At 42.0% G+C, this 44,347-nt stretch carries 44 protein-coding genes and 1 tRNA gene (1 of these 45 running past the window's edge); 4 read left to right on the forward strand and 41 right to left on the reverse strand.

Translation table 11 applies throughout. The features are described 5' to 3' along the window. A protein-coding gene (gene mnmA, locus BUC07_RS07095; RefSeq protein WP_073167826.1) for a tRNA 2-thiouridine(34) synthase MnmA crosses the window boundary here: on the forward strand, positions 1 to 102 show its 3' portion. 951 nt of this gene lie to the left of the window's left edge; 102 of the gene's 1,053 nt are visible here — the last part of the coding sequence; its start codon lies off the left edge, out of view; it ends in the stop codon at positions 100 to 102. On the opposite strand, the gene rsgA is transcribed toward mnmA, so the two are convergent. The 9 genes from rsgA to BUC07_RS07140 form a co-directional block, all read right to left on the reverse strand. Continuing rightward, positions 103 to 1,053 carry a ribosome small subunit-dependent GTPase A gene (gene rsgA, locus BUC07_RS07100; protein ID WP_073167829.1) on the reverse strand — a complete coding sequence of 317 codons (951 nt, stop codon included), beginning with the start codon at positions 1,051 to 1,053 and terminating at the stop codon, positions 103 to 105. Between the two features lie 63 nt (positions 1,054 to 1,116). Next, positions 1,117 to 2,145: an L-threonine 3-dehydrogenase gene (gene tdh, locus BUC07_RS07105; protein WP_073167831.1), complete on the reverse strand. Its 1,029-nt coding sequence runs from the start codon at positions 2,143 to 2,145 to the stop codon at positions 1,117 to 1,119. A gap of 133 nt (positions 2,146 to 2,278) precedes the next feature. Further along, positions 2,279 to 3,505, reverse strand: a complete 1,227-nt coding sequence (locus BUC07_RS07110; protein WP_073167833.1) for an ABC transporter permease — start codon at positions 3,503 to 3,505, stop codon at positions 2,279 to 2,281. A 44-nt stretch (positions 3,506 to 3,549) separates the two neighbouring features. After that, a complete protein-coding gene (rbfA, locus tag BUC07_RS07115; protein WP_073167834.1) occupies positions 3,550 to 3,894 on the reverse strand; it encodes a 30S ribosome-binding factor RbfA in 345 nt (114 codons plus the stop codon). A gap of 145 nt (positions 3,895 to 4,039) precedes the next feature. Next, positions 4,040 to 5,569, reverse strand: a complete 1,530-nt coding sequence (locus BUC07_RS07120; RefSeq protein ID WP_073167836.1) for a carboxypeptidase-like regulatory domain-containing protein — start codon at positions 5,567 to 5,569, stop codon at positions 4,040 to 4,042. Then, positions 5,569 to 7,125 (reverse strand): aspartyl protease family protein, encoded by a 1,557-nt coding sequence (locus tag BUC07_RS07125; protein ID WP_175552484.1) that lies wholly within the window; start codon positions 7,123 to 7,125, stop codon positions 5,569 to 5,571. Before BUC07_RS07125 ends, BUC07_RS07120 begins: the two co-directional genes overlap by 1 nt. A gap of 21 nt (positions 7,126 to 7,146) precedes the next feature. Beyond that, complete coding sequence (locus tag BUC07_RS07130; protein ID WP_073167841.1) at positions 7,147 to 8,187, reverse strand: FecR family protein; 1,041 nt, start codon at positions 8,185 to 8,187, stop codon at positions 7,147 to 7,149. A gap of 126 nt (positions 8,188 to 8,313) precedes the next feature. Continuing rightward, positions 8,314 to 8,877, reverse strand: coding sequence for an RNA polymerase sigma-70 factor (locus BUC07_RS07135; RefSeq protein ID WP_073167843.1), 564 nt, complete (start codon positions 8,875 to 8,877; stop codon positions 8,314 to 8,316). 68 nt (positions 8,878 to 8,945) lie between these two features. Continuing rightward, a complete protein-coding gene (locus BUC07_RS07140) occupies positions 8,946 to 9,335 on the reverse strand; it encodes a YidH family protein (protein ID WP_073167845.1) in 390 nt (129 codons plus the stop codon). 113 nt (positions 9,336 to 9,448) lie between these two features. Here BUC07_RS07140 and BUC07_RS07145 point away from each other — a divergent pair. Then, a tRNA-Leu gene (locus BUC07_RS07145) sits at positions 9,449 to 9,532 on the forward strand. A gap of 346 nt (positions 9,533 to 9,878) precedes the next feature. On the opposite strand, the gene BUC07_RS07150 is transcribed toward BUC07_RS07145, so the two are convergent. From BUC07_RS07150 to BUC07_RS07215, 15 genes are all read right to left on the reverse strand, one after another. Further along, positions 9,879 to 11,927 carry a hypothetical protein gene (locus tag BUC07_RS07150; protein ID WP_073167847.1) on the reverse strand — a complete coding sequence of 683 codons (2,049 nt, stop codon included), beginning with the start codon at positions 11,925 to 11,927 and terminating at the stop codon, positions 9,879 to 9,881. Between the two features lie 2 nt (positions 11,928 to 11,929). Beyond that, the gene (locus tag BUC07_RS07155) at positions 11,930 to 14,539 is read right to left on the reverse strand and encodes a phage tail tape measure protein (protein ID WP_073167849.1); all 2,610 of its coding nucleotides are present in this window, start codon (positions 14,537 to 14,539) and stop codon (positions 11,930 to 11,932) included. Further along, the gene (locus BUC07_RS07160; RefSeq protein WP_073167851.1) at positions 14,532 to 14,780 is read right to left on the reverse strand and encodes a hypothetical protein; all 249 of its coding nucleotides are present in this window, start codon (positions 14,778 to 14,780) and stop codon (positions 14,532 to 14,534) included. Before BUC07_RS07160 ends, BUC07_RS07155 begins: the two co-directional genes overlap by 8 nt. Beyond that, positions 14,777 to 15,172, reverse strand: coding sequence for a hypothetical protein (locus tag BUC07_RS07165; protein ID WP_073167852.1), 396 nt, complete (start codon positions 15,170 to 15,172; stop codon positions 14,777 to 14,779). Before BUC07_RS07165 ends, BUC07_RS07160 begins: the two co-directional genes overlap by 4 nt. A 152-nt stretch (positions 15,173 to 15,324) precedes the next feature. Next, the gene (locus BUC07_RS07170) at positions 15,325 to 15,918 is read right to left on the reverse strand and encodes a hypothetical protein (protein WP_139279503.1); all 594 of its coding nucleotides are present in this window, start codon (positions 15,916 to 15,918) and stop codon (positions 15,325 to 15,327) included. Positions 15,919 to 16,041: 123 nt separating this feature from the next. Then, positions 16,042 to 16,788, reverse strand: coding sequence for a hypothetical protein (locus tag BUC07_RS07175; protein ID WP_073167857.1), 747 nt, complete (start codon positions 16,786 to 16,788; stop codon positions 16,042 to 16,044). Positions 16,789 to 16,820: 32 nt separating this feature from the next. Further along, positions 16,821 to 17,051 carry a hypothetical protein gene (locus tag BUC07_RS07180; RefSeq protein WP_073167859.1) on the reverse strand — a complete coding sequence of 77 codons (231 nt, stop codon included), beginning with the start codon at positions 17,049 to 17,051 and terminating at the stop codon, positions 16,821 to 16,823. Positions 17,052 to 17,143: 92 nt separating this feature from the next. Then, positions 17,144 to 18,097: a BT4734/BF3469 family protein gene (locus BUC07_RS07185; protein ID WP_175552485.1), complete on the reverse strand. Its 954-nt coding sequence runs from the start codon at positions 18,095 to 18,097 to the stop codon at positions 17,144 to 17,146. A 349-nt stretch (positions 18,098 to 18,446) separates the two neighbouring features. Then, positions 18,447 to 20,246 carry a DUF927 domain-containing protein gene (locus BUC07_RS07190; protein ID WP_073167863.1) on the reverse strand — a complete coding sequence of 600 codons (1,800 nt, stop codon included), beginning with the start codon at positions 20,244 to 20,246 and terminating at the stop codon, positions 18,447 to 18,449. A 3-nt stretch (positions 20,247 to 20,249) separates the two neighbouring features. Beyond that, complete coding sequence (locus BUC07_RS20625) at positions 20,250 to 20,423, reverse strand: ribbon-helix-helix protein, CopG family (protein WP_139279504.1); 174 nt, start codon at positions 20,421 to 20,423, stop codon at positions 20,250 to 20,252. Between the two features lie 94 nt (positions 20,424 to 20,517). After that, positions 20,518 to 20,751, reverse strand: a complete 234-nt coding sequence (locus BUC07_RS07195) for a hypothetical protein (RefSeq protein ID WP_073167865.1) — start codon at positions 20,749 to 20,751, stop codon at positions 20,518 to 20,520. A gap of 38 nt (positions 20,752 to 20,789) precedes the next feature. Then, entirely contained in the window at positions 20,790 to 21,134 is a 345-nt protein-coding gene (locus BUC07_RS07200; RefSeq protein WP_073167867.1) for a hypothetical protein, read from the reverse strand. A gap of 29 nt (positions 21,135 to 21,163) precedes the next feature. Next, on the reverse strand, positions 21,164 to 21,379 hold the full coding sequence (locus BUC07_RS07205) for a hypothetical protein (RefSeq protein ID WP_073167869.1): 216 nt from the start codon (positions 21,377 to 21,379) through the stop codon (positions 21,164 to 21,166). Between the two features lie 34 nt (positions 21,380 to 21,413). Continuing rightward, positions 21,414 to 21,689, reverse strand: a complete 276-nt coding sequence (locus BUC07_RS07210; RefSeq protein ID WP_073167871.1) for a helix-turn-helix domain-containing protein — start codon at positions 21,687 to 21,689, stop codon at positions 21,414 to 21,416. Positions 21,690 to 21,698: 9 nt separating this feature from the next. Then, positions 21,699 to 21,899: a helix-turn-helix domain-containing protein gene (locus BUC07_RS07215; RefSeq protein ID WP_139279505.1), complete on the reverse strand. Its 201-nt coding sequence runs from the start codon at positions 21,897 to 21,899 to the stop codon at positions 21,699 to 21,701. Between the two features lie 149 nt (positions 21,900 to 22,048). Here BUC07_RS07215 and BUC07_RS07220 point away from each other — a divergent pair, with 149 nt between their 5' ends. Beyond that, complete coding sequence (locus tag BUC07_RS07220) at positions 22,049 to 22,741, forward strand: helix-turn-helix domain-containing protein (protein ID WP_073167875.1); 693 nt, start codon at positions 22,049 to 22,051, stop codon at positions 22,739 to 22,741. Between the two features lie 1,029 nt (positions 22,742 to 23,770). Here the strand turns inward: BUC07_RS07220 and BUC07_RS07235 are convergent. The 5 genes from BUC07_RS07235 to BUC07_RS07255 form a co-directional block, all read right to left on the reverse strand. Further along, positions 23,771 to 24,025: a Txe/YoeB family addiction module toxin gene (locus BUC07_RS07235; protein WP_073167882.1), complete on the reverse strand. Its 255-nt coding sequence runs from the start codon at positions 24,023 to 24,025 to the stop codon at positions 23,771 to 23,773. Between the two features lie 5 nt (positions 24,026 to 24,030). Then, positions 24,031 to 24,288 carry a type II toxin-antitoxin system Phd/YefM family antitoxin gene (locus BUC07_RS07240; RefSeq protein WP_073167884.1) on the reverse strand — a complete coding sequence of 86 codons (258 nt, stop codon included), beginning with the start codon at positions 24,286 to 24,288 and terminating at the stop codon, positions 24,031 to 24,033. A 230-nt stretch (positions 24,289 to 24,518) separates the two neighbouring features. Further along, positions 24,519 to 24,968: a helix-turn-helix domain-containing protein gene (locus tag BUC07_RS07245; protein ID WP_073167935.1), complete on the reverse strand. Its 450-nt coding sequence runs from the start codon at positions 24,966 to 24,968 to the stop codon at positions 24,519 to 24,521. 10 nt (positions 24,969 to 24,978) lie between these two features. Next, complete coding sequence (locus tag BUC07_RS07250; RefSeq protein WP_073167886.1) at positions 24,979 to 25,311, reverse strand: type II toxin-antitoxin system HigB family toxin; 333 nt, start codon at positions 25,309 to 25,311, stop codon at positions 24,979 to 24,981. A gap of 46 nt (positions 25,312 to 25,357) precedes the next feature. Next, positions 25,358 to 26,638 (reverse strand): site-specific integrase, encoded by a 1,281-nt coding sequence (locus BUC07_RS07255; RefSeq protein WP_073167888.1) that lies wholly within the window; start codon positions 26,636 to 26,638, stop codon positions 25,358 to 25,360. Positions 26,639 to 26,984: 346 nt separating this feature from the next. Here BUC07_RS07255 and BUC07_RS07265 point away from each other — a divergent pair, with 346 nt between their 5' ends. Next, a complete protein-coding gene (locus tag BUC07_RS07265; protein ID WP_073167892.1) occupies positions 26,985 to 28,280 on the forward strand; it encodes a class II aldolase/adducin family protein in 1,296 nt (431 codons plus the stop codon). Positions 28,281 to 28,343: 63 nt separating this feature from the next. Here the strand turns inward: BUC07_RS07265 and BUC07_RS07270 are convergent, their stop codons facing one another. From BUC07_RS07270 to trpS, 12 genes are all read right to left on the reverse strand, one after another. Then, positions 28,344 to 29,441 carry a glycoside hydrolase family 26 protein gene (locus tag BUC07_RS07270; protein ID WP_073167894.1) on the reverse strand — a complete coding sequence of 366 codons (1,098 nt, stop codon included), beginning with the start codon at positions 29,439 to 29,441 and terminating at the stop codon, positions 28,344 to 28,346. Between the two features lie 25 nt (positions 29,442 to 29,466). Next, positions 29,467 to 32,265, reverse strand: a complete 2,799-nt coding sequence (locus BUC07_RS07275) for a glycoside hydrolase family 2 TIM barrel-domain containing protein (protein WP_073167896.1) — start codon at positions 32,263 to 32,265, stop codon at positions 29,467 to 29,469. An 81-nt stretch (positions 32,266 to 32,346) separates the two neighbouring features. Further along, positions 32,347 to 33,918, reverse strand: coding sequence for a sulfatase (locus BUC07_RS07280; RefSeq protein ID WP_073167898.1), 1,572 nt, complete (start codon positions 33,916 to 33,918; stop codon positions 32,347 to 32,349). Between the two features lie 5 nt (positions 33,919 to 33,923). Continuing rightward, on the reverse strand, positions 33,924 to 34,313 hold the full coding sequence (locus BUC07_RS07285) for a PIN domain-containing protein (protein ID WP_073167900.1): 390 nt from the start codon (positions 34,311 to 34,313) through the stop codon (positions 33,924 to 33,926). Beyond that, entirely contained in the window at positions 34,313 to 34,519 is a 207-nt protein-coding gene (locus BUC07_RS07290; RefSeq protein ID WP_073167902.1) for a type II toxin-antitoxin system VapB family antitoxin, read from the reverse strand. The genes BUC07_RS07285 and BUC07_RS07290 overlap by 1 nt, the downstream gene beginning before the upstream one ends. 83 nt (positions 34,520 to 34,602) lie before the next feature. After that, the gene (locus BUC07_RS07295; protein WP_073167904.1) at positions 34,603 to 36,057 is read right to left on the reverse strand and encodes an arylsulfatase; all 1,455 of its coding nucleotides are present in this window, start codon (positions 36,055 to 36,057) and stop codon (positions 34,603 to 34,605) included. 90 nt (positions 36,058 to 36,147) lie between these two features. After that, positions 36,148 to 38,610, reverse strand: coding sequence for a DUF4982 domain-containing protein (locus BUC07_RS07300; RefSeq protein ID WP_073167937.1), 2,463 nt, complete (start codon positions 38,608 to 38,610; stop codon positions 36,148 to 36,150). Between the two features lie 618 nt (positions 38,611 to 39,228). Beyond that, positions 39,229 to 41,169 carry a sialate O-acetylesterase gene (locus BUC07_RS07315; RefSeq protein WP_083578147.1) on the reverse strand — a complete coding sequence of 647 codons (1,941 nt, stop codon included), beginning with the start codon at positions 41,167 to 41,169 and terminating at the stop codon, positions 39,229 to 39,231. A 26-nt stretch (positions 41,170 to 41,195) separates the two neighbouring features. After that, entirely contained in the window at positions 41,196 to 42,473 is a 1,278-nt protein-coding gene (locus BUC07_RS07320) for a Gfo/Idh/MocA family protein (RefSeq protein ID WP_175552486.1), read from the reverse strand. Between the two features lie 36 nt (positions 42,474 to 42,509). Next, positions 42,510 to 42,866, reverse strand: coding sequence for a DUF5615 family PIN-like protein (locus tag BUC07_RS07325; RefSeq protein ID WP_073167909.1), 357 nt, complete (start codon positions 42,864 to 42,866; stop codon positions 42,510 to 42,512). Beyond that, a complete protein-coding gene (locus BUC07_RS07330; protein WP_073167911.1) occupies positions 42,863 to 43,099 on the reverse strand; it encodes a DUF433 domain-containing protein in 237 nt (78 codons plus the stop codon). The genes BUC07_RS07325 and BUC07_RS07330 overlap by 4 nt, the downstream gene beginning before the upstream one ends. 101 nt (positions 43,100 to 43,200) lie before the next feature. Then, complete coding sequence (trpS, locus tag BUC07_RS07335; RefSeq protein WP_073167943.1) at positions 43,201 to 44,205, reverse strand: tryptophan--tRNA ligase; 1,005 nt, start codon at positions 44,203 to 44,205, stop codon at positions 43,201 to 43,203. Between the last annotated feature and the right edge of the window lie 142 nt (positions 44,206 to 44,347).

Here is a 44,347-nt window from a genome sequence, read left to right on the forward strand (position 1 = left end):
GAATTGAAGGAGCCAGTTGCTATGGTAGCCAATGGGCAAACAGCAGTAATTTACGACGATGAACGAGTGATTGGCGGAGGATTTATTTATGGTTCAGCTTGACTAATAAGGTTTTCGGTATTTGTCATCTCCCTCCAGTAATCCCAAATAACTTATAAACCGGCTTTGGGCCACTTCTCCATTTTCTACCGCATCTTTAACTGCACAGCCCGGTTCATGCGTATGTGAGCAGTTATTGTACTGGCAATTTTTTGAAATTCTGAAAATCTCAGGAAAATAGTGGGAAATTTCCCAGGCTTCCATATGAAGCATCCCGAAACCTTTAATTCCCGGCGTGTCGATTATATATCCACCAAACGATAATTTATAAAGGGCCGTAAAAGCAGTGGTATGTTTCCCTGTTTTGTGCGTGTCTGAAATTTTAGATGTTTTCAGATTGAGGCCGGGCTGCAGTAAATTTATAAGGGTTGACTTCCCTACCCCGCTGTGTCCGTTAATTACATTGGTCTTATCCTTCAGGTTTTCTTTCAAATCATCCCATCCTGTTTTCTTTTCTGCAGACGTTTTCAGGCATTTATAACCAATTTTGGAATAAATGGCTATCAGTTCGTTCATTTTTTCTGTTTGGTCTGAACTGTATCTGTCCGTTTTATTGAAAACAAGCAGTACTGGAATTCGGTAAGCTTCGGCTGAAGCAAGAAACCGGTCGATAAAAGTGGTGGTTGTTACAGGCCAGGCAATGGTGGCAATTAGCACTGCCTGGTCGATATTTGCTGCAATAACATGCGATTGTTTTGAAAGGTTGGGCGACCGGCGAACAATGTAATTTTTACGGTCTTCAATTGCAGTGATCCAGCCCCGGTTTTTATCAAAATGGCTTTCCGGATCATCCTGAATAATAAAATCCACCTTGTCGCCCACAGCAACCGGATTGGTGCTTTTTATTCCTTTCATCCGAAAATTGCCTTTTACTTTGCAATCGAAAACCTCTCCGTTTTCATCCTCAACTGCAAACCAGCTACCTGTCGATTTTATTACTAATCCTTTTTTCAAAATAAGTTTTTAATTCACGTTTTAAACAAAGTTGTTTTCACGTGGAACATGTGTGTAATTTTCTTAATCCCAGTTTAATATGATTTTGCCACAATTTCCTTCTTCCATAATTTCGAAAGCCTTTTGGTAATCATCGGCCGGAAAACGATGGGTGATTACCGGCGTAATATCCAGTCCCGAAGTGAGCATCATTTCCATGTGGTACCAGGTTTCATACATTTCACGGCCATAAATCCCTTTTAATGTTAATCCCTTGAAAATGACGTTGTTCCAGTTAATTTGGGTTTTCTGTGGAAGAATCCCCAGTAAGCTGATTTTTCCGCCGTTGTACATGTGATTTACCATGTCGTTAAAAGCTGCAGGCGAGCCTGAACACTCCAGTCCGATATCGAAACCGGCCACCATGTTGTGCCGTTCCATAGCTTCTTTTATGCTCTCTTTGGTGGGGTCGATTACGCGTGTAGCACCCATTTTACGGGCCAAAGCACGGCGGAAAGGACTTAAATCGGTTCCGATTACATTGCGTGCTCCTGCAAAGCGGCAAATGGCAGCAGCCATTGCGCCAATTGGGCCGCCTATTCCTGAAATTAAAACATCTTCACCTAAAAGCGGAAATGAAAGCGCTGTGTGTGTGGCGTTTCCGAGTGGATCCATGATGGACATAATTTCGTCGGGGATGCTTACATCTATGTGCAAAACATTTTTGGCGGGTACTGAAATGTATTCGGCAAAACCACCATCGCGCTGAACACCAATGCCAATTGTATTGTCGCAAATGTGCTGCCTCCCGCGCCGGCAGTTGCGGCAAAATCCGCAGGAGATGTGGCCTTCAACAGTAACCCGCTCCCCTACTTGCACACGGTCAACTTCTGAACCCACTTCAACAACAGTTCCCATATATTCGTGCCCGATAGTTACCGGGGGTTTAATGGTTTGCTGTGCCCACTCGTCCCATTTGTAAATATGAAGATCGGTACCGCAAATAGCGGCTTTTTTTATTTTGATTAGTACATCGTTGGGGCCAACTTTAGGCATTGGAACATCTTCCATCCAAATACCTTTTTCTGCTTTGCTTTTTACCAGTGCTTTCACGTTTTATCGTTTTAAAATGTTTCGTATGATTCAGTTTGCAAAATAAAATAATTTTGAGGTTAAAAGAAGAAGGAAAATCAGCATTACAAAATATCTTTCAAATTGAATTTTTAATAACCTGGAAAATAGTTTTTTAGTTGCTTTCGCTTAGCAGATAGCGTTGCGAAATAAATCTGACCGGATACCATGATGCGATAAATCCGATAAAAAATACAATTCCCAAAATTATCAGGATATCTGAAAATATAATTTTTACAGGATAGGCCGAAATGATGAATGACCCTGCCCCGGGCAACCCTATTAGTTCGAACTCAATTTGTGCCCAGCAGATTAAAATGCCAAGTATGGCGCCAATTATTGCCCCGAAAAATGAAATCATCCATCCTTCAAAAAGAAAAATTCGTCGGATTAGTGTGGAGTTGGCTCCCATGCTGCGCAGTATGAACAGGTCTTCTTTTTTGTCGATTATGAGCATTGAAAGGCTTCCCAGCATGTTAAACGAGGCAACCACCAAAATAAAAACTAAAATGAGGTAAGCCGCCCATTTTTCCGATTCCATGGTTTTGTAAATCAAATCGTGCTGCTGGTATTTGTTTTTCACGTGAAACGATTCACCCAAAATCGATTCAATTTCTTTTTGTACTTTTTTGGCGTTTGCATCGGGGTTTAGTCCCAATTCAATAGCCGAAATGTGGTTGTTGCTTTCAAAAAGTTCAGCCGCAAAATTAAAGGGAACAATAATGTATTTGGAGTCAATTTCTTCCAGAACAGAAAAAACGCCCGATGGATAAATATAGTCGTAGTTGAGCGCGCGGGCCGGATTGACTGCAGTTGGCCTTCCTTTTTGGGGTACAAACAGCCTGATTGGGTCAACAAACGTAAGCCCGAGGCCCAAATTATAGGCCACTCCCTGCCCTACTACCGCGTAACTAATTCCATTGTCATTGAGTAAAAAATCACCGTCAACAATGAGAGTATCAATATTTGTATATCGGGCAAAATTGTCCGGAACGCCTTTTACAACAGCAACATACTGCTGCTGGTTGTATTTCAGCAAAGCCACCTCTTCAATTACTTCGGCATAGTGAATTACATCGGGCAGTTGTTTTAGTTTCTCGAACCGCTCATCATCGGTTGAAAACATTTTTCCTCGCTCCGAGGTAATTTTTATATCCGGATCGAAGTTGCTGAAAAAGGTTTCTATCAGGCTGTTAAAACCATTGAAAACCGACAGGACAATTACCAGCGCCATGGTGCCAACAATAATCCCGGCAACCGAAATACCCGAAATTATATTAATAACATTTTGTTTCTTTTTAGAAACCAGGTATCGTTTTGCTATAAATAGTGGTAGATTCAACTTTCTTTTTGGTGTGAAACGATAAATTTTGCCAATTATTTGATCTATTTTCCGAGCAAATCGTCAATGTGTTCAATGTAATCGAGGCTGTCGTCGATATAAAATTCCAATTCGGGAATTATTCGTACGCTTTTTCCGATACGGTGGCCAAGATCTCCCCTTATTGCTTTGGTATTCAGTTTAATTTCACTTAATATTTCCGCTGAATATTCCGACGGGAAAATACTCAGGTAAATACGTGCAATGCTCATGTCTTTGGTTACACGCACAATAGAAACGCTAATGAGTTTTCCCTGGTATTTCGATTTATTTAGCTGAAGCAGAATATCTGCCATTTCGCGCTGTACGAGCCGGGAGATTTTATTTTGTCTGGTGCTGAATTGTTCCATAAGAGTTTTGTCCCTTTATTATTTTTAGGCAAAATTAACGAAAATAGTTCAAAGCGAAGGTGTGAAACCATCAGGATGAAAAGAGTTACCAAAAATTGTCCTGAAAAACGGTTTAACCAGAAAAATATTGATTTTTAAAGGGTTGTTAGTTTGTTTCTGAAATGAGCTTTGGAATGGCATTTCGAAGGTCCTCATCGGGTTTAATTATGTTGTAGTTTTCCCAGAACCCGGGATCGTAATCGTTTATCATTTCCACAAAAACATCGCGTTGCGTGAGCGATTCTTTTCGCGGAAAACGTTTTAATTCAGTAGGTTGAAGGTCGGTAACCAGCAGTTCGGAAACGCTGTGAAACTCGGAGTTGATGTTGTCTTTCCGGCTGCGGATTTTAAACTTTGTGGAAGCCCTTGCATTTGAGAGGTGCCATTTTCCCTGGTACTGCCTGTAGTTTACTTCATACTCCACAAACGATGGCCGTGCTTTTACCCCGATTGGTTTTCGTTTTATCAAAATACTGGTAGCTTTTCGCAGTCCGCGCCTGTCGAGTCCAAAGCGGGCATGCACCACGGCAAATGTTTCACGGTGAACATACAATTCGCCCACGTAACCATGAAAATTGGTGCCGCTAACAGGCTTAAAATCAAGCACAAAAACCGGGTGGTTGTTGTAGCGGATGACATTGCTGATTTGGTAATCGTAAAAATGACGGGTTTCTTCATCGATAAAACTTTCAACCGTTTTAATCACATCGAGCTGGGTTATGGTGAAGGGGCCGCCCTGCAATTTAAAATTTATCCATTTAAAAGGCTGAACATCCGGACTTTGGCGTGCTTTTACCAGCCTTACCAAATCGGCGCGATAGGTGTTCACATATGGCGCTTTCAGAATTTCCATAACGGCCTCTGAAACATTTATGTAGCCGTCGTCTTGTTTCACGGTTTCGCGGTAAAATGCCGACATCAGTTTGGGGTAGGCACTGTAGTTTTTTTCAATGTTTTCGCTGATATTATCGAGCAGTTTTTCAGGGTCGGTGGAAACTACCTTCACTTCGCGAATGCGAATGGAAACGGGCTCCAGAAGAAAAATATCCTCGTCGAGAAACTGATAGGCCGGTTTTAAAATTTGTTTGTATCCCATGCTCGAAATCACCAGCGTGTCCTGGATATAATCCGGGTGCAGTTTTAGCAGAAAATCGCCATCGGCATTGGTGATTGTGCCCACGGGTTCATTTAAAACTGAAACTGATGCATAGGCTACCGGGACCTCTTTTTTCTGTTCGAGCACTCTTCCCGTCAGAAAAAAATATTTTACAGGAATGCTGTCGTTTACAACACTCAGTACCGAATCTTTCGGACTGTTATTCTTTGTTATAATTATTTGGTTTTCAAGTTCATGCAGTATAAATTCCTGTGGATTGAAAAGTTCAGTGAGAACAGAATAGAGCGATTTTTCAATGGCCTGGATTGTGTATTTTTGACTGGCATTTATTTGCGTAGCATCGTAGGAGAAGTACACCCTGACCTGCCAGCTGATTTGGTCGAGAATATTGCTTAACGGCTGCTTTTCGGCGTTAATTGAAACGCGTCGTTCAAAAACAGATCCATCCTGTTGCTGTGCTTTCAAACTGAAAGAAAACAACAGGATGGAGAGTGCTATGCAAATTCGTTTAATCGACATTAAAATAGTTTTTTCAGCTCGAATGAAGTTTTAAATTCTTCCCCTTCGCGTAAAACTTTCACCCTTATTTTTTTGTTTTCGCGGCTTTGAAGCAACAAGTTTATATCATTTAATTCCATCGATTTATGGTTGCTCCAGTTCAGCGACAAAATCTGGTCGTTTTCTTTGAGCCCTGCAAAATAGGCCGGTGAATTTTCGCGGATATCTGTAATGGTAAAAATGGGTAATCCGGGAACCGGATTGATAACTTCCATGCCGCTCATATTGTAGTTGAAATCTTCTTTCACGCGGCTTGTAGGGCGCAGCGTTAAGCGGCTGTTCCGGTAATCGATCGTTACAATAAACCGGCGCAGTATTTCTGCTCCAAGCGTTCCGTTGCGGTCGTTGGATGAAATTAATTGCTTAATAAGATCTGAATTTGGAAATGCCACAATTGGCTTGGAAAGAATCAGCGGGCCAACCCAGATTCCGTCTATCCTTCCTTTGGTTCCATATACATTTCCGTTTAATCCTCTACCCAGAAAGGTGTCGATATTTTTATCCGGTAAATCAATGCGTTCGTCCGATTTTTCAGAAAGCCATATAGCATCGCTGGCACCGGTGTCAACAAGCAGTTTTACAGGAACTTCCTGGAGGTCGTCGGTTATAATACTGGTGCGTACAAATGGTTTGTTATTTTCCAGGTGCAGCGGCATAATTATGTCTTTCCGGCGATCGCGGTATTTGTAATATTCCGGCTTGAACAACGTAATTTTTTCGCTCGGATAATCGACTTTTACGATGTAATCTTTGAAAAGGTTAAAACCGATAAGTCCGTGAACCGGAATTCCCAGCATGTGCGAAATCTGGAAATTTTCATCGATAATCATTTGCACTTCCTGGTTTCGGGCGGTTAACCCGTTTAATTTCATTGTATTATTGCCTGAGCGATAAGCCGTAAGTTCATGCCCTTCGCCTAATCCTTTTACCTGGACAGGCATTAAATAGTTCAGATTCAATTTATTAACAAACGGCAACTCGGTAATAATGGGGAATCGAACTCCGGTATCGAGAATAAAATTCAGGGTATCTGATTCGTTAATGGTTACCGGAATAATAATCAGGTTGCTGGCCGTTTTGAAATCGAGTGTAATTGATTTGTCGGAGGGATCATCAAACAGAAAGCCACGGTTTGCCGAATGATATTGCCGGGAGTCGCGGTCGAATTCAATGCTTTCGTCCAGCGGAACGTAATCCCTCACAACCAGAATGTTATCTTCAATTTCAAACAGAAGATAAAAATCCTGCATCAGTTTTTCCAGCACAAATTTTATGGGTTTATTCGAAACGTTCAGGTTTACCTTTTTGTCTGCTACAAGCGTTGAATTATAGGAATAATCTATGTTTAAGTAGTTACATATTTTTTCGATGATATCAGACAAAGGTTCATCTTCGGCATAAATACTTATGTTTTGATCGAGAACCTGTTCGTTGTGTTCCTGAGCAACCGAAGTATTGGGCATAAACACAGCAAGAGCCAGCAAAAGGGCCATTGCAAATCCGATTTTTGTTTTCATTGTTTTCATCTCCTTGAAGCTTTAATTGTTAACAATTTCCTGTTTCGACAAAATATATTGTCCGTTTTCCTCGCTGAGGTCTAAATCAAATGTCAGTTGTATTACATTCAGAATAAAATCTATTGGTTTTTCATTGAATTCAGCAGTTAAAACCAGGTGGTTTAATTCTTTGTCTGTGATCTGAATATCAATACGATAAACTTTTTTTAGATGGCTGATTACCTGGTGGAGTGGTGTTTTTTCAAAAACCAGGTTGTGGGTTTTCCATGCGAGGTAATTGCGGTCGGCATTCACATTTTTTTCCAGTTTATTGTTTTTTTCTGAAAACGTTCCCTTTTCTCCCGGTGTCAGTAAAAGGCTGTCGGTTTCTTTTGTTGATGTGTTGGTTTTCCTGGTTACCTGTACTTTTCCGGTTTCCACAATTACTTCCACTTTTTCCTGCTCCGGGTATGCCGAAACGTTGAATGATGTTCCCAGCACTTTTACCTGCGTTTCTCCGGCGTTAATTACAAAGGGTTTTTCGGGATTGGGCTCCACATCAAAAAAGACTTCTCCTGTGATGGTAACTTCCCTTACATTGCCTTTAAACCGTTTCGGGAAGCTGATTTTTGAATTGCTGTTTAACGTAACAACCGAACCATCGGGTAAAGTATGTTCCTGCAATTCGAGCGTTTCGGGAGGTAAAATTTCAGTATAAATTTCATTCACCGGGTTTTGGTTGGCAATGTAATACCCTCCCACTCCAAGTAAAATTGCAACCAGAATAACAGCGGCGTAACGGTAAATTTTCGTAACAATTTCCTTCCTGAAATTCATTTGCCGAACCGGCACTGTTTGTGCAGCAACTTTTTGCCACGCTGCAGCTGAATCGTACTGTTTCAGCTTGTAAACCAAATCGGCATTTTCCAGCATTTGCCTTGCCTTTTCAAGTTCTTCGCGGTTTTTAACCGACTGGTTTGCCCATTTTTCCACTCGTTCTTTTTCGGCGGGAGTGGCTTCACCAGTGAGGTATTTGCCTATTAAATCCCAATCGGGCTTTTCAGATGTAACTTTATTTTTCATTCTTTATTTGGTATGAAATCATGTAAAAGAATCTTGCTAAATAGTTTTGTGAAATGCGCACACATTCGCCTTTCTATTTTTAAAGACAGGCTGAAATGAATTTACCCTTAAATGAGTTGAAAAAATTTAGATGAAAAACAAGAGAATGCCTGAGTAGTGTTTCAGCTTTTCGCGTAAGGTTTTAATAGACAGGCCCATTTGTGTTTCAACAGTTTTTACCGAGATATTGAGTTTTTCAGCAATTTCGCGGTATTTTAAACCTTGCTGGCGGCTTAACCTGAAAATTTCCTGCCGTTTTTCCGGTAGCGAGTTAATAGATTCTTCAATTTTGTGGAGCAGCCCAATTTTCGGGTAGTTACTTTCGTCGGTTTTCACGGCTTCTGTTTCGTGAATAACCTTTTGGGCATATTGATTTTTTATTTGGTTGTGTTGAATGTAGTTCAGGCATTGGTTTTTAACTGCCCTGAAAAGGTAATTTTTCAGCGAAGTGTCAATTTGAATTTTTTCCCGTTTTTCCCAAAGCCGCACAAACAGTTCCTGGGCGATTTCCTCGGCTTCTGCTTCATTTTTTATAAGATGGGTTGCATAATGACATAAAATACCGTAGTGCCGATGAAAAAGGGTTTCAAAGGCTTTTTTGTCGTCCTGTTTTATTTTTTCGAAAAGTATGTAATCTTCTTGCAGGTACATTGTAATTGTTCCATCCTAATGAGTGTCCAAGGTAATAAAACAGGTTGATTTTTTGAGCGAATTTTGTTTCAATTAAATGATATGCTGGTTAATAAATCAATAACAAGAATTATACCCCCGATTAATATGGCGAGTGTAAGTATAGTTGAAACCGGAGAGGAAGATTTATAGGTTTGCCGGTTGATTTGTTTCTCCACCTTTTTGTACTGAAAAAATGCAAAAATTGTCAGGACAACACCCAAAGCCACCATAACAACACCAATAACGGCCGAAGATCTTTCTGAAATGGCAAAACTGGAATTGTCCATCATTAATGTAATTTCCTTAAGAAAGAGCGCAAATTTTACAATTACAAATCCCAGCCCCATTAACGCAACGGAAGTGCGTATCCAAGCCAGGTATGTGCGTTCGTTTGCGAGGTGTTCGCGTAGTTTTGTATCCCTGTTTTCTTTACTCATTTTTTGAGGTGATTTGTTAATGCAACAACCGCAAAACAAATATAAGAAAATAGATTTTGTCAATTTGGGTGAAATAATTAGCTTTGCACACCATTTTTCCACAACAGGAAAAAGCCCGGATGGCGGAATTGGTAGACGCGCTGGATTCAAAATCCAGTTCCAGCAATGGAGTGTGGGTTCGATTCCCACTCCGGGTACGAAAAAGGCTTAATTATCAATTAGTTAGGCCTTTTTTAGTACCGTTTTTGTTACCATTTTTGGGAAATGGGATTGATTTTTTCACAAAAAACCCACCCGAAACACACGGTCCCGAGCGGGTTTAAAATGCAACAATGAAAAAATAATTACGGTTTTTACCGGTTCTTATTAAGAATAATTCTAAATAGATAACGCTATTGTCACCAAAAAAATGAATTTATGCTGAAAATCAGCGTTTTGGCCTTTAAGAAGGTTTGATTTTCTGTCATTGTAACCTAATGTACCCCGCACCGCCCTGAATCAAAAACGTAATTACGATTATAAAAAAAATGCGCTATATGCCAGTTAATCAATTACTAATGGGAAAAACCGTTCGGCTCCTGTCATATCAATAGTTTCATCCACCCATATAACATCATTCACATCCCAGGCATCCTCGAGGGAATAAACCCGTGGTGAATAGTTCATTTTATAGCCTTTGATTTCGGTTGCGCCTATCTGGTTGGTTCCAAATTCTGTGGTAATTTCTTCAATGATGAATTCTCCTTCCCTGGACTTGAATTTTCGATAAATGTTGTTCAGTACATGATCCAAGACACCCAGAGGGAAATGCGCCTTGCAGGAAACGGGCTGCCTGGTTGCCCAAAACCGGCTCCAATACCGCCACCTCTTTTCTAACAAACCGGTGGTTTCTTGCTCAAAATCGAGGCTTAAATTACTGGTTTGGTAGGCTCCGGTATTATTGCCATTATAGAATAACAACCGTGGTGTAAAGGAACTGTATTCAAACTGTTCGCTTCGCATATTTCCCATTTGCCGGGTTTCGGCACTCTCCTCTCCAACCAGGGTGCTGAATTCTGTTTTTATTTCTTCGGTTTCATCTTTACCGTGGTTGTAAAAAGCGTGCTGAAAACCTATTGAAAGGTGCCGCCAACCAATGTATTTTTCCTGCGTATTTTCCCCGGTTTCTTCGTCTGTATTTTCAAGCAGCCACAATTTATATTGAACGTAGGTGTTTGTTTCCCTTACAAATCGGATTTCATCCATTTCCGGGTTATCGATTTGTTCGAGCTCGTCCCAGGTATCAACCGGTTCCTTTTCGTTTAACCGGTAATCGGTTAAATCAGCCCATTGCTCGTTAAAAATAAGATCGTCGCCGTCATGTTCATAAACAAATTTCAGGGAGCTGTCTTTTTTATCTTCCAGTTGCCAGTTTCCGTCCAAATATTTGCTGATATCGATTGAAGCGGATGTGAAAACGGATTCCCTGTCAATAATATTTACGATCCTTCGGTTGGGTTGAAAATGGAAGAAAACATTGAGCAGATTTTGCACACTTAGGATGAATTCTTTCAACTTTATGGGCGGAAAAAGTTCTTTGTAATAAAACGTATTAACCTGCCTGCCAACCAGGTTTATCCTGTTTCCTACACTTCGGGCCCTGGGGGTGTGATCCTCATAAATCCCTTCATACGTTTCATCCCAAAAATCCTTATAAAATGAACGGTCGGCTGTTGTGGCTATTTCGTTAATGTCGAAATTGTGGTAAATAACCAACCTTTTCAAGTCGGGATCATCGGCAATGAAATTTTCTTTAATTCCGAATTTGGCATCTTTGAAAAGGGTTTTTATGGCATAATTCAGAAACAACATGGGAGAAACCACGGAAACATCCAAATCATTTTTCACACTTTCCGCATCCGCATCGCTGGAAGTTTTCGGGGCCTTTATAGTGCCGTCTTCGTTTTTAGCGTTTACCTGCCAGCCTGAATAACGGAGAAATGCCTCTGTTAAATCTTCGGATTCCACGGTTTCGGGAATATATTCACGGTCGTCAATTTTTAGGATGTGAGACCATTTGAATTCAATAATTAACTTACCATAGGACGGGTTTTCAACCATTTTTATTACGGGTACTTTTTGCCCTTTCTCTTTAAAAAAATCTGGATTATAAACCCCTGGGCAGGCATATTCATCCACATCCGGATCGTAATCCGATTTGTTCTGGAAAACCTTTTGCTGCTTAAATGAAATACTGTCGTAAATGTATTTTTCCCGGTGTTCTTCGCCAATGTTGCCGGTGTTCGAGCGTAACCAGCAATTATAACTTTCGTTGTCGGCGGTTTTAATTATCAGCGTGCCCGCCATTAACAAAACCCCGCTGAAATGGATTTCAAACCCTTCGAATTCGCGGGTGTTTTCTTTTGCGTATCGCTCAAAATCTTCGGGGTTGCCTAAGATTGTCCGGTTAATATCATTTGCCGGGATGTTAATCCCCAGGCCAACATCGCCGGGGAAACTATCGAAATTGCAGGCGGGGTTACGCCAGGTTAATTTGACCGAGTTGTCCTCGTCAACTGCAAATGATTTGTTATTTAAATAAAATGCAAGCATGATTAAAGCCCTCTTTTGTTCTCAATTTCATTCAATGTTTCCAAATCTTTTTTAATCATTTGGGTGTAAACAGTGGGTTTCCACCGTTGGAACCGCTTAATTTCTTCTTTCAATTCCAGTACGGCACCGGCAACCATTTTTCCGGTTTCAGTGTCGATTGAGCTGCTGCCAGATGGATAATCAACTTGTTTAGCAGGATATTTGCCCTCGGCGTAAGTTACCGGGCGGCCATCCCTTACACGAAGAATCGCATCAACAATTTGAGGGTAATTCATCCTAAGTTCCCTGGTAGTTTTGCCATCAACTACTAATTCAGGCTGACCGGATACCTCGTTAAAAATCCCGAGCTGAGGGCCATCGTAAAACCCGGTTTGTGGCCTGCCTGAATAACTAACGCTGTATGTTTTCCCATCAGACCCGGTAACAGGATAACGGCCTTCGGCATTTGTTTTTACTTTGCCTGTTGCGCTTTTTATGGTTCCGATTAACCCGGCAACTTGTGCTACAAAACCAATAATAAGCGGAATGTTGGCCGGGAAAGGTGCCGCGGCTGCTGACTCCCCGGTACCTTTGGCAATGTTGATAATGGTTTCGGCAACGGCATAGGCTTGTTTTGCCAATAATGCAGCTTTACCAATACGGCTTTCTTCCCCAAAAACGCCAATAATAGTGTCGAGTGTGGATAAATAGGCATCTCTTTTCTGCTGTTGAAGCTTTTCTTCATTCTCCGCGCGTTGTTCTGCAGCCTCTTGTTCTTTGTTGAGAATCCTTTCTCTGAGTTGGCTCTGCTCTAAAACGGCATCGGTATAAATTACTTCATTTGCAATCCGGGGATCTCCGAGGGATTCCATTTCTGCAGGTGTTTCTTCTCTGCCTAATTCTCCGGTTCCGTCGCCCTCCTGGTTGTTATCAAACGTTGGCGGACCTGAAAAACCTGTTGCCGGTTGCTGACTGGTTGCAGGGTCCTGAAATTGTTTACCTGCAGTCAGTTTGCCGTCAATGGTATTGTTCCAGGCATTTTTCCAAATATCGGCTAATTTGGTGGCGTTATCAGCTACTTTGCCGGTCATGTTGTCGCCCCAGGTGGTAATGGCATTTTTAATGCCTTCCACATCGAAAGTGAGAATCGATTTAATGAGATTGCCACCTAATTTGAGTTGTTCCCACAGACTTTGCAGCGCAATTTTTACACCCAAAAAACCGGTTCGCCAGGTGGCCAGCATGTACTGAAATCCGGCCCTTACCGGCAGGCTCTCATTGTACATGGTAATAAACCAATCCCTGACATCTGCAATACCTTTGGCAATACCTCCAATTCCTGTGGCTGCCAAATCAATAGCAAAAGCTTTAATGGCATCGAATGTGCCGGTTCCGGTTCCCATCAGCTCCGACCATGCCTCATTAAGTTTCTGGTTGGCCTGTAAAAGTTTCTCCTGTGCAACGGCATTTTCACCCGCTCCAGCTTTGAGTTTTTCCAAACTCATTTCAGCCGTTCCCAGCATGGCAATATATTCCAGTCCGGCATCTTCACCGGCTCCGCGGAAAATATCAGCTAAAGCAGTTCCCACCTCTGAACTTTGCGGCGGCAATTCAGCCATTTTACTACTGATTTGCTGAATGGCATCAAAAACAGTAATGGTCCCGTTTCGTAGCTGCTGCTGCATGGTAACGGAACTGATTCCAATTCCTTCAATCGCGGCACGTGTGGCCGGTGTCATTTCACGAATGCTGATTGTGGCCTCTTTTATTGCATCAATACCTTTGTCGGAGTAAATACCGGATTTAACCTGCTGGCTGATTAGTGCAATGGATTCATCAGCAGACAAACCAGCAGCTTTAAATTGCGGCCCGTATTCTTTCAGGATATCCAAAAATTCGCCGGATGAATCGGCTCCTGTCAAAAAACCGTCGTTTACTTTTTGCAGCGCTTCATCCAGTGAAATTCCCATTGTCTGGGAAATGGAGTTCACAGAAACCAGTACCTTGTTAAAATCCTGCTCAAAGGTTTTGGCCGTTGCCTGAACTTTGGCTGTAAAATCTGCCAGCGGTTGGCCGCTTAACCCTGTCAGCCTCTCCGCTTCTCTCCGCGCTTTTGCTGTTTGCTGGTATAAATTGAATAAGGCTTTCGCTCCTCTAATTGCCCCGCCAATGATAGCCGCAAAACCGAAAGCAGGCAATAACTGACTGGCAAGGTTTTTAAGTTTGCCGGTCATTCCGGTTGCCGCGCTGGTTTCTGAATAAATACCCGAAATTTCTTTTTTAACCGCTTTAAGTTGCTTCGATTTTTTTGTGTATTCATCGGTATTTCGGTTCAGCTTGTTAACCTGATTTGTTAATTGCCGTTTGGCTTTCTGCAGGTCGTTAAGGCTTGCACCGTTAATGTTTTTAAGGGTTTTTTCAATGTCCTGGTTTTCGCGGACCAGTTTATTTGCCTGCTTATTTACCTTTTTTAATTCCCCGTCAATTTTTTTCCAGCCGGTAACGTCTCCGGCTTTTTCTGCTTTCGTTTTCAGCGCAATAAGCCGCTTCATTTCGCCCTGCAGCTCTCCCAGCTCTTTTTGTGCCCCCTGGCTGTTCAGGGTAATTTTTACATTGGCTTGTTCGTTAACCATCGGATTGTTGTTTAACGCGTTCAAAATTATCTACCTCAACAATGGCCCTGAAAATGGCGACAAAATGTTTTGGCTTCATTCTCGAAGGGGTTTTCAAAATGTGGTTGAAGTGTGATGAAGAAATACCGGACCGGCGGCAAATTTCGCTTTGCGGTTTGTTCGAAAGTTTAATTACTGCAGGCAGGTCGCGTTGAATCTCGCGCCAATTTTCGGCCTCTTTCATTGTCCAGATTTGTTTCATTTTTTTGCCTGGTTTTTCAGTTGAACCAAAATTCCTTCGGGTGTGGAAAAAGGTGTTTCACCTTCATCGATAGCTGAAACATTGCCGTGTTTCGCGGTTAGTTCGCTGTTGAATTCATCATTCATTTTCTCTTTAAATGATTTGTCGGCTTTTGCCTTTTTACTTTTCTCAGTGGCAATTTTGCGCCCCCAGGCATCGGTTGCCGGTGCCGGTGGAATGTTGAATAATGTGTTTTTACTCATGATTGTGGAATTTAAATTTTCAATTCGTTTCCGTACAAATTCGGATTTGGTAACTCCGAGGGCTGAACATAGCCGTTCCAGGTCTTCGCGATCCTGTTGGGAAAGCCTAATTCCTACCATTGCCGGAAACTGTTTTTCTGATCTGTTCATTTTTAAATAATTTATCAGCTAATGTAACGCGGTTAACGGCTTTATGAAAGGACAAATCAGGGATGCTGCTAACAGGCATAAAAAAACCGGGATGCAAAAACGATTGCACCCCGGTTGTACCCAAAAAATGAAACGCAAAAGAACAGTAAACCTCAATATATATTTCTCGGATCGGGATCATCCTGCAGGGAATGATTCTGAATAAGTTCAACAATCAGTTTTAACCGTTCAGAAAAATAGGAACGGATTTCATGGTTGTAATTAATTAAAGTATCTCCCCCTTTTTTTGCAGGGTCGTTTATGTAGTTTCCACTTTGCCAGTATTTAAGTGATTCATCGATACCGGTTAATATTTTGGTAAATTGCAGGTAGGTCATTTCAAGTTCCCTGGGTGTCATTTGCTTGTATGCATATTCTTCAACTCCTTTCGGGACCAAAAATGAATTTTGCGGAGAATATTCCAACATACTTGCATCCGGATCGAGCTGCAGTAAATTTCCCAAGTATTCGGCCCGTTCTTTAAAATACAGGAATTTTTGTTTGTTTTCGCGGTACAGGTTCGCGGCCTTATCCAGTTCGTGTTCGGGTAAATCGTTGGTGGTTGTGTGCCGCTGCCATTCATGTTCAGCGGTTATCCCATCGATGATTTGAATAAAACGGTTGTGCCATAAAATACGATCCTGCTTTGTCATCGCATTAAAGCGTCCCTTCTCTTTTTCGGGGATAGGAATAATTGAATAGTTCATGTCATTTAATTTTTGTTTTTACTTCTTTTTCCTTAATTTTGAGTTAATTAAAATTTTTTATTAACGTCAATACCGACCAGGTTACTACTAAAACCAGCTATTGAGCTGGTTCTTTTTATTGGCCTAATCGATAAAATAATTGGCTGATACCAGATTTAGCAGCGTGTTTTTGTCGCTCTTAAACATCCCCCAGTGTGGAATAAGTTTTGGCACAAAATAGCGGCTTTCACTGGCCCCGGAATTTAGTTCGCCAAATGTTTTATCGCCTTTCACGGTGGTAATGTAATCGCCAAACGGACGCGGCAAATCGCGTGAATTCACGTCGCCCCCCAATTCATTATACCGATTGAACGCGCTGCAAACATCCTGAACGATTTTCAGGGCTGCATTTTCAGTTTCATCGCGGGTGTACCAGGTGTGGTTCTCCTCGATGCTTTTTTTCATTTCATCGGGGAAAACAAATTTGCCGTCCTGGTAAATAGTATCAATTTGGTTGAGTCGCCCTTCCATCCGTGTGCGATCTACCCAAATCTTAAAGCTTATAATTTCATTTTTCAGGGAATCGAAATCCGGGAAATCTGTAATTTCAATAAGCTTCGTGCGTTTAATCCGGTTGCTGGTTGCCAGCTTTGCCAGCTCAGGTTCATTTTCGATAAAAATCGATTTTAGCAGGTAACCAATATCTTTGGCAACCAAGATCTCATTTACACGATCCGGAGTAAATGGTACGTCGAATTCGGCAAACTGGTTCTGCCACTCCCGCGCAATGCTGTTCAACTGCTGAACGGCATACTGCCAGTTGTCGGTTTCTTTCTCAATGGCCTCGTAATTACGGCCAATCAATTGTGGTGTGAAATTTTCTTTGTTCATAATCTTATTTTTATAATTTAACAATATGTTTTTTAATAGTGTATGCTCCCATCCGTTTGATCCACCACAAAAAGCCACCTGGCAGATTTAACTTCCGGTTGTTTTCGTAAAATTTGTTCGGCTCTGAATCCTGCAGTTTTCGCGTTTTTGGCATTTGTTTTTATTTCGCGGTCTTTCCGCTTTCCGTCATTTGTTACAATTCGCACCTTCACCTGGAAAGTGCGAATGCCGTTATTGAAATATCGTTTTCTTACAAGTACCATTTCATTCAAATTTTCTTTTTAAAACCGGCCCCGTGGCTGCTGCATGCAGCACACGGGAACCGGTTGGCTTAAACTCAACAAAAGCACATGAACTAAACTCTTATATTTATCCCGGCATCTTTGGCCGCCTGGAAGAATGATTTGATTGTTACACCGGATTTCCCACTTTTCAGGCAGCGGTCAAACTGTCGATCACATTCAGTTGAATTATATTCTGAATAAAACCTGCTTACCCTGTGGAAGTAATCCCGGCCGGTTTCGCCAAATTCATCAGCAAAAGCGAAAGCCAGGCGGATCCAATCTTCGTAATTCATAGTTAAATCAACCTGGTAGTTTTCAATCCTGCGGAGAACGGTTTCAACATCGCGCTGGGTGCGTGTCATGTTGGATGAAAAGGGAACCGGCTTAAAATCTTTTTTACGATTGGTTTCATTCAGCCATTTACCAGGATTAAACTTTTGGCGTTCCACTGTATATATTTCACCGGGCCAGTGCCGGTTTGAGCGTCCGTGTCGAGGGTGCATAAAAGCGTCCGGATCGTAACAGAGAAAACAAATCCTGGCAACATCGCGGCCTGATTTATCCACTTCAATTTGATAGGTTTTCTGAATATACCTGCTAATTGCATCAAACAATTGCCCGTGATTGTATTCGCCGTTGGTATTAATAGGAATAATCCATTTCAGCCCGTTGCCATTTGGGGAGGTAAAAAGCAGCTCGGTTTCAAAGTGTTTATCCTTCAATAATTGAAGTTTCAACGTTTCAACATCCTTCAATTTGTCGAAATCGATTGTGATTAATCCTGAATGTTGAATCAATCCACTTTCTTTTCGGGTGCTGAATGTGCCGGAGAATGTAACAAACGGAAATCTTTGTGCTTTAAAGTTACGGTTGGCATCCGGATCGGATATGGTTCTTAATTTTTCGGTGGCTTGTTTAAACCAGTGCCCGGTGAGTACCATGTAAACATCGGCCAAGGTAATAGATTTATACGGTTTGGTATTGGTAACCGGTTCATTGAAGTAACTGAATTTTGGAGTTTTCATTTTACTGAACTTTTGATTGTTATTTGAATTGCTTTTCATGGTTAATTTTTTACCGGGGCTTTGGGGTGTATGTGAAACTGTAAATGTTGTAAATATTGTAAATCAAAAACTGTAATTGATTGATTGTGAGATGAATAGCAAAACAACCAATGTAAATGTGCTTTTTACCCATTAATGGGCTTAACAATCTAACATTTAATGTTTTAAATTCTTTTTTGGCATATTTACAATATTTACATCGCAATAATATGTAAAGTAACCTCTTTGTAAATGTTGTAAATGAGTTGTAAATGTATTTTATATTGATTTTCATTGAGTTACTATTTTATATTTACAATATTTACAGTATTTACATATTTATCTCTACTTCATTAATTGAATAACCGTTTTCAGAACTTTGCAGCCTGAATTGGTAACAGGAACCGAAATAAAAATCAGTATAGGCATCCCCTCTTTTCTTTTGAAGGTTTGGGATAAATGGCTGGTACGATTTTGAAGTGAGCAGCATCTTCAAACTGTTATGATCTAAAAACCGTTGCCCGTTATTTTTGCAGTACCTTACATATTCAGGAAAGATACCAGGTAGTTTAATTTGAAGGATTGGCTCCTTTGATTCATCCCACTTTATATTGAAGTGGCTGTTTTTCCGGTTGTCGCTAACTTCATCACGTTTATACTCAATCAGGTTTCCATGCTTAACCCCCCAGGCAAAAGCTGTCCAGAATATGGTAATCTCATCGGTTTGTTTTAGCAGCCGGTTCTGTTCAATGGCATTATCAACCACAATGTTGGTTATCTCATTGAAGGAAAAGGGCAATTGCAGTTTTTTGATTAATAGTTTGGCCGGTGTCAGTAACAGGGCAACGTGTTTTAAAGTACGTTCGGCAAAATCAGCCTTTATAATTTCCCGTATTTCCTTCATGTTTTCATCGAAGGTCTTTTTAAAATGCTTCCTGAAATGTTCCCGGTGCTGCAGGATGTCCGTTAAAACTTTCCCGAAACCTTTGTCGTGGTTCCGTTCCAATTCATCGAAAGCTTTGCGCTGTGCATCGCTGAACTTGTTATTTTCAAAGTTCAGTAATACCATACGGGAAAGAACCGCTGTTTTTTGCGTAGGCAGGTGGTTGCCGTCCAGAATGATTGAAGATTTCACCATTGCTACCCTGGTTTTATTGTCGTTACTTTTTACACCCGTCGCCCTGCCGGAACCGTCGTAAGCCGTCAATAATAAATCCTGGTTGGCTTCATCGGTTTCCTGCGTGTATTCCTTCAGATAAAAAATACTGTTGTTCCGGCTGGCAATGGTCCGGGATAATCCTACCTGGGTAGCGTTGTTTAGCGGAATACCAATGTAATCTTTTCCAAATAAACGGAGCAGGTTTTCAACCAGCGTTGTTTTGCCGGTTCCGTAGGCTCCAAACAGGAAAAGAAACGGGAAAAATCCTACCTGTTCAAAAACAATATCCCAGAAAACGGAGAGTATTAAATAAAGTATGGCAATTCCGCCGTTGGCTTCAAAAGCTTCAAAATACAATTTACTCCATTGCTCAAAATTTAGCTTTCCTTCGATGTAAATGAATTTACGTTCACCGTCAAAATCCGGGTTGTTAATGTGTGCCATTCCGAAAGCCGGTAAATAATACTTTTGTTTTTCATTGTCCGGATCATCGATAATACCCACATCGTTTACCTGCAGTATTTTATTTTTTGATGAAAAAACGGCATTGGCAAAAGAATAAATTTGATGTTCCTTATTCCAGCCCAAAGTATCAATTACATTTGCCTGGACTTCGAAATCCATCCAGTGCCCGAAAATCCGTTTTAGCTGATAATTGTTGCCAAAAAAAGTACACTGCACACTTTTTAGAATTACCTCAAATGCATCCAGTTTCATTTCGGAGCTTTGTACTTCAACAATGTATTTTTCACCGGTGCGGCGTTGGATTTTTATAATCCGCTTGCTGTTATTAGTTCCGTTAACCAGGTGGAAAAGACTTTGGGCCACAAAATTGGAAAGTTCAATTTTTACCGTCTTTTTTCCCTTCGCCTCTTTGGTGAAATATTTACTACCATAGATATAAAATCCGTATAGTTCCAGTTCTTCATCCGGGTTCTGGCTGTCGGGTATTTCTTCTTTCAGGTAATCCATTTTTTATTTCACCTGTTTTTCATTCACCACTTTCCGGATCGCGATCCGGATAAAATCTGTAATGGTAATTTCTTCCTTTTGGCAGTACTGATCCAAAGCGGCCCGTTCATCTTTTGAAAGCCGGATTCCGATTCTCAGTGTTTTCTTTCGTACTTGTTTTAAATCGATATTTTCCATTTGTGTAAATTTTTGTTACCGCAATTTTTACATTTTGCGTTACAACCGAAAGGACAAAAAAAGAGGACTGTTTTTTCTCTTTTGTAATCCATTATTATTGGTCCGAAATTTTACTGAAAATCAAATTCAACGGACTTTTCCGACAATTACTAATTTCGCTTTTATCGGGTTTAAATACAGTCAACTCATTATCCTTTGTCACTACAGCTATTGCATTGCCAGTTTCATCGCGAATTATAAACTTTACTAAACCCCGTTGCTCCATTAAGCTAACAAGTTCATTATTGGTTAATTTTCCCAACAGCTCTTTTTTGTATTCTTCGTTCATGATTCTGATTTTTAATGATTAATAATTGTAGTTGTGGGTTATTTCGAAACTTTCATTTTTGAGGGATTGGGCTTTTCTTTCAGGTTTTCAGGTAATAGCTCCTTTACCCACTCCCTAAGCTGTTTCATTTCGGCTTTCATTTTCGCGTTTTCTGTGAGCAGTTCGCGTTCTTTTTCGGTCTGGTTCCGAGTCTCATCCTGCTCCGCTGCATAATCTTGTTTGATGTTTTCAATTAGTGATTCGAGTTCGTTTAGGAACCCAAGTACACCGAGCATTTTTTGCTCCTGTTGGGCAATTAAACCTACATCGATAAGACTGCGGTACGCGTCGTTAAAACGGCTGTGGTCAAATTCGCTTAAATCTCCAATGGTTACTTTTTTCATTTTCTTAAATTTTTAGAGGTGAATAATTATTATTTGCTTGTGGTTTCTGCTGTTTGTTCAGCGTCATGGATGAGTTGTTCGACTATCATTCGCATGTCCTTAAACTGCTGCATGGCTTCAAAAAACCAGTCTTTCGGGTCTTCGTGCCCCAGGGCAACGTGGAGTAAATAATTTTCCAGGCGATCCATGTTTTTGGTGTCTTCTTTCAAGCCCTCGATTCCGCAAAGTGAAAATTCTACTTTCATGATTTTAATTTTTAAATTATTGGTAATAAATTGGTTACAAATTCTCGTTTTTAATCACTTCAATGAGTTCCTGTTTAAGGAACCACTTCTTTTGCCCGATACCATGCTGTTTAACTAATCCGCGCTTGACGTAATTATACATCGTTTGGTAGCTCACTCCCATAAATTTAGCTGCCTGCCGGCGTGTGAGGCGTTGTTCCGGGTCGGTTGCCGGTGGTTTTGGCTGGCTGGCTGTGTGCTCATCCAGAATTTTCTGTAACCCTGCAGCAATTTCATCTGCAGTGGTGTAAATCATTATTTTTTCTTCCATAGCGTTTGACTAAAAAAGTTCGGTAACTTCGATTTCGAAATAGTCGGCAATAGCTTTTGCCTCGCTTAAAGTAGGTTCAACTTGCCCTCTGTAGATTTGTGCCCATCTACGGTTGTTAATTCCAACATGGGCGTAAAACTCAGGGCTGGGTTTAAACACAAAACATTTGTGTTCCTGGTTTGAAATAATTTCGCTTATTTTTGACATCATTTTTAAATTTATAAAATTTACATTCAGATAACTGAAAACAAATTTAAGAATTATAAAATAATATTCAAGTATTCTGAAACAAATTTTTATTAACATTGAATTGTTAATGTATATGTTTAAGTAATTTCAAAAAATCTTAAATTTGCTTTATGGAAAAGCTAAATGAGAAGTTAAAACGTCTGCGAAAGCAAAAGGGAATAAGTCAAAAACAAATTTCTGATAATGCCGGCATTTCCATAGCAGCATATTCTAATATTGAAAGTGGAACATCAAAAAGTATTTCTATTGAGGTTGGAAAAGGTATTGCACGCGCTTTAGATATTCCGTTTGTAGAATTATTTGAGATTGAAAATTCTAAATTGGTTACCCCAGAGTTGGAAAGTCAGTTAAAAAAATATGAGAAAAGAATAAATGAGTTGGAAGATACTGTTGAAAAAAATAATAAACTCATCAAATATTTAGAGAAGGAAAACAGGGATTTATACTGGAAAAAATCAGGACTTGAAATAAGAGATGAGTTAAAAACAATAGCTCAACTTAAAATAAAGATTGAAAACGCTGAAAATAAAATAGAAAAAGGTGCGTTTACTAATGCTCTTGAAATTAACATTGATATCTTAAAATCCAACATTGATGAAATTTATTCATCTGGTTATTTTTCAAAATTCGATATTCTGCAAATCATATTAGAATATGATGAAGAGTCTTATGATTTGTACGAAAAGGGTGATAATTTTGTTGAGAACTGGACCAAATATCTAAACCAATTTTTCGAAATAAGTTTAGAAAAGGTAAATAAGTTCTTAGCAGTTTATGAAGAGAAAGCCTCCCGCTCCGGCTAACAATCAACCATTTTCAAATGTCCCGCAAACAGGACAAGACGCAGATAAATTTTCTTAGGATTTAGAAATCAAACACTTAGCTGTTTTTGTGCGTGCCGGTGGCAAAAACTGATCATCATTTTTTAAAATTTTGTCCGTGTTTTGTCCCCTACAAAAGGGACAATTCACGATATTTTTTTTTAACGCGCTGTTACTGATTGGTTTCCGGCGGTGGTATTGCTGCAGTTGGTTCAAATTGGCAGTTGGTTGTTGCGTGGTTCGGGTGTAATTGGTGGGAGAGGTTCCGGCAGGTTGTCTGCGATTTGTAGGTTTAAGAAACTTCATTTTGCAGATAAATTTTTTTGGCCCCTTAGAATCAACACGTTGTAAACTCTTTATTTTGTCCCCCAGAAAAGGGACAAAACGTAGATATTTTTTTTAATGTGCTGTTGTTGAATGATTTCCGGCGGTGGTATTGCTGCAGTTGGTTCAAATTGGCAGTTGGTTGTTGCGTGGTTTGGGTGTAATTGGTGGGAGAGGCTCCGGCAGGTTGTCTACAATTTGTAGGTTAAAAAAACTTCATTTTGTGGATATTTTTTTCAATTGGCTGTATTATAGTGGGTTGCAAGAAAAGCGCAGGTAAAAAGCAGTATTTGAGCAAAAAAAGAGGGCGCAAATCTACCTGGTAGTTTCACGCCCCGGCGGTCGTCCGCCTGTTTCGTCCCCGGCTCAAAGGTAATAAAAAAGCACCGGGTTCCGGGCCCGGTGCTTTCAGTGGTTCATCGGAAATTACGGCTTTAATTTCGATACACTAATATACACATATTGTTTCCAAATGAAAGGAAATGAACTATCTACTAATCAGGGGATAGTTTCCGGCAACTATTTGCTATTGAGCAAACAGTTCAACTATATGCTGAACGGCATACGGTTGGATGAGAACCGGCCGGTTCAACTGTTGGCTGTACTGCCAATGGTTGGAAGTTTGCCAGGTGACCTGTATTGGTTGTGTAGCCAACGCAGATTTTAAAAATTCAGTACCCAAAAGTTTTAATAATGGTACCTGCATTGAGCAATGTAAAGCACGTTGTTTTCAACCTTGTAAACAAGGCGGTGTTCGCCTGTTATTCTCCGGCTCCAAAACCCCGAAAAATTTTCTTTCAGGGGTTCCGGTTTTCCGGTTCCGGTGAAGGGTGTCCGCTGGCATTCTTTAATAAGCCGGTTAATTTTTTTCAGTGTTTTTTTGTCGTTGGTCAGCCAGTACTGGTAATCTTCCCAGGCGGACCGGTCCCAAAATATATCCATGCCGGTTAATCTTCAATGAGGTTGTGTTCAGTTAAATGCTGTTTTTTATTGATATTATCCACGGCCTTTTCAAGCCTTTGGCGGTTGGCTTTGCTTTTGGTAAGGTGTAGCGTTTCCTGCATCGAATTGTATTCGCTTAACGACATCATTACAACACTCCGGTTCTTTGGCCGGTGAACAATCAGCATTTCTTCGTTATCGGTTACAGTGTCGAGGTTATTCTTTAAATTTTGTCTCAATTCTGAATAGTTAACTGCTTTCATTATCTGTTGTTTTTGTTTCGTACAAAATTAAGTACTTTTTTGTAATTCCCTGTTATTCCAGGTTATTTTTTTGAGTACCGGCCGGTTGATCCGTTGTCTGTTTTGGCAATGGTTGGAAGATTCCCAGGTGTTCAACTATGGAGATGATCTCCATAATTGAAAAGAGGCAGGATTTTATATTTCCTGCCTCTTTTGGGTTGCACTCATTTGTGGTGGTATATGTAATAACCTCAAACGGCCATTTTTTTATTCATGCTTTTGGGTGTGTTCATAAGGCTGGCATTTTTGTAATGCCGGTTTAATTTATTGGTTAATTTGTACGGCCGGTTAAAAGCTTCCTGGTTCATATTAAAATGTGCTGAAAGTTTCCGGATCGTTTCTTTCGATAAACCTTTTTGGCAATTCAGAATTTTTGAAACCGTACCTTTCGACAAACCTAAAATATTGGCCAAATCCACTGCTTTGAGGTTGTTTTCTTCCATTAACGATTTTAGCAGTTCAATTGGTGTGTGTGGGTTAAAAGAGGTGTTTTCTTCATCCCATTTTTCAATTAGCAAGGTCAGTAAATCAATTTCATCTGCTGCAGCTTCGTTATCGTTTTCCAGTAATTTTTCCAGGATGTTGCAATACGCTTTATATTGTTCATCTGTTTTTATTACGGTATATTTCAATGCTTCCATATTTCTGTTTTTAATAATTTTCAACTGTAAATTGGTTCCCGTTTTTACACAGGCTGGTATATTCAGCATGTGTTCCAATCCATTTAATAAATAAATGCACCTGGCTTTTTCCGAAATAATATTTGCAAATTAACCGGTATTTGTTGCCGGCAATATTAAATACTACCCGGTTTGAACTTTTACCCAGGATATCGGCACTGTTAAAAGTTGTAACAATGTCCTGGGGTTTATTCCAGTTGGCATATTTTATTATTTGCACCCAGCTATTGAAAGGCCCTTTGTTCAGGCTGTTTTCTTTAGTGAATGCCTCAATGGTTGCTTGCTTAATTAAATGAACTTTCATTGTTTATAGCGCAAATATATTAAAAAAGTTTCACAAAAGGAAACATTTATAGTTTTCCGAATGCTGCAGTCAGTTTTTCTTTTTTCTTCTCATCCGATATCTGCAGGTAGCGTTTCAGGGTTTTTTCCTGGGTAATGCCGGTAATGGATTTAATCATTTCAATATCCAGGCCTTTTTCATAAGCCAGGCAAATGAATGTTTTGCGGGCCGTATGGCTGCCTATCAGTTCATGCTTTGGCCTGAATTCCTTTTTCACTTCGTTTTTATGGAAGGTTTTATATTCTGTTGGGGTGTTAATTTCGGCTTTTTCACAACATTTTTTAATGTAGCTGTTCAGCCGTTGGTTTGAAAGCCGCGGCAATAACCGGTATTGTTCCGGGTAACGGTCAATAATGGTTTGTGCCTGGGGAAAGATAGGAACCGAAATTTTCCGGTTGGTCTTTTGCGTGGTAATGCTTAACGTACCGTTTGAAATATTGTTTTTTGTGAGCTGGTAAAGGTCAACATACCGTAACCCGGTAAGGCATCCGAAACAAAAGAAATCGCGGGCATGCTGCTGGGCCTTGCTTTCAAATTTGTAATCAATAAGGGTTTTCAGCTCATCCCATGTCAGATAAACAATGGTAGGTTCTTTCTCCGGTGCTGAAAAATCCGTGAATGCATCGTTAGTGTGGTATTTTCTTTTCTGGCTCCATTTCATGAATGCTTTGAATTTATCAGCAATGGCAGAAAGATAATTCCAGCTGTAATTCACATCCGGATCGGGATTGTCGAGAATGTATTCTTTGAGTTTATCCCAGAAAATGGAATCGATGCTATGCCATGCTAATTTATAGCCGGTGTTTGTTTCAAATTCTTTCAGCTTGTTATAAATGGTTTTGCGGTTCCTGTTGGTGTTATATGATTTTTCCAGCTGGCCAACTTGCAAATATTCATCATAAGCAGCCCAAAAACTCATTTCCCTGTGGCCAAAAGCAATTTTCTGGCCTTTCAGAAAAGCTTTTGCCAGCTCTGCAGTTACCGGGATGTTTCGTTGTTTGCAGCTTTTGAAATATTCCTTTGCATGGTTTTGGAGCTGATCCAAACGGGCGTTAATTGCTTCGTGGTTGTTGTCGGGTTCGTATGGTTTGGGTTTAATTACCCTTTCCGTTTTGGGGTTCCAGAAGCGTGGTTTAACTTTCTCAACTGTCTTTCTTATTTTCGTGCCCTGGATTGAAATATTTGCTTTTATCGGAGAATAGCCGTTTTTGTCTTTCAGGGTTTTCTTCCAATCAATTTTCACATCGGTTTTTTTGATTCCCGGTATATAATACGTAATATTAGGCATGGTTTTTCAATTAAGTAATCAAAACAGCTCAAAAAAAAAGTTACCATTTTTGTTACCAATTTAGGGAAATAAGTATTAAAAACAATGGCAAAACCAAAATAATATTTTCCACCTTTTGAGTTGATAAACAGATTTTTAACTACAAACCGAAATATTACAAAAAATACAGGTAGATTCCCACTCCGGGTACACACAGCACCTTGTTTTTTCAAGGTGCTTTTTTGTTTTAACTAAAAATTACCTCAAGCTCAACATAAAATTAAATTTTAGCCAATAATCCTAATTCCAGGCATACATCCCTTTTCTTTCGTAAATTTGCTTATATAAACTGCGATACGTCAAAATTATGAAAAAACTCGATACCAAATTGATGCACCCCCGCGACCAAATTATCCTAATCATCGACAAAATTTATAAAAGTGGTTTAACTACAACGTCAGGCGGAAATGTTTCCATAATTGACCAAAGTGGCGATATCTGGGTAACTCCGTCAGCCGTCGATAAAGGCTCGTTGAGACCTTCCGACATTGTAGTAGTGCGGAAAGACGGGACCATTGAAGGGCGACACAAACCGTCGTCGGAATATCCGTTTCACCGTGCCATTTACGAAGCACGGCCCGATATAAAAGCCATTGTGCATGCTCACCCGCCGGCACTGGTTTCGTTCAGTACCGTGCGGCAAATTCCGAATACGAACATTATTCCGCAGGCAAAATATGTTTGCGGGGGAATTGGTTATGCCCCCTACGAACTGCCCGGCAGCGAAGAGCTGGGCAATAAAATCGCCGACGAATTTATCAAAGGCTTCAATGCAGTGATTATGGAAAACCATGGAACAGTGGTTGGCGGCAGTGATTTACGCGACGCCTTCCAGCGTTTTGAAACCCTTGAATTTTGCGGGCGAACCATTATTTATGGAAATACAATAGGCACTCCCAATTATTTAACCGATGCTGAAATTGAAGAGTTTGAAAATCAGATTCCACGTCTGCTTCCCGAAATGAGCCACGTGGAACATCCATCAGAGGAACGGGCTATCCGTCAGGAAATTAAAAAAATTGTGCATCGTGCCTGCAAACAGGGAATGATGATTAGTTCCTACGGAACGGTGTCTGTACGCTGGCGTGAAAATGATTTTTTGATAACCCCAACCGATGTAGCAAGGTGGGATATTCAAAACGATGACATTGTACAAATTAAAGGTGGGAAGCGCGAGCCGGGAAAAACCCCGAGCCGTTCAACCTGGTTGCACCAGGAAATTTATCGCCGCAACCCGGGAATCAATTCGATAATTCTGACGCAGACACCTTACTTAATGGCTTACAGCGTAACCGATGAAAAACTGGATGTACGCACCATTCCCGAAAGCTGGATTTTTTTGCAGGATGTGCCGAATGTGCCGTTTGGCTCCCACTTTGCCGGCGAAGAAACGATTTTGAATGTGTTATCTGAAAACACCCCGGCTGTTATTATCAACAACGATTCGGTGCTGGTTACAGGCGATAAACTGCTGGGAACTTTCGACCGGTTAGAAGTGGCCGAATTCAGCGCCAAATCGCTTACAATGGGAGCCTCGCTGGGTAAACTGGTTCCCATTAATAATGACCAGGTGGAAGCGTTGCGGAAGAAATTTCTGGGGTAAGATTTTTAGCCCCGGATTACACGAATTTGCACGAATAAATTAGTGTTCATCCGTGGCTAAGATCTATTTATACAACTTTTTCTTTGTTATTTCTTTCTGAAAAAGTGTTTCCGGATTGTTATAAAACTCCACAAAATTTTCGGAATCGGCGCTGCCCTTGTAGGGTGCAAAGGCCCCGTGGCTGGCAGGATTCCATGGATTTCTCCAAACCATAAAATAAGAAAGATCGAACGGCTTCAGCGTTTCCAGAACTTGAGTCCACCAGTTATGATTTTGCGCAATGGGCCCGCCGGCTTCGGTAACGGCGGCAATTTTTTCCTTTTCGCTGGCAAGAGTTGTTAGCATTTCCGCGCAGTTTTTCATAGTTGGCAAATAATCCGGGCCGCGGTCATATAAGTCGAAACCAAGCAAATCAACAATGTCGTCCCCCGGGTAGCGTTTTAGGTATTCCTCAGTTGAAGTAAACCGGTCGGTGGAGTATGCATACAATACATGGTGGATGTTTTTTTCTTTTTGCAAATAATCTACTGTAAAATGCCACAGCGAAGTGTATTCTTCCACTGTGCACAGGTCTTTCCCCCACCAGAACCAGGATCCTGTGTGTTCGTGGAACGGACGGAAAATGACCGGGATTAAGGTCCCGTTAGCGGTTTTTAATCCGTTCAGAAAATCCGCCATTTTATCGAGGTACTGTTTAAAAAGTTCATGTTTTTTGCCACCCGGAAGAATGGATTTTACCACTTCTTTCGAGGACGTGTCCCACGAACTTCCGCCTGTGAGCGGATTTCGCAGGTGCCAGCTTATGGTGTTCACTCCTCCCCTTTCATACACTGTTTTTATCCAGCCCTGAATGCGGTCGAAATGCACCGAATCGAGGCTGTACGCATCGCCCAGCTCCAGGTGGCCCAGCTCCCAGCCGTAAACTGCCGGATAGTCGCCCACCACATCTTTCACATCCGAGCGGCCTTCTTCGTACACCCAGCCAATTCCATAAGCCAGGTCGTCCTGGTGCCCGAACATCATGCCTTCCTGTTGTACTTTCAGGAGATTCTTATAAAGATTCACGGTTTCGGGGGTTGCCTGCGGATCTGACGGAATTGGTTGAGCCGTCGAATACAGGCAGGCTAAAAGAAGGAACAAGGTTGGAAAATAATTTTTCATCGCAGATTTCTTATTTATACATGTATTAATTTGCCCTGAAATTGAACCACAGTTTTATCGGGTAATTTTCATCTCCGGTATGTCCGCCAAAATGGCCTTTGCCACTTTGCGGGCCCAGTGCTTCAGGCGTTTTAAACTTTGTTCCGATGGCCGGGATTTCATATAAAAATGACAAGTCGCCTTCGGGGAAAGGCGGGTGCGTGCCACCGGCCACATGTTTTGGCTCCTTAGGTGTAAATAGCTGGAAAAACAGGTTGGGAGTTTCGGAAATCACTGTAAAATCCGATTCGGTGGTTTCCAGTGTGGCCCAGTATAAATTGCCGTGATAACCCTTAAATTCAGGGTAAACAAGATTGTTGAAACTTTCGCCCGTAATGGTGTTGTTATACGCTTTTTCCCAAACTCCAATGTTGCTGCCTTTCAGCCGGTTTTTCCAGACACGGTAAGGCCCGCGGCCCATCCATTTCATGCCGGTGCATTTTTCTTCAGGATAATTGAAAGAGATTCCAATAAAATCAACTTCTCTGACCCATTTTTTCAGCTGACTCGCTTCCAGTTTCAGCAGCCCGTTTTTATGGAGTTTCCAGGTCATTTTTTCAGGGAAATTGTTGGTTGTAATTCCAAAAATAAAATTGCCTTCTGCATTTTTTTCCCAGGTGGTGCCGGTTATTTCTGAATCTGCTCCTGCCGGAACCGGCCCGCCATTCAGCGAAATATTTCCATTGTTGTTTTTTACCGCCAGCAAAGTACCTTTTTCTTTGCTGAAAGTGACTTCAATACTGCCTGCAACGGCAGTAACTGATTGTTCATTTTCAATAATTGTTATTTCATCTTTTTTCCCATTGACAGCCAGTTCTGCGGCTTTTTCATCCGGCTGAACCACTGGCCAGCTCCAGGTGTGCAACTCATGTCCATGCGGATCGATAGCTTTAAAGAGAAAAAGATCGGCTTCCTGCAATGTTTTCTGGCAGTCGGTTTTCAGGGCCACTGTTTCTCCGGGGGCAGCTTCCGGACTGGTTAATATTCCGGAACCCACAACTTTTTCTTTAACGCTGCCGATTTCAGTTTTTACAGCCCTCCAGCTAAACCCGCAATCTTTCAAATCGGTGTAGATGAATTTATTTTCCAGAAAAAGTTTTCCATCCCATTTCCGGTTGATGATAACCGGTTTTACCTGCACCGGCGACCAGATTTCTTTGATAGTGTAAAAACTTCCTTCCTTTTCGCGGTGAGGCCCCAAAATGCCGTCTGGAGCGTGGTTTCTGTCGGCATCGTAAACCGTTCCTTCCAAATCGGTGCGTAGAATGGCTTCGTCCGCCAGCACCCACAAAAACCCACCGGCATGCAGCGGCGAGGTTTCGTAGTTTCGCCAGTAATCTTCGAGTCCCGCGCCATGCCCGCCGTCATAAAGCCCGTGCAGCAGTTCGGTGGCCATAAACGGATCGTTGCCGTTGCCAAAGCGGCCGATGGCGTAATCAAATTCCGGGTAGTGGTGCGTATCGGCTCCGTTGCGAAGCAGCCACGGATACAAAACCGGCCTGTTTTGAATATCGTATTGATGAAATCCTTTTTCGTTGGCAAAGTTCCAGCCGCCTTCGTTGCCGTGGTTCCAGATAACTACACTGGGGTGATTTTCATCTTTCAGAATAGTTTCCTTCACCAGTTTTGGCCCAACTATGGTATCGTAGCCATCCTGCCAGCCGGTGACTTCGTTCAGCACAAAAAGTCCGAGCGAATCGCACAGTTCGAGAAAACGTTTATCGGGCACGTAATGTGAGCAACGAACAGCATTCATGTTCATTTCCTTCATCAGCCGGATGTCAGTGAGGTGGTTTTCTTCACTCAGCGCCCGGCCGGTTTCGGGCCAGAACGAGTGGCGGTTCACCCCTTTAAAAACCACTTTTTCGCCGTTGATGTAAAAACCGTCATGTTCCCTTAATTCCATGGTTCTGAAGCCGATTCGTTCGGTTACCTCATGAATGGTTTCACTACTTTTTTTGAGTGAAATCTTAACATCGTACAAGTTTGGCCATTCGGGACTCCACGGTTTAATATTTTTTAATTTGCCTGAAATCCATGTTTCGGTTTCTCCCTTATTTATTTCTGATTCAATATTTTCTGAAATTTTAGTTCCTTCCAAATCGAATAGTTCTGCAGTTATTTTGTAGTCGTTTTTTGAATCATTCAGAACAATAAACGATTTAAAAGTGCCGTCGGCTTTGGCATCAATGGCCGTTCGGCTCATGTGGATTTCTGGCAAAACTTCAAGAAAAACCGGGCGGAAAATGCCGCCGAAAATCCAGAAATCGGCTTGGCGTTCGGCGCGGTTTACCGACTCGTTGGCCGAATGTTTGGCCACATCCACCTCCAGCAGGTTAGTCTGGCCGTATTTTACCAATTTGCTGATGTCGTATTTAAACCGGTAAAATGCGCCCTGATGGATTTCACCCGCCGGCTTTCCGTTGATTTTTACTTTGGTGTCGGTCATGGATCCATCGAAAACAATATTCACGGTTTTGCCTTTCCATTCACGTGGAACATCAAATTCATGTTTGTACAAACCATGTTCTTTTCCCAGCTTAATTTCTTCGTTGCGCCAGTCGTGGCCATAGTTGTATGTGCCAAAACCTTCCAGTTCCCAGTTCGACGGCACCGGAATGGTGGTCCATTCGCCGCTGTTCCTGCCATCGGTACATAAGAAATCCCACTCCACCGTGTTGGTAGCGTCGGTTCCTGAGAGGAAAACGATTTGGGTTTGCTGGGAGAATGCGCTAATACTCAATAGTAAAGAAGAAATAATAGCTAGCAGATGGATTCGTTTCATTTTTTAAGATTTTTATTTCAGTTTGATATTTTATGTTTTTATGATTTTATCAATGGTAGAATATAATCTTTCAAAACAATTTTATTCTTCTACCAGGCTTCCCCACCAGTTGTTTCCTGGCTCAAAATCTTTGGATAGAGACTTCATCCGTTGTTTTTCCAGTTGCGGCAGGCGTTGGTTTCTCACCCATTCCAAATGTTTTCGTTCTGCCTCTTCGTTGTATTCGGGGTCTTTTTCAGGAAAGCGGGCACTCACTTCATTCAGATAAGAAAAAAGTTGTTGACTAAGCTGTTTTGTCAATTCCGGGTTTTCTGTCGAAACATCGGTGGTTTCTTCCAAATCGGTTTCCAGGTTGTACAATTCTTCCCGCCCATCTTCGTAATAATGAATCAGTTTCCAGTCGCCCAACCGGATGATGGAGGAAGGTTGTCCGCCCTGGTTTCCGTAGTGCGGGTAGTGCCAAATGAGTGGTCGCTCGTCGATTGTGCCGCCGTTTAACAGTGGCACCAGGCTGACACCATCGGTATGTTCTTTGGGCCGCAAATTGGCTCCTGCAAGTTCCAGCAGAGTAGGGTAGAAGTCGGTTCCGGTAACGGGTGTCGTGTTTTTTTGTCCGCCCTGCATTCCGGGAATTTTTATAAAATATGGTTCGCGGATGCCGCCCTCAAACTGGTAACCTTTTCCTGCCCGCAACGGTTTGTTTGATGTGGCAAACGCATCACCGGCAGCCACTCCACCATTGTCCGACGTAAAAATTACAACCGTATTTTCATTCAATCCCATTTCATCAAGAGCTTTCAGCACCTCGCCCACAGCGTCGTCCATTGCTTCCACCAGTCCGGCGTAAACCGGGTTGTCCTGCACCTGCCGGATGGGCAAAAAATGACCCATTTCAAACCCGGTTTCGGCAATTCCCATCGCTTCGGCTTTGTCGCGGTATTTGGCCCATTTTTTCTGCGTGGTTTGCAGCGGCGCATGAACGGCATAGAACGAGAGAAAAGCGAAAAATGCAGTGTCCTGGTTTTCCTTCATAAAATCGACGGTCTCTTTCGCAAGTCGCATCGAAAGATTTTGACCGTCGGAACCGCTTTCGAGATTGGGATTTTCCCACGGGGCAAAAAATCCGCCATGTGGACTACCTACATCCCAGCCCCCTTTGTTGATGTCAAAACCGTGATCTTCGGGCCAGGAACCTTTGCTTCCGAGGTGCCACTTTCCGGCAAAAAAAGTTTTGTAACCAGCTTCTTTTAATGCTTCTGGCAGGGTAACATGTTCGTGAGGCAGATTATGGACGTATTCCGGAGGAAGCAATTGATTATGTCTTCCCTGCTTGCGCCATGCTTCGCCGGTGCTTGCGCCAATCCAGTCGGTTATTCCGTGTCGGGCTGTAAATTTTCCACTCATGATACTGGCCCGCGACGGACTGCAAACCTGGCAGTTGGCGTATCCATCGGTAAAAATCATTCCTTCGTTGGCAATCCTGTCGATGTTGGGCGTTTCATAAAAATCGCTACCCATGCAGCTTAAATCGTGGTAACCTAAATCATCGGCCAGGATGAAAAGGATGTTGGGTTTATTCGGTTCCTCCACTTTTGTTTGGCAAGCACTTAAAGTCAAAAGGTAAATTATTGCAAGAAGTAAAGTATATTTCATTCTAGCTAAGTATTTTGATTTTTAAAAAGATAGTGATTGTCCAGAAATTGTTGAATTTTTTTATCCAATGTCCAAAGTTTGGAGTTGGAGAAAATAGTGGCTGTAATTATGCAGGAATCAATAAGTCCAATTCCTTTACTGATTAATTTTTCTCGCTGTGAAAACTCGCCAGCCAAAATGTAAAGGTTTTCTATCTCCGCATTTGGAACAAGCTCAAAATAGGATTTTAGCATTTTTACTTCTTTTCCAGTACGAGCTCCTTGTAGCAATTCTGCAAAAATCAACTCAATCGTTAGTATCTCATTTTTTTCCAGCAAGTTTTGAATAGAATCGAAATATTTTTGGTTTCCTTTAAAATATTCTATCCAAACCGATGTATCAACAATAATGCTCATTACTGTCTGTTGATATTTCTTATTTCCTCAGCAGTATATTCAAAATGAATCGGATTTTTTTTAATTGATTCATTCAGTTTTTTTAACTTTTGTAATCTGATATACTCATTTAGAGCAACTTTCAGCGTCTCCGTAATAGTAGATGCCTTAGAATATTTCATAGCATCTTTTATAACATTTTCATCTATTATCGCAGTTACTTTCATAATTCAATTTTTATACGATGCAATATACGATTAAATATCGCATAACAAAAATGTTGCCTAATCTTTTCAATTACAATATTTTATTACTGCAAATATCCCGTTGCATCAAAAGTAAACACTTCCGATTCGATCCGGGCATTTTTCATGATTTCTGAAAGTTCTTTCACGATTTCGGGATGCTGTTCAGCCACATTGTTTTGCTCGCCCAAATCAGTTTCAAGATTGTACAGTTCGGTGGTTGTTTTTTCCGGATCGAGCACATTGTATTTTACCAGTTTCCAGTTGTCTTTCCGCACCGCCTGGCGGCCTCCACGTTCATGAAATTCCCAGTACATGTATTCGTGTTCCTTCTGCTCCTCTTCATTTCCCAAAAGTGTTGGCAGAAAAGAAATTCCGTTGATATCTTCAGGAACACTGGCTCCTGAAATTTCTGTTACAGTTGGAAATAGATCCCAAAAAGCAGAGATGTGATCGGTTTGGCTGCCGGCTACAATTTTTCCATTCCAAACGGCAATCATCGGCACCCGGATGCCCCCTTCGTAGAGATCGCGTTTGTATCCTTTCAGCGGACCATTGCTGTCGAAATAATCCGGGTCGGCGCCGCCTTCCATGTGCGGACCATTATCGGAAGTAAAAATAATGAGGGTATTTTCATAAACACCCAGTTCTTTCAATTTTGCAATAATTTCGCCAACCTGCATATCCAGGTAATCCACCATTGCCGCGAAAGCTGCGTGAGATTCCGGTTGCGAGCCGTATGCTCCATTTCTGAATCCTTCTTCACCTGCATCCACACCTTCATAAATTTTTTCGGGCTCAAATTTCCCCCGGTATTTTTCCATGTACTCCTCCGGCGCATACAATTCAGCATGGGGAATAATAGAAGGATAATACATAAAAAACGGTTTGTCTTTATTGTTTTCCAGGAATTTCATGGCGTGTTCCTGAATGATTTCCGGTCCGTAGGTCCCAGATTGTGTGCCTGAGTTTCCTTCCAGCATCACCTTTTCCTGGTTGTGCCACATGTGGTACGGATAGTAGTGATGCCCGATTCGCTGGCAGTTGTACCCGTAAAATTCATCGAATCCCTGGTTGTTCGGGTCGCCTTCTGACCCCGGATAACCAAGTCCCCATTTTCCAAAAGCGCCGGTTACGTATCCTGCATCCTGAAGTGTTTCGGCCATTGTTACCGCTTCAGCTTCCAGTGGGTACTGTCCTTCGGGTTGCCACTCTTTATTGCCACGAATGAAAGTGTGGCCGGTGTGCTTGCCGGTCATGAGCGACGAACGCGAAGGCGCACAAACGGTGGAGCCTGAATAATGCTGGGTAAACTTCATTCCGTTTTCAGCCAGATTATCGATGTTGGGTGTTTCAAAATGGGTTTGACCGTAACAACTCAAATCGCCGTAACCTAAATCATCGGCAAGGATGTAAACGATGTTGGGTTTTGCAGGTGTTGTTTCTTCTTTGCTTTGATTTTGACATGAAGTGAAAATTAAGGCAATGGCAATTGCAAGCAGGATGATTGATTTTTTCATGAGACGAAATGCTTTATTTAGTTTCAGATTAATGACGATATAAACCTTAAAAATACATATTTTGAATTAAGGTGAATAACCGAAATGAACTTACATTTTTGTTGCCTGAATTTTTATTGTTTCCGTTTTCAATCCTTTCCCGTTTACTTTCAATTCAATTTCACCGGCTTCTTCAAGCGATTGAACCGTTACCACCAGTTTTCCGCTGAAAGCCTTCATCGTGGGTTTGTGAAACATTTCAAGAGAAGTGGCATCGCCGTTGCAAACCACTTTAAATTTTCCGGCACCGGAAACATCAAAATTGAGCTGGTTGTCGGCAGTCGGGCAGAGGTTTCCATCTTTATCAACTACCGAAACGGTAATGTAGCTCAGGTCTTTTCCATCGGCTTCAATTTCGCTGCGGTCGGCTTCCAGTTTCAGGTGATGCGGTTTCCCGGCGGTGTGCACTTCTTTTTCAGCCACCGGATTTCCGTCATCGTCAAACGCCACCACTTTTAACGTTCCGGGTTCGTATTTCACATCTATCCACATCAGCCGGTAGCGGTGTTGTTTGGTTTTCTCTTTTGTTTTGGTTTGAATGCCCTGGCTTTTTCCGTTCACAAACAGTTCGGCGCTGTTGTAGTTGGTATATACAAAAACGGGCGTGATTTCGCCTTTGCGGTTTTCCCAGCCTGCCTGCCGGTCAGGCAGGTTCCAGTGCGGCAGAATGTGCAGCGTTTCATCATCGGTATTCCATCGGCTGCGGTAAAGATAGAACCGGTCTTTGGGCAACCCGGCTAAATCGCAAATACCGAAATAGGAACTGCGTGCAGGCCAGGCTTCGTTATAAGGAGTCGGTTCGCCCAGGTAATCGAAACCAGTCCACACAAATTCGCCAATTACCCAGTCGTAATCGTCCTGCCACACAAAATCTTCATCCGGTACGTTCGACCAGCGGCAGGCTTCCAAGTCGTAAGATGAGCTTTGGAAATCGTCGTATGTTTTGTGTTTATATTTTTCCACAGGAAATTTATAAATGCCACGGGAACTCACTGTGGAAGCGGTTTCTGAGCCCAGAATAAATCCCTGTGGAAACACGTCGTAAGCTTCGTCGTACAAATGCAGGCGGTAGTTCAAGCCGGGGATGTCGAAAATCGCTCCGAATCCGTTTTTCATGGTGTTTGCTACCTGATCCATTCCAACCGTTACCGGGCGTGTGTGGTCTTCACGGTGAAAAATGTCCTGTAACCATTTGGCGCGCTTTACTCCTTCGTTGCCCCACTGGTCGGGCACTTCGTTGCCGGCGCTCCACATTACTATGGAAGGATGATTTCTGGTGGCACGAACCAAATTCATCACATCTTTTTCGGCCCATTCATCAAACCAGCGGTTGTAGCCATTTTTCACTTTTGGTTTGGCCCACTCATCAAAGCTTTCGGCCAGCATCAGTATTCCCATTTCGTCGCAAAGTTCCACTTGTTCTATCGACGGCATGTTGTGAGCCGAACGAATGGCATTGCAACCCATGTCTTTTAAAATGGTGAGTTGCCGTTTGAGCGCCGCCCTGTTTACGGCTGCTCCCAGTGGGCCCAGATCGTGATGAAGGCAAACGCCCTTAAATTTAGTCACTTTGCCATTCAATACCAGGCCTTTCCCGCGTTCATACTCCACAGTTCGAATTCCAAAACGGATGGTTTGTTCGTCTTTCAGTTCATTTCCCTGGTACAATTTCATGGTGGCAAAATAGAGATTGGGTTCTTCAAGGCTCCAGATCTTGGGATTGGGAACACCGATGTTTTGCTCAATTTTGTTTCCGAACATTTTTTCTGACGAGCAAGTCGCCACAATATTTCCATCCGCATCTTTGATTTCCGTTACCAGTTTTACATTTTCACCATTTACTTCGGTTTTAATGTTCACCTGTGCCATTTCTTCTGAAACAAAAGGAGTGGTAATAAATGTTCCCCAATGTTTGAAATTCACCTCATCCTTCACAATTACCTGGACTTTTCGGTAAATTCCGGCACCCGGGTACCAGCGTGATGAGAAGGGCAGGTTCTCCAAACGAACTGCCAGCAGGTTTTCTTCGTCTTCTTTTAAATAATCAGTTATATCAAAATAGAAATAGGCATAACCGTACGGATGATTTCCCACTTTTTCGCCGTTTATCCAAACGTGGGCATCGCTCATGGCGCCGTCGAAAGTCAGCAACACTTTTTTGCCTTTTTCGAATTCAGGAACCTCAAAAATTTTGCGGTACCAACCCACGCCAATGTGCGGCAAAGCCCCGGTACGGCCGGTTCTCAGCCGGGCTTCCTCTTCCAGGTCCTGCTCCACGCGAACCTTTTGCGCATCAATTGTTTTATCGAACGGACCTTTGATGGCCCAGTCGTGAGGTACCGAAACAATTTCCCAGTTTGCGGTGGTGAGTTCAGGATTTTCAGCACCTTCCACATCCCGGTTGATGAATTTCCAGTTGTCTTCCAGCGAAAGAATTGTGCGGGGCGTATTGTTTTGAGAGAAACTGATTGTTGCAATCAAAAGTGAAAGAATTGTCAAAATAATTTTTTTCATGGTAATAGGTTTATGAATAATTACTGTAATCAAAGAGATATTTTTTCTTTATGCTTGCAAACACATACAAAAATAACCGGAATTTTAAACGACCTGCTGTCAATGTGTGCTTTTTGGAAATTTTTATTTTGCTCTGTTGTTTTGTTGAACACCTTTCTTGTTATCATTTTAATTTTAAAAATCGTACGCCGCGAAATAGGCGTAGTAGTTGCCAGGCTGCGAAATAAATCAGGAATCAGTACAACACCTCAGTTTTTAGATAGAAACATATAAGCAATTTGAGAATTAACTTTCAGCTTTTTGCCTGATTTATATTTAACAAAATTAAATAATTTTGTATTGGAAAAGTCGTTAAAAATAAACTGCGAAATGGAAGAGAAGACCTTTTTTTATAAACTTTTGCTTGATGGAAATTTCGATTTTTGTCATGATGATTGTAAAATAAAAGAATTCAGTGAAATGTCACTTTTTGAATTGATTGAAAAGACAAGGGGAATGAGTTCTATGGAAATTAGAACCATAATCAGCAGGCATGAAGATTGCCTGAGAAATTACTGGCGTAAATCTGCCAGTTAAATTTGCTTTCCCTGTTTCTGTTTTGCAGTTTTCTGAGAAAATTTACCAGTCATCAGTTCTGAAAGGTGATGCCGGAAGGCCTTCTTTGTTATAAAGATTGGCTCCTTCGGGATTGTCGGCCCAGGCATAACGCACGGCAACAGGATTTTTTATTTCAGGGCTCCAAACGATAACTTTGTTTCCTTTGATTTTTGCTTTTGCCCACACAAATTTTTTATCTGCTCCGGCTACAGCAAATTGTTTCAGCTTATCACCTCCTTTTGCCACAAGACCGCTGCCTGCATTTGAAAATGTTAGTTCAGCCATTTTTTCATTGATTTTCATGGATTGAAAAATGGGGCCAGATGCTACCAAATCATTTTCGTTGTAAGCGGTTTTGCGCGCTGCGAGTGCCAGGCGTTTGGCCACATCTTTTTTGTTCAGCGGGTGAATGTCGTTCCATTCGCCTAAGTCGATTGCCACGGTCATGGCAGTGTTGGGCAATTCCAACGCTTCCATCTGTGCTTCGCGAGTGCGTGCCCAGTTGCTTTCGGTGGGGTGGTTGTAGGTTCTCATGAAATTATGAAGCTGAACAAACAGGAACGGAAAATTGCCTTGGTTCCATTTTTCCCGCCAGTTTTTTATCATGGCGGGGAACAGTTTGGCATATTCATCGGGCCGGTTGGTATTCGATTCGCCCTGGTACCAAACGACTCCTTTAATGGAGAAGTTGGTTAGCGGGGCAATCATCCCGTTGAACAGGCCGGTGGGTTTCCACCGAACGAAAGTCTGGCCCGGTGCAGGTTCCATTTCAGCTCCCAGCCGGTAGCGCCACTTTCCTTTTAAATCAATTTTAGAATCATCAGCCCGCAGTTCGTAAGGCTTGTCGGGGATAAATCCGCCGCGGCCGTTGTTGCTGACTACGCGCACAACAATGGTGTTTTTACCTTCAACCAAAACATTTTCAGGAATCTGATATCTTCTTGGCGGGTACTGGTAACCCACCGAACCCACAAATGTGCCGTTTACAAAAACCGAGTCGGCATCCACAATGCGGCCCATGTTTAGCAGGGCAGGTTTTCCGGCCTGTTCAGCAGGTAGTTTAATAGTTTTCCGGAACCAGACGACACCGTTTACCATGCCCAAATCCTCATCGACCCAGTAACCCGGAATTTTCATTTCCGGCCAGTTGGAATCGTCCAGGTCAGGTTGGTGCCAGGTGGATTTCGGGTTTTGGTAGCCTTTGTCTTTTTGATTCAGTTTTGAATACCAGGCAGCGGATTTTTTTTGATCGGTTGCCTCAACTTGGCGGATATATTCCGAATCTTTAAACTTTTGAGCCTCCTGATAATGATTGGGGAATTCTTTGATGGCCTGTTCGCTTATCCATGCTTCAGCCGGCGAACCACCGAGGCTGGAACGAATAATACCCACCGGAATCTGGTATTGGTGGTACAATTCATTGGCAAGAAAGTAAGCAATAGCCGAAATCCGTAGAATATTCTCCTGACTGATGTTTTCCCATTTCCCTGAGGGCAAATCTTTTTGCGGTGAATTGAAATCGTAGGCCGTGGGAACCGCAAAATACCGGATGTTTTCGTTGCCTGCATTTCTGATTTCTTCCTCGTAAAGCGGACTCACACGGTTCATGTCGATATCCATTTGCGACTGGCCCGAGCAAACCCACACATCGCCAATCAGAATGCTATTCAGCGTGATAGTATCGGATGAAATGATTTGCATGGTATGCGGACCGCCGGCTTTCAGGTTGGAGAGATTTACTTTCCATTCGCCTTTTTCATTTGATGTGGCGGAGTAAAAATCATTTAAAAAATGAACCTTAACTTTTTTGCCGGGTGTCGTCCATCCCCAGATTTTTACTTCGGTATCCCGCTGTAAAACCATTCCGTCGTTCACCAGTTTGGGAAGTTTTACCTGTCCAAAACCGGTAATGGTGAAAAAGAAAAGAATTACTGAAAGTATAAAATTGGTTTTATTAGGCATTGGAATTTCAATTATTCAAAGTTCATTCATAAATTGCGGAACAGTTCCATGTTCAAATTTAAATTGAATTTTTGGCCTGAATAGTACATTTCCTCCCATGTTTTGGCTTCTTTGGCTGTGGCACTCATTCTTCCCAGAATGGCCGAAAGCGTTGAATTTGCTCCCGAGTGTGCTTCATTTATCAGGTTGCCCAACTCGATACTTTCAATAAATGCTTTCACTTTGTTGGAAGTGGAGTCATATAGTGCCGAGGTAAAAGCGCCTGATGCCCGTTGTTCTTCAGTCGGTTCGCCTTTCACAACGCCTGAATCCCACGGATTTTCACCTTCGATAAAAACCCCGCGGCTGTAATGTGCTTCGGCAATACCTTTTGTACCGATAAACCGGGCACACACATCGTTAAACGCCGGCCCGATTTGCGTGGAATGAATACTCACATTCCGGTTGGCCGGGTAGCCGTAAATGGCCTGGTAATTGGAGAACGTATTGCCATAATCGGCACCACCTGTGCGGTTGCCGTTGCCCACTGCATTTTCGGGATGCTCATTCAGCACCCAGTTGCACACATCCAGCATGTGAATTCCCTGATCGAGCAAAATGCCTCCTGAAAGTTCTCGAAAATAGAAGTGGTTACGAATCATGAATTCATCCATAGAATCGCCAACCGGCTGCACCGGTTCTTTTTTGAGTGATGAAATGTAGTACAACTGTACATTTGCCACTTCGCCAATATCGCCGCGACGGATTCGATTTGCCATTTCAACATACGGTGTGGCATGGCGGATTTGAAAACCGATGGCTACACTCACTTTCCCATCAGCCTTTTCGCCGGTGCGGATGACTTTCCGGCAACCTTCCACATCGGGCGAAACCGGTTTTTCGCAATAAGCATGTTTGCCTGCCTGAACTGCAGCTTCCAGAAAATCGGGGTGGGTGTAAGCGGGCGACGAAATTAGCACTGCATCTACATTCGGATCGTTTATCAGGTGCATGTAGGCGATGGGACCTTTGTATATTTGCGATTCGTTTATGGCTACGCCGCCGTTGTCGGTGTTCAGTTTGTCGAACACCGGCTTTGCTTTTTCGAGTTGGTAATTAAAGAGGTCGGCCATGGCAACAATTTGCGCATTGGCATTTCGAACCATGCTCGAAATAACGGCAGTTCCGCGGTTACCGCACCCGATTATTCCCAAACGGATGGTGGAATTGGCCCGGCTTCCGAAAACAGTGGAGGGTTTTAAAATGGTGAGTGCAGAAATGGCAGTTGTGGAGGCCACAAAGTTTCTTCGGTTCATTGGTTTCATAATAACAGGTTTAAGTTTTAAATCAATAACAGAAAACTACTTTTCGTGTACAATAATCTGTTTATTGTCTAACTCGACTAACTCGTAATTTTCGAAAAGAACAATTATTTTTTCAAAATGAGTTTCGAATAGCGTCAATAACTGATTATTGACAATGTTCCCAGTCGTCACAAACAATAATTTAGGTGGAATTTTCTTTATCACATGAGAATCAAAAAAATCAGCATCTTTGGTCACAACAATATAGTTTTCTTCCAAAGCAATTTTTCTGATTTCATTATCTGTTGTACGTTCTTTATTTTTCAGATTATCTGTATGAATGACATCATATCCTTTGTTTTTGAGCAAAAGCGCCAATTTGTATGGTAAGTTTGCATCAATCAGAAATTTCATGCCACAATTCTGTGAATGGTTTTAACTTTTGACAGCTTTGAAGCAAATGCCAGACAGGCATTAATGTCTTCTTTTTCGAGTGCCGGATAATCATCCAGTATTTCTTCAGTTGTCATACCGGCAGATAATAAATCCAAAATCAGGTCCACCGTATAACGTGTATTCCGGATCGTGGGACGTCCCTGACAGATTTCCGGGTTTAAAGTAATCCTGTTTAATAATTTGTCTTTCATCTTTTTTATCAAATATACGCAGAAATACTAAGAGTTCAAATAAAACAAAAAAAGCCGGGCAACAGCCCGGCACTTATGCTAAAATGGGGTGTGAAACTGTACTAAAACAGTTTTTTGAATCCTACCACGTTTTTTACCTCCTGTAATGTTTTTGCAGCCGATTCGCGGGCTTTTTCAGCACCCCGTTTCGCCACTTTTGCAAGATACGTATCATCTTCCAGAATCGCAATAATCCGTTCGCGAATTGGTGTAGTATATTTGATAATGTCTTCGGCCAGTTGTTTTTTCATGTCGCCGTAACGGATTTCGCATTTGTTGTATAATTCGTTGAAATGCCGCACCGTATCGGGTTCCGAAACAATTTCCATCAGTGTAAAGAGGTTTTGCACCGGCTCCGGTTTTTCCTGGTTCATTTCGGTGGGGCCGGCATCGGTAACGGCGCGCATCACTTTTTTGCGAATCGATTTCGGCTCTTCAAACAGGTTGATGGCGTTTCCTTCCGACTTTCCCATTTTGCCGCTGCCGTCGAGCCCCGGAACTTTAATCATGTCTTTTCCGTCGAACGTGTAGGGGCGCGGAATCGGGAACACGTCGTTTTTGTACATCCGGTTAAAGCGTTTGGCAAATTTGCGGGCCATTTCCAGGTTTTGTTCCTGGTCTTTTCCCACCGGCACAAAATTGGCTTTGTGAATGATAATGTCGGCGGCCATCAAAACCGGGTAGGTGAGGAGCCCGGCGTTCACATTCTCGGGCTGCTGGCGCGCTTTGTCTTTAAACGAAGTAGTGCGCTCCAGCTCGCCGAGGTAGGCGTTCATATTCAGGATAGTATATAATTCGGTCACTTCCGGCACATCGCTTTGGATGTAAATGGTGGCTTTTTCCGGGTCGATACCGCAGGCCAAATATTCGGCCAGCACCTGTTTCACGCCCGACTGCAAATCTTTTGGAGTGGGGTGCGTGGTGAGTGAATGAATATCGGCAATAAAAAAGTAGCAGTTGAAATCTTCCTGCATGCGCACAAAATTGCGCACTGCCCCAAAATAGTTGCCGAGGTGTAAATATCCTGTGGGTCGAATCCCACTTAAAACTGTCGGTTTATTTGTCATTTTTTCCTGATTGTCAAATTCGGATGCAAAAATAGACAATCGGCCCCAAAGTAAAAAACCACGCCCAGAGGACGTGGCTTTGGGATAACCCCTGGAAGGGGATGAAAATACCTTTACCCTCAGAGAAGGTAAAAGCTTGTTA

It is taken from the genome of Tangfeifania diversioriginum (assembly GCF_900141875.1).
Classification (GTDB): Bacteria; Bacteroidota; Bacteroidia; order Bacteroidales; family Prolixibacteraceae; genus Tangfeifania; species Tangfeifania diversioriginum.

What these genes read in the sequence shown, in the direction of transcription:
- BUC07_RS07320 (WP_175552486.1), bottom strand. Translation starts at nt 42,473, where the DNA reads ATGAAACCAATGAACCGAAGAAACTTTGTGGCCTCCACAACTGCCATT.
- BUC07_RS07140 (WP_073167845.1), bottom strand. Translation starts at nt 9,335, where the DNA reads ATGAGTAAAGAAAACAGGGATACAAAACTACGCGAACACCTCGCAAAC.
- BUC07_RS07220 (WP_073167875.1), top strand. Translation starts at nt 22,049, where the DNA reads ATGGAAAAGCTAAATGAGAAGTTAAAACGTCTGCGAAAGCAAAAGGGA.
- BUC07_RS07165 (WP_073167852.1), bottom strand. Translation starts at nt 15,172, where the DNA reads ATGAACAGATCAGAAAAACAGTTTCCGGCAATGGTAGGAATTAGGCTT.
- BUC07_RS07205 (WP_073167869.1), bottom strand. Translation starts at nt 21,379, where the DNA reads ATGAAAGTAGAATTTTCACTTTGCGGAATCGAGGGCTTGAAAGAAGAC.
- BUC07_RS07240 (WP_073167884.1), bottom strand. Translation starts at nt 24,288, where the DNA reads ATGAAAGCAGTTAACTATTCAGAATTGAGACAAAATTTAAAGAATAAC.
- BUC07_RS07300 (WP_073167937.1), bottom strand. Translation starts at nt 38,610, where the DNA reads ATGAAAAAAATTATTTTGACAATTCTTTCACTTTTGATTGCAACAATC.
- BUC07_RS07185 (WP_175552485.1), bottom strand. Translation starts at nt 18,097, where the DNA reads ATGAAAACTCCAAAATTCAGTTACTTCAATGAACCGGTTACCAATACC.
- BUC07_RS07135 (WP_073167843.1), bottom strand. Translation starts at nt 8,877, where the DNA reads ATGTACCTGCAAGAAGATTACATACTTTTCGAAAAAATAAAACAGGAC.
- BUC07_RS07245 (WP_073167935.1), bottom strand. Translation starts at nt 24,968, where the DNA reads ATGGAAGCATTGAAATATACCGTAATAAAAACAGATGAACAATATAAA.
- BUC07_RS07190 (WP_073167863.1), bottom strand. Translation starts at nt 20,246, where the DNA reads ATGGATTACCTGAAAGAAGAAATACCCGACAGCCAGAACCCGGATGAA.
- BUC07_RS07235 (WP_073167882.1), bottom strand. Translation starts at nt 24,025, where the DNA reads ATGGATATATTTTGGGACCGGTCCGCCTGGGAAGATTACCAGTACTGG.
- BUC07_RS07195 (WP_073167865.1), bottom strand. Translation starts at nt 20,751, where the DNA reads ATGAACGAAGAATACAAAAAAGAGCTGTTGGGAAAATTAACCAATAAT.
- BUC07_RS07175 (WP_073167857.1), bottom strand. Translation starts at nt 16,788, where the DNA reads ATGAACAAAGAAAATTTCACACCACAATTGATTGGCCGTAATTACGAG.
- BUC07_RS07155 (WP_073167849.1), bottom strand. Translation starts at nt 14,539, where the DNA reads ATGGTTAACGAACAAGCCAATGTAAAAATTACCCTGAACAGCCAGGGG.
- BUC07_RS07255 (WP_073167888.1), bottom strand. Translation starts at nt 26,638, where the DNA reads ATGCCTAATATTACGTATTATATACCGGGAATCAAAAAAACCGATGTG.
- BUC07_RS07285 (WP_073167900.1), bottom strand. Translation starts at nt 34,313, where the DNA reads ATGAGCATTATTGTTGATACATCGGTTTGGATAGAATATTTTAAAGGA.
- trpS (WP_073167943.1), bottom strand. Translation starts at nt 44,205, where the DNA reads ATGACAAATAAACCGACAGTTTTAAGTGGGATTCGACCCACAGGATAT.
- BUC07_RS07270 (WP_073167894.1), bottom strand. Translation starts at nt 29,441, where the DNA reads ATGAAAAATTATTTTCCAACCTTGTTCCTTCTTTTAGCCTGCCTGTAT.
- BUC07_RS07290 (WP_073167902.1), bottom strand. Translation starts at nt 34,519, where the DNA reads ATGAAAGTAACTGCGATAATAGATGAAAATGTTATAAAAGATGCTATG.
- BUC07_RS07200 (WP_073167867.1), bottom strand. Translation starts at nt 21,134, where the DNA reads ATGAAAAAAGTAACCATTGGAGATTTAAGCGAATTTGACCACAGCCGT.
- BUC07_RS07315 (WP_083578147.1), bottom strand. Translation starts at nt 41,169, where the DNA reads ATGCCTAATAAAACCAATTTTATACTTTCAGTAATTCTTTTCTTTTTC.
- BUC07_RS07215 (WP_139279505.1), bottom strand. Translation starts at nt 21,899, where the DNA reads ATGATGTCAAAAATAAGCGAAATTATTTCAAACCAGGAACACAAATGT.
- BUC07_RS07120 (WP_073167836.1), bottom strand. Translation starts at nt 5,569, where the DNA reads ATGTCGATTAAACGAATTTGCATAGCACTCTCCATCCTGTTGTTTTCT.
- BUC07_RS07125 (WP_175552484.1), bottom strand. Translation starts at nt 7,125, where the DNA reads ATGAAAACAAAAATCGGATTTGCAATGGCCCTTTTGCTGGCTCTTGCT.
- BUC07_RS07265 (WP_073167892.1), top strand. Translation starts at nt 26,985, where the DNA reads ATGAAAAAACTCGATACCAAATTGATGCACCCCCGCGACCAAATTATC.
- rbfA (WP_073167834.1), bottom strand. Translation starts at nt 3,894, where the DNA reads ATGGAACAATTCAGCACCAGACAAAATAAAATCTCCCGGCTCGTACAG.
- BUC07_RS20625 (WP_139279504.1), bottom strand. Translation starts at nt 20,423, where the DNA reads ATGGAAAATATCGATTTAAAACAAGTACGAAAGAAAACACTGAGAATC.
- BUC07_RS07250 (WP_073167886.1), bottom strand. Translation starts at nt 25,311, where the DNA reads ATGAAAGTTCATTTAATTAAGCAAGCAACCATTGAGGCATTCACTAAA.
- BUC07_RS07275 (WP_073167896.1), bottom strand. Translation starts at nt 32,265, where the DNA reads ATGAAACGAATCCATCTGCTAGCTATTATTTCTTCTTTACTATTGAGT.
- BUC07_RS07160 (WP_073167851.1), bottom strand. Translation starts at nt 14,780, where the DNA reads ATGAAACAAATCTGGACAATGAAAGAGGCCGAAAATTGGCGCGAGATT.
- BUC07_RS07150 (WP_073167847.1), bottom strand. Translation starts at nt 11,927, where the DNA reads ATGCTTGCATTTTATTTAAATAACAAATCATTTGCAGTTGACGAGGAC.
- BUC07_RS07180 (WP_073167859.1), bottom strand. Translation starts at nt 17,051, where the DNA reads ATGGTACTTGTAAGAAAACGATATTTCAATAACGGCATTCGCACTTTC.
- BUC07_RS07280 (WP_073167898.1), bottom strand. Translation starts at nt 33,918, where the DNA reads ATGAAATATACTTTACTTCTTGCAATAATTTACCTTTTGACTTTAAGT.
- BUC07_RS07325 (WP_073167909.1), bottom strand. Translation starts at nt 42,866, where the DNA reads ATGAAATTTCTGATTGATGCAAACTTACCATACAAATTGGCGCTTTTG.
- BUC07_RS07170 (WP_139279503.1), bottom strand. Translation starts at nt 15,918, where the DNA reads ATGAACTATTCAATTATTCCTATCCCCGAAAAAGAGAAGGGACGCTTT.
- BUC07_RS07330 (WP_073167911.1), bottom strand. Translation starts at nt 43,099, where the DNA reads ATGAAAGACAAATTATTAAACAGGATTACTTTAAACCCGGAAATCTGT.
- BUC07_RS07210 (WP_073167871.1), bottom strand. Translation starts at nt 21,689, where the DNA reads ATGGAAGAAAAAATAATGATTTACACCACTGCAGATGAAATTGCTGCA.
- BUC07_RS07295 (WP_073167904.1), bottom strand. Translation starts at nt 36,057, where the DNA reads ATGAAAAAATCAATCATCCTGCTTGCAATTGCCATTGCCTTAATTTTC.
- BUC07_RS07130 (WP_073167841.1), bottom strand. Translation starts at nt 8,187, where the DNA reads ATGAAAAATAAAGTTACATCTGAAAAGCCCGATTGGGATTTAATAGGC.